The 57671-nt window shown below is 71.4% G+C and carries 49 protein-coding genes, 1 tRNA gene and 1 riboswitch (1 of these 51 running past the window's edge); of the genes, 19 read left to right on the forward strand and 31 right to left on the reverse strand.

Annotated features, from left to right (window positions below; all coding sequences use genetic code 11):
- Positions 1 to 35 precede the first annotated feature (35 nt).
- Positions 36 to 1205 (reverse strand): SGNH/GDSL hydrolase family protein, encoded by a 1170-nt coding sequence (locus BIV04_RS11290; protein ID WP_071256360.1) that lies wholly within the window; start codon positions 1203 to 1205, stop codon positions 36 to 38.
- A gap of 58 nt (positions 1206 to 1263) precedes the next feature.
- Positions 1264 to 2955: an ABC-F family ATP-binding cassette domain-containing protein gene (locus BIV04_RS11295; RefSeq protein ID WP_071256361.1), complete on the reverse strand. Its 1692-nt coding sequence runs from the start codon at positions 2953 to 2955 to the stop codon at positions 1264 to 1266.
- A gap of 116 nt (positions 2956 to 3071) precedes the next feature.
- On the opposite strand from BIV04_RS11295, the gene BIV04_RS11300 reads away from it, so the two are divergent.
- Both BIV04_RS11300 and BIV04_RS11305 read left to right on the forward strand, forming a co-directional pair.
- On the forward strand, positions 3072 to 3509 hold the full coding sequence (locus BIV04_RS11300) for a hypothetical protein (protein ID WP_143048676.1): 438 nt from the start codon (positions 3072 to 3074) through the stop codon (positions 3507 to 3509).
- Positions 3510 to 4171: 662 nt separating this feature from the next.
- Positions 4172 to 4747: a hypothetical protein gene (locus BIV04_RS11305; RefSeq protein WP_071256365.1), complete on the forward strand. Its 576-nt coding sequence runs from the start codon at positions 4172 to 4174 to the stop codon at positions 4745 to 4747.
- A 41-nt stretch (positions 4748 to 4788) separates the two neighbouring features.
- Here the strand turns inward: BIV04_RS11305 and BIV04_RS11310 are convergent, their stop codons facing one another.
- The 10 genes from BIV04_RS11310 to BIV04_RS11355 form a co-directional block, all read right to left on the reverse strand.
- A complete protein-coding gene (locus BIV04_RS11310) occupies positions 4789 to 5211 on the reverse strand; it encodes a hypothetical protein (RefSeq protein ID WP_143048677.1) in 423 nt (140 codons plus the stop codon).
- Positions 5208 to 5570 carry a hypothetical protein gene (locus tag BIV04_RS11315; RefSeq protein ID WP_143048678.1) on the reverse strand — a complete coding sequence of 121 codons (363 nt, stop codon included), beginning with the start codon at positions 5568 to 5570 and terminating at the stop codon, positions 5208 to 5210. Before BIV04_RS11315 ends, BIV04_RS11310 begins: the two co-directional genes overlap by 4 nt.
- A gap of 135 nt (positions 5571 to 5705) precedes the next feature.
- Positions 5706 to 6110, reverse strand: coding sequence for a hypothetical protein (locus BIV04_RS11320; protein ID WP_071256371.1), 405 nt, complete (start codon positions 6108 to 6110; stop codon positions 5706 to 5708).
- A complete protein-coding gene (locus BIV04_RS11325) occupies positions 6107 to 11566 on the reverse strand; it encodes a DUF6531 domain-containing protein (protein WP_071256373.1) in 5460 nt (1819 codons plus the stop codon). Before BIV04_RS11325 ends, BIV04_RS11320 begins: the two co-directional genes overlap by 4 nt.
- A 111-nt stretch (positions 11567 to 11677) precedes the next feature.
- Positions 11678 to 11959 (reverse strand): pyrophosphorylase, encoded by a 282-nt coding sequence (locus BIV04_RS11330; RefSeq protein WP_071256375.1) that lies wholly within the window; start codon positions 11957 to 11959, stop codon positions 11678 to 11680.
- A 108-nt stretch (positions 11960 to 12067) separates the two neighbouring features.
- The gene (locus BIV04_RS11335) at positions 12068 to 12868 is read right to left on the reverse strand and encodes a hypothetical protein (protein WP_071256376.1); all 801 of its coding nucleotides are present in this window, start codon (positions 12866 to 12868) and stop codon (positions 12068 to 12070) included.
- Between the two features lie 270 nt (positions 12869 to 13138).
- Positions 13139 to 13375, reverse strand: coding sequence for a hypothetical protein (locus BIV04_RS11340; protein WP_071256377.1), 237 nt, complete (start codon positions 13373 to 13375; stop codon positions 13139 to 13141).
- A gap of 302 nt (positions 13376 to 13677) precedes the next feature.
- Positions 13678 to 14796 carry an Imm26 family immunity protein gene (locus BIV04_RS11345; RefSeq protein ID WP_143048679.1) on the reverse strand — a complete coding sequence of 373 codons (1119 nt, stop codon included), beginning with the start codon at positions 14794 to 14796 and terminating at the stop codon, positions 13678 to 13680.
- A 51-nt stretch (positions 14797 to 14847) separates the two neighbouring features.
- A complete protein-coding gene (locus BIV04_RS11350) occupies positions 14848 to 15258 on the reverse strand; it encodes a hypothetical protein (RefSeq protein ID WP_071256379.1) in 411 nt (136 codons plus the stop codon).
- 137 nt (positions 15259 to 15395) lie between these two features.
- Positions 15396 to 15677, reverse strand: a complete 282-nt coding sequence (locus tag BIV04_RS11355; protein ID WP_054147110.1) for a hypothetical protein — start codon at positions 15675 to 15677, stop codon at positions 15396 to 15398.
- Positions 15678 to 15838: 161 nt separating this feature from the next.
- Here BIV04_RS11355 and BIV04_RS11360 point away from each other — a divergent pair, with 161 nt between their 5' ends.
- The 3 genes from BIV04_RS11360 (at position 15839) to BIV04_RS11370 (ending at position 24550) form a co-directional block, all read left to right on the forward strand.
- Positions 15839 to 18664: a hypothetical protein gene (locus BIV04_RS11360; protein ID WP_083396378.1), complete on the forward strand. Its 2826-nt coding sequence runs from the start codon at positions 15839 to 15841 to the stop codon at positions 18662 to 18664.
- On the forward strand, positions 18661 to 20070 hold the full coding sequence (locus BIV04_RS11365; RefSeq protein ID WP_083396379.1) for an ABC transporter substrate-binding protein: 1410 nt from the start codon (positions 18661 to 18663) through the stop codon (positions 20068 to 20070). The genes BIV04_RS11360 and BIV04_RS11365 overlap by 4 nt, the downstream gene beginning before the upstream one ends.
- Positions 20071 to 20146: 76 nt before the next feature.
- Positions 20147 to 24550 carry an FtsK/SpoIIIE domain-containing protein gene (locus tag BIV04_RS11370; protein ID WP_071256381.1) on the forward strand — a complete coding sequence of 1468 codons (4404 nt, stop codon included), beginning with the start codon at positions 20147 to 20149 and terminating at the stop codon, positions 24548 to 24550.
- Between the two features lie 64 nt (positions 24551 to 24614).
- Here the strand turns inward: BIV04_RS11370 and BIV04_RS11375 are convergent, their stop codons facing one another.
- Positions 24615 to 26669: a serine/threonine-protein kinase gene (locus BIV04_RS11375; protein ID WP_071256382.1), complete on the reverse strand. Its 2055-nt coding sequence runs from the start codon at positions 26667 to 26669 to the stop codon at positions 24615 to 24617.
- 131 nt (positions 26670 to 26800) lie between these two features.
- On the opposite strand from BIV04_RS11375, the gene BIV04_RS11380 reads away from it, so the two are divergent.
- Complete coding sequence (locus tag BIV04_RS11380; RefSeq protein WP_054147120.1) at positions 26801 to 26986, forward strand: PspC domain-containing protein; 186 nt, start codon at positions 26801 to 26803, stop codon at positions 26984 to 26986.
- A 51-nt stretch (positions 26987 to 27037) separates the two neighbouring features.
- Here BIV04_RS11380 and BIV04_RS11385 read toward each other — a convergent pair whose 3' ends face one another.
- Together BIV04_RS11385 and clpS are read right to left on the reverse strand one after the other, a co-directional pair.
- Entirely contained in the window at positions 27038 to 27514 is a 477-nt protein-coding gene (locus BIV04_RS11385; RefSeq protein ID WP_218141849.1) for a DUF2017 domain-containing protein, read from the reverse strand.
- Positions 27511 to 27816, reverse strand: a complete 306-nt coding sequence (gene clpS / locus BIV04_RS11390) for an ATP-dependent Clp protease adapter ClpS (RefSeq protein WP_083396380.1) — start codon at positions 27814 to 27816, stop codon at positions 27511 to 27513. Before clpS ends, BIV04_RS11385 begins: the two co-directional genes overlap by 4 nt.
- Positions 27817 to 27876: 60 nt before the next feature.
- A riboswitch (ZMP/ZTP riboswitch) is annotated at positions 27877 to 27960 on the forward strand.
- 44 nt (positions 27961 to 28004) lie between these two features.
- Between clpS and glyA the strand changes: the two genes are divergently transcribed.
- Positions 28005 to 29309: a serine hydroxymethyltransferase gene (glyA, locus tag BIV04_RS11395; RefSeq protein ID WP_071256565.1), complete on the forward strand. Its 1305-nt coding sequence runs from the start codon at positions 28005 to 28007 to the stop codon at positions 29307 to 29309.
- Entirely contained in the window at positions 29306 to 30307 is a 1002-nt protein-coding gene (locus tag BIV04_RS11400; RefSeq protein ID WP_255364266.1) for a bifunctional methylenetetrahydrofolate dehydrogenase/methenyltetrahydrofolate cyclohydrolase, read from the forward strand. The genes glyA and BIV04_RS11400 overlap by 4 nt, the downstream gene beginning before the upstream one ends.
- 571 nt (positions 30308 to 30878) lie before the next feature.
- Here the strand turns inward: BIV04_RS11400 and galK are convergent.
- Together galK and galT are read right to left on the reverse strand one after the other, a co-directional pair.
- Positions 30879 to 32084 (reverse strand): galactokinase, encoded by a 1206-nt coding sequence (galK, locus tag BIV04_RS11405; protein ID WP_071256384.1) that lies wholly within the window; start codon positions 32082 to 32084, stop codon positions 30879 to 30881.
- A complete protein-coding gene (gene galT / locus BIV04_RS11410; protein ID WP_071256385.1) occupies positions 32081 to 33184 on the reverse strand; it encodes a galactose-1-phosphate uridylyltransferase in 1104 nt (367 codons plus the stop codon). The genes galK and galT overlap by 4 nt, the downstream gene beginning before the upstream one ends.
- 79 nt (positions 33185 to 33263) lie before the next feature.
- Here galT and BIV04_RS11415 point away from each other — a divergent pair, with 79 nt between their 5' ends.
- Both BIV04_RS11415 and BIV04_RS11420 read left to right on the forward strand, forming a co-directional pair.
- Entirely contained in the window at positions 33264 to 34130 is an 867-nt protein-coding gene (locus BIV04_RS11415; RefSeq protein ID WP_255364267.1) for a DeoR/GlpR family DNA-binding transcription regulator, read from the forward strand.
- A 72-nt stretch (positions 34131 to 34202) separates the two neighbouring features.
- Positions 34203 to 35144 (forward strand): aldose 1-epimerase family protein, encoded by a 942-nt coding sequence (locus BIV04_RS11420; protein ID WP_071256387.1) that lies wholly within the window; start codon positions 34203 to 34205, stop codon positions 35142 to 35144.
- Positions 35145 to 35600: 456 nt separating this feature from the next.
- On the opposite strand, the gene BIV04_RS11425 is transcribed toward BIV04_RS11420, so the two are convergent.
- Positions 35601 to 35673: transfer RNA gene (locus BIV04_RS11425), tRNA-Lys, on the reverse strand.
- A 148-nt stretch (positions 35674 to 35821) separates the two neighbouring features.
- Here BIV04_RS11425 and BIV04_RS11430 point away from each other — a divergent pair.
- From BIV04_RS11430 to BIV04_RS11440, 3 genes are all read left to right on the forward strand, one after another.
- Complete coding sequence (locus tag BIV04_RS11430; RefSeq protein ID WP_055977451.1) at positions 35822 to 36451, forward strand: hypothetical protein; 630 nt, start codon at positions 35822 to 35824, stop codon at positions 36449 to 36451.
- A gap of 803 nt (positions 36452 to 37254) precedes the next feature.
- Positions 37255 to 37851: a sigma-70 family RNA polymerase sigma factor gene (locus BIV04_RS11435; RefSeq protein ID WP_071256389.1), complete on the forward strand. Its 597-nt coding sequence runs from the start codon at positions 37255 to 37257 to the stop codon at positions 37849 to 37851.
- Positions 37848 to 38780 carry an anti-sigma factor domain-containing protein gene (locus tag BIV04_RS11440; protein WP_083396383.1) on the forward strand — a complete coding sequence of 311 codons (933 nt, stop codon included), beginning with the start codon at positions 37848 to 37850 and terminating at the stop codon, positions 38778 to 38780. Before BIV04_RS11435 ends, BIV04_RS11440 begins: the two co-directional genes overlap by 4 nt.
- Before the next feature lie 143 nt (positions 38781 to 38923).
- On the opposite strand, the gene pstB is transcribed toward BIV04_RS11440, so the two are convergent.
- The 10 genes from pstB to BIV04_RS11490 form a co-directional block, all read right to left on the reverse strand.
- Positions 38924 to 39703, reverse strand: a complete 780-nt coding sequence (pstB, locus tag BIV04_RS11445) for a phosphate ABC transporter ATP-binding protein PstB (RefSeq protein ID WP_054146880.1) — start codon at positions 39701 to 39703, stop codon at positions 38924 to 38926.
- Positions 39704 to 39767: 64 nt separating this feature from the next.
- On the reverse strand, positions 39768 to 40862 hold the full coding sequence (gene pstA, locus BIV04_RS11450; protein ID WP_054146879.1) for a phosphate ABC transporter permease PstA: 1095 nt from the start codon (positions 40860 to 40862) through the stop codon (positions 39768 to 39770).
- Entirely contained in the window at positions 40862 to 41824 is a 963-nt protein-coding gene (gene pstC / locus BIV04_RS11455) for a phosphate ABC transporter permease subunit PstC (protein ID WP_043597255.1), read from the reverse strand. The genes pstA and pstC overlap by 1 nt, the downstream gene beginning before the upstream one ends.
- A gap of 135 nt (positions 41825 to 41959) precedes the next feature.
- On the reverse strand, positions 41960 to 43060 hold the full coding sequence (locus BIV04_RS11460; RefSeq protein ID WP_369825316.1) for a phosphate ABC transporter substrate-binding protein PstS: 1101 nt from the start codon (positions 43058 to 43060) through the stop codon (positions 41960 to 41962).
- A gap of 226 nt (positions 43061 to 43286) precedes the next feature.
- On the reverse strand, positions 43287 to 44228 hold the full coding sequence (locus tag BIV04_RS11465) for an NUDIX hydrolase (RefSeq protein WP_071256390.1): 942 nt from the start codon (positions 44226 to 44228) through the stop codon (positions 43287 to 43289).
- The gene (locus BIV04_RS11470) at positions 44225 to 46396 is read right to left on the reverse strand and encodes an RNA degradosome polyphosphate kinase (protein WP_071256392.1); all 2172 of its coding nucleotides are present in this window, start codon (positions 46394 to 46396) and stop codon (positions 44225 to 44227) included. The genes BIV04_RS11465 and BIV04_RS11470 overlap by 4 nt, the downstream gene beginning before the upstream one ends.
- A gap of 155 nt (positions 46397 to 46551) precedes the next feature.
- The gene (locus BIV04_RS11475; RefSeq protein WP_054146872.1) at positions 46552 to 46770 is read right to left on the reverse strand and encodes a hypothetical protein; all 219 of its coding nucleotides are present in this window, start codon (positions 46768 to 46770) and stop codon (positions 46552 to 46554) included.
- Between the two features lie 142 nt (positions 46771 to 46912).
- Positions 46913 to 48388, reverse strand: a complete 1476-nt coding sequence (locus BIV04_RS11480) for a hypothetical protein (RefSeq protein ID WP_071256394.1) — start codon at positions 48386 to 48388, stop codon at positions 46913 to 46915.
- Between the two features lie 96 nt (positions 48389 to 48484).
- A complete protein-coding gene (gene mshD, locus BIV04_RS11485; RefSeq protein ID WP_071256395.1) occupies positions 48485 to 49318 on the reverse strand; it encodes a mycothiol synthase in 834 nt (277 codons plus the stop codon).
- 10 nt (positions 49319 to 49328) lie between these two features.
- Complete coding sequence (locus BIV04_RS11490; protein ID WP_043597237.1) at positions 49329 to 50009, reverse strand: winged helix-turn-helix domain-containing protein; 681 nt, start codon at positions 50007 to 50009, stop codon at positions 49329 to 49331.
- A gap of 113 nt (positions 50010 to 50122) precedes the next feature.
- Here BIV04_RS11490 and BIV04_RS11495 point away from each other — a divergent pair, with 113 nt between their 5' ends.
- The 4 genes from BIV04_RS11495 to BIV04_RS11510 all read left to right on the forward strand — a co-directional run bounded on the left by BIV04_RS11495 (position 50123) and on the right by BIV04_RS11510 (position 53616).
- Positions 50123 to 50413 carry a hypothetical protein gene (locus BIV04_RS11495; protein WP_054146868.1) on the forward strand — a complete coding sequence of 97 codons (291 nt, stop codon included), beginning with the start codon at positions 50123 to 50125 and terminating at the stop codon, positions 50411 to 50413.
- Between the two features lie 202 nt (positions 50414 to 50615).
- Complete coding sequence (locus BIV04_RS11500; protein ID WP_071256396.1) at positions 50616 to 51239, forward strand: FABP family protein; 624 nt, start codon at positions 50616 to 50618, stop codon at positions 51237 to 51239.
- Positions 51240 to 51273: 34 nt separating this feature from the next.
- The gene (locus tag BIV04_RS11505; protein ID WP_071256397.1) at positions 51274 to 52467 is read left to right on the forward strand and encodes a folate-binding protein YgfZ; all 1194 of its coding nucleotides are present in this window, start codon (positions 51274 to 51276) and stop codon (positions 52465 to 52467) included.
- A 33-nt stretch (positions 52468 to 52500) separates the two neighbouring features.
- Entirely contained in the window at positions 52501 to 53616 is a 1116-nt protein-coding gene (locus tag BIV04_RS11510; protein ID WP_177174810.1) for an aromatic acid exporter family protein, read from the forward strand.
- 16 nt (positions 53617 to 53632) lie between these two features.
- On the opposite strand, the gene BIV04_RS11515 is transcribed toward BIV04_RS11510, so the two are convergent.
- Positions 53633 to 54409: an SAM-dependent methyltransferase gene (locus BIV04_RS11515; protein WP_071256399.1), complete on the reverse strand. Its 777-nt coding sequence runs from the start codon at positions 54407 to 54409 to the stop codon at positions 53633 to 53635.
- Positions 54410 to 54450: 41 nt separating this feature from the next.
- On the opposite strand from BIV04_RS11515, the gene BIV04_RS11520 reads away from it, so the two are divergent.
- Positions 54451 to 55194, forward strand: coding sequence for a phosphoglyceromutase (locus BIV04_RS11520; protein WP_043597224.1), 744 nt, complete (start codon positions 54451 to 54453; stop codon positions 55192 to 55194).
- A 53-nt stretch (positions 55195 to 55247) separates the two neighbouring features.
- Here BIV04_RS11520 and BIV04_RS11525 read toward each other — a convergent pair whose 3' ends face one another.
- Both BIV04_RS11525 and phoU read right to left on the reverse strand, forming a co-directional pair.
- A complete protein-coding gene (locus tag BIV04_RS11525) occupies positions 55248 to 55781 on the reverse strand; it encodes an ATP-binding protein (protein ID WP_083396385.1) in 534 nt (177 codons plus the stop codon).
- A 95-nt stretch (positions 55782 to 55876) separates the two neighbouring features.
- On the reverse strand, positions 55877 to 56530 hold the full coding sequence (gene phoU / locus BIV04_RS11530; RefSeq protein ID WP_043597221.1) for a phosphate signaling complex protein PhoU: 654 nt from the start codon (positions 56528 to 56530) through the stop codon (positions 55877 to 55879).
- 238 nt (positions 56531 to 56768) lie between these two features.
- Here phoU and BIV04_RS11535 point away from each other — a divergent pair, with 238 nt between their 5' ends.
- Positions 56769 to 57671, forward strand: partial view of a cell wall metabolism sensor histidine kinase WalK gene (locus BIV04_RS11535; protein ID WP_071256400.1) — the 5' portion only. The gene runs 291 nt beyond the window's last position; only the first 903 of its 1194 coding nucleotides appear in the window; its start codon is at positions 56769 to 56771; the stop codon falls past the right edge of the window.

Here is a 57671-nt window from a genome sequence, read left to right on the forward strand (position 1 = left end):
CAGCCGAGCCCAGCCGAGCCGTCCCGAGCCGCGGCTCAGCGGACGCTGAGCTGGTCGAGCACGTAGTCGGCGATGACGCGCTGGCCGGCGTCGTTCGGGTGCACCCCGTCGGCCGAGAGCAGCGAGGCGACCCCGTCGGCCGGCAGCGCGTCGGCGAGGTCGATGTAGGCACTACCGGTCTCGTCGGCGAGGCGCTGCACGACAGCGTCGTACTCGGACGCGTCCCCGGCCAGTCCCTCGGTGAGGTTCGTCCCGGGCACGAACTCGCCCATCAGCATGACCGACGGCGGGTCGTCGAGGCTCTGCAGGCCGTCGATCAGGGTGCGGTAGTCGTCCTCGAACTGGTCCGGCGTGCGGCTGAACGCGTCGTTGGCGCCGAGCGTGATCGTGACGAGGTCGGGTTTCGTCGCGGCGATGGAGTCGAGGTACCCGGGCAGGTCGGCCGTGAACGTGCGGGCCGTGGCGCCGGAGCGGGACGAGTCGAAGAGCGTGATGCCGCGGTCGCGATCCCCGTCGAAGGCGGTCAGACCCTCGATGTCGACGGGCGTCTCGGCGTGGATCGTCACGGTGTGGGCCCCCGCGTCGAGCCCGGTCACGGACGAGATGCCGCTGGTGGCCATCGAGTCGCGCGTGTCGACCTCGACCGCGTCGCCGTCGTCGACCGTGTAGCTGAAGGTGCCGCGGCCGCTCGACCACCAGAGGTCGAGGTCGGTGCCCGTGAACGGGTACGTGGTGGTCGCGCCGGCCCCGAGCGTGACCGAGCGGTAACCGAGGTCGGCGGTGCGGGACGAGGCCGACACCGACCCCTCGCTGCTCGAGGCCCAGCGCGCCCAGGTCGACGCCGGGGGAGCGACGGCGAACGCGGCCGGCCGGTAGCCGACCCCGCCCGGCACGTCGTCGGTCGGGTAGCGCTCGCGCAGGCCGTCGAGGGTCAGGTCGATCCAGCGGGAGTCCACGGTCGAGGCGCCCATGCCCTCCGAGATCGAGTCGCCGACGGCGACCCAGCGGGCGGAGTAGTCGTCACGGTCGTCGAGGGCGGTGGCCCAGTCGGCGAGCTCCGAGGAGGCGCGGGTCGGCAGGGCAGACGAGGTCCCGTCCGCGGAGGCGCCGCCCGTGGGCTCGCTCGGGGTTGTCGGGTTCGCGGTGCAGCCCGTGAGCAGGGCAAGGGCGACGGCGACCGCGACCAGTCGGGTGGTTCGGGTCATGACGACGACGGTAGTCGAGGCCCGGGGGAGTCGTTCACCGGCAGCGTCGTCGGCGGGCTCACGATTCGGTGACGGTGCCGCCCTCGACCCTCCAGTGGCGGTCGAGCCGGACCGTCTCGAGCATGCGCCGGTCGTGGGTGACGAGCAGCAGCGTACCGTCGTACGACTCGAGGGCCTGCTCGAGCTGCTCGATGGCGGCGAGGTCGAGGTGGTTCGTGGGTTCGTCGAGCACGAGCACGTTGACGCCGCGAGCCTGCAGCAGGGCGAGGCCGGCCCGGGTGCGTTCGCCGGGCGAGAGCTCGTCGACCGGGCGCGAGACGTGGTCCGCCTTGAGCCCGAACTTGGCGAGCAGCGTCCGCACCTCGGCCTGGGGCCAGTCCGGCACGAGCGCTTCGAACGCGTCGGCCAACGGCACGTCACCGGCCAGGAGTGCGCGGGCCTGGTCGATCTCGCCGACGGCGATGCTGGCTCCGCGACTCGCGCCTCCTTCGCTCGGCTGCTGCCGGCCGAGCAGGCCGCGCAGCAGGGTCGACTTGCCGGCGCCGTTCGGGCCGGTGATGCCGATGCGGTCGCCACCGTCCACCTGCAGCGACACCGGACCGAGCACGAACTCGCCCGTGGCGGGATCGCCCTGGCGGAACACGGCCCCGCTCAGGGTCGAGACGACCGAGCTCGACCGCGGGGCCGCGCCGATGGTGAACTCGAGTTGCCACTCTTTGCGCGGCTCGTCGACCTCGTCGAGGCGGGCGATGCGGCTCTCCATCTGGCGGACCTTCTGGGCTTGCTTCTCGCTCGACTCGGCCGAGGCCTTGCGGCGGATCTTGTCGTTGTCGGGTGCCTTCTTCATCGCGTTGCGGACGCCCTGGCTCGACCACTCACGCTGCGTCCGGGCACGACCGACGAGGTCGGCCTTCTTCTCGGCGAACTCGTCGTAGGCCTCGCGGGCGTGACGGCGGGCCGTCTCGCGCTCGTCGAGGTAGGCGTCGTAGCCACCGCCGAAGACGCGGTTCGACGACTGCGCGAGGTCGAGCTCGAGCACCTTCGTGACGCACCGGGCGAGGAACTCGCGGTCGTGGCTGACGAGGACGACGCCCCCGCGCTGCCCCTGCACGAAGCGCTCGAGTCGTTCGAGGCCGTCGAGGTCGAGGTCGTTGGTGGGCTCGTCGAGCAGCGCGACGTCGAAGCGGCTGAGCAGCAGGGCGGCGAGGCCGACGCGGGCGGCCTGGCCCCCGCTGAGGCCGGTCATCGGGCTGTCGGGGCCGACGGCTCCGTCGCCGTCACGGTCGAGGCCGAGGTTGGCGAGCACCTGGGGCAGACGGTCGTCGAGGTCGGCGGCGCCGCTGGCGAGCCACCGGTCGAGGGCGGTCGAGTAGACGTCGGACGGGTCGAGGCCGTCGGCGCGCGGGGCCGGATCGGGGTCGCCGAGGGCTGCCGCGGCGGCGTCCATCTCGGCGGTGGCCTGCGTGCTGCCGGTGCGGCGGCCGATGTAGTCGGCGACGGTCTCGCCGGGCACGCGCTCGTGCTCTTGTGGCAGCCAGCCGACGAAGGCGTCGCCGGGGTTCAGGGTGATCGTGCCGGCCTGCGGCTCGTCGACCCCCGCGAGGAGGCGCAGCAACGTCGACTTGCCGGCCCCGTTGACGCCCACCACGCCCACGACGTCGCCCGGGGCGACGGTCAGGTCGAGGTCGTCGAACAGGGTGCGGTGCCCGTGGCCACCGGCCAGGCCCTTGGCCACGAGTGAAGCGCTCATCGGGCCATTCTCGCGTACCGCAGGAGGCGCGGGTGGCGTCACCCGCGCCTCCTGCGGTCGGTCTCGCTAGGGTCGATCCGGGTCCCGCCCGCTGCGGGGCCGAAGGGGATGACGTCATGGGGCTGTTCGGACGAGACCGATCGGATGTGGTGCCCGCCGAGCCGTGGCCGCGGGTGCCCGTGGCGCCGTGGAGCGGAGGAGGCGCGACCGCCGAGGCCGTGCCGGTCGCGGTGCCCTCGAAGCGCCGGCCGAGCGCACCGGGCGTGGTCGTGACGGTGCCCGAGGGGCGGTCCGGGGTGCGTCTCGACGAGCTCGTGCGTTTCCTGGGCGACGAGAACGCCGTGCTCGAGTCGACCCACGGGCCGACGCTCTACGCCGTGTGGACCCAGGCGTGGCCGAAGCGCTCGGCGACGGCCGTCGGCGACGTGCTCGAGGGCGAGGCCCCAGGCGGACTGGCCTTCCTGGGGGCCGCGGTGGACGCGCCGCCGACCGTGGTGTTGCGCAGTGCCGAGCTCGAGTCGTTCCGGGCGTGGGTCGCGTCGCTGCCGTCCTGACCGAGGGTCCCATCGTCGTCACATACCCACTCATGGCTTCTCGTGACGTCGCCACGCTCTACGCCAGGCGGTCTTGTTCTGCAAAATATGCCCTGAGAATTTCGCCTGCGGGCTCGAAAGTGTAAAACCATTCTCGAACTACGCCCCTGGCCACACTCAGTTGGGCCAGTAATTCGCCGGGAGGAGCGCTAGGGGTCAATGCCTGTGCGCTTCTCAATGCGGATATCACGGTTCTCAGCGCAGAATCATTCGCGCCCGATAGTCGATCCTCGGGCGCACGTTCGAGGTCTGTCTCCAGGGCATCTATGACAACTTCATAATGGATTTTGACTAATCCGCTCGGCTCGTAGATGAACGATCTGGCGCATACATTTCTCGACCGCCTCCTGGATGCCCGAAGAGTGAATCGATCTGGCCAGAGAAGTGATCTGTTCCATCTGCAACTTGGAGTCGCGCAATATCGGTCATCGTGATCACCGTCTGGCAGTGCCAATTCGCTACTCGATGCTGGGGGATCACAGGTCTAGTAGTAACTGATCTCCCCTGAATCGCCACCATAGTTGCGATAGCTGTCGTCACCGGACCGGTCTGTCCTGGGCTGCTAGCGTCGACGGGGGCGGTCGGCATCCGGCCGCGACACGCCACTTGTAGGGGAGACCACCATGTCGACGACGACGAACACGCGAACGCGGGCCTTCGGGGCGATCGGGGCCGTGGCGCTGAGCGTGTTGCTCGCCGGGTGCTCGGCGGGCTCGTCCGAGGAGGCGGCCGGAGGGGGTGACTCCGCCGAGACGAGCGCCTCGACCCCGGCGGCGACTCCGGGCCAGGCGTCGTGCGACCTCGAGGGTGGCGTGACCGGGACGGTCGAGCTGACCGAGACGGCCGACGCCTACGAGGTCGTCTTCACGGGACTGCCCGTCGACGGCGACACGGACAACGCGACGTTCATGCTCGTCCTCAGCGGCGACGACGAGACGGTGTTGTCGTCGGACTACAGCGCCGGCACCTTCCGCTCGGCCACCGTGACGGTCGGAGTCGACGGCGAGCGGGTCGACGTGCCCGACGCGGCCACAGCCTCGGGTGACGTCGTCACGGCCGTCTACCCGAAGAGCACGGGAGCCCTGGCCGACGTCGAGCCGACCGGCTGGTACCCGAACGTCATCTACTCGGTCAGCGGCACGTCGGACTCCGTCCGGTGCGGCAACGGGACGGTCTTGCCCTACGAGCCGCTGAGCTGAGGCTCGAGGCGGCGCGGCGCGGTCGACGCGTGGGGCCCTCGTCAACCTTGCGTCGCGGGTGCATAACCGTAGACGAGAGGTGACTTGCCGAACAGTTCGAAGGCACCACGGGCCGACCACGATCCCTCACCGATCGTGAACACGTAGTGGCCACCCGGAGTGAGCCGAGCGGCGATCTCGGCACTGTTGTCTTCGGTGACACCCTCCTGCAGTAGCAGGACTCCGCAGTCGTCGGTGCGGATCTCGACCTGGGCCCGCGAGCTGCCTGCTCCGATCCGGGAGACCGAGGAGCGGACCCCGCCTTCCGCGGACGTCACCGTGCACGTGACGTCGGTCTGATGCGTTTCGTCGTACCGGATGAGTGCGGTGGGAGCCACGACGAACAGGCCCACGCCGATGATGAGTGGACCCAGGACGATCGCGGCGACGATCAAATTGTTCTTCGCCCGTTTGGGGGACCTCATCCCCGCTTCTCGGCGCCGGGCATCGAACGCCAGGAGTATCCGGCGAAGACTCCTCCGGCGATGACGCCGAAGATCCAGGCGTACTGGACGGACCCCACGACGTCCTGCAGGGCGACGATGGCGATGAGCACGAGCGGGACGAGAAGCAACGCCCCGATGGCGACGGCCCGGTTCCGAGGCGGGAACGCGAAGATGAGCGCACCGTAGGCGATGCCGGCCACGAGGGTCACGAGCGTTGGCACGAGCCCCGCGCCGGCAGCCGTGACCGTCACCAGGACTCCGACGACCACCCCGGCGACAGCGATGACAGCTGCCACCGGCGTGAGCGGTTTCTTGGCTCGTGCAGTCGTATTCTTCATGACCCAGTCGTCCGACTGCGAAGGCGGTCTGCCTCGGCTGCTTCTACCAGTCGGTCTGGGCCCACGATCCCCAGCTTCATGCATCCTCGACGGGTCTCGCAACGATGTCCTGGGGAGGATGCGCTCGCGCTGCCGTCACCAGGCGCCGCCTGCTTGGAGGTAGGCCTGGGCGAGCACGGCCTGAGCGCCGAGGAACAGGACGAGGAACGGGACGAGGATGGCGATCGCCAGGATCTTCTGCGGTCGGGTGGGGGCGGGCGCGCTCGCCGGCGTCTTTCCTCGCCACCACGTGATCGTGAGGACGATCGGGATCGCGACGAGCGAGTACACCGGCACGCCGAACTCCCTCGCCAGCCTGTTGTAGGTGACGGTGGTCGTCCAGGGCACCTGGACGAGGACCACGATCAGCAGGGCCGTGGCCACCAGCGCCGCGATCCCGTTCACGAGCCTGATGCGGTTCATGAAACCGTGGTCGTGGTCGTGGTCGTGGTCGTGGTCGTGGTCGTGGTCGGCGTCCGTGGTCGTCACGTCTGTGGTCACGGGAGGGCTCCTGTCTGTTCCAGCACGAACTGCGTGCCGTCCATCATCCATGAGGCATGCTGACCGGCCCAAGCCGTTCCGACGTGGGCGGCCACGTTCGTGGCACCCAACTCCGCTGCGCCGGGGAAGTGTGTCATCACGCTGCCACCGACGACGTCGAACCCGATATCGGCGACCGAGTAGTCATCACCCGTTATCCCTCGCTCCGCCAATCCGCCGCCGGCGCTCCCGAGACTGCCGATGCCGTATCGGACCACAGGCCGGAGGGCGGACATGGCCGCGGGCAGAGCGTCGGCTGCTGCCCCGGCGTTCGCAGTGAGGCCACCGCTCACGAACCCGCCGACGAACGATCCGCCGGCATCCGTGAGGTCCCACTCGCTCTGCGGGGTCGTCACGTAATAAGTCCCCACGTTGCCGGCACCGCCCACGACGGCATTGGAGATGGTGTTCCTGCCGATCTGAGAGGTGACGGCCCGGGTCGTGGCGCTGAACGCCTTTTGGCCGGCGTTGGCCATTGCGGAGCCCACGCGGCCTCCAGCATTCGTCAACGCCGAGCCTGCGCGGCTGGCCCCGCTGCTCAGGAGGCTCGCAGCACGGCCACCGAAGGCACTCGCGAACGCACTGGCACCGGCGCTCGCCCCACCGAGCACGCCCCCGATCAGGGCGTCCGTCCCGGCTTTGCTCCAGTCGACCTCGCCCGTGGTGGCCTTCTGCGAGGCGACCGAGATGCCCCCCGAGAGCAGGGCGCCGGACGCCGCCATCAACGCGATGCCCGCCGGTCCGCCGACGCCCGTGGCCATGAGCGCGACACCTCCCACGATGGCGGCACCAGCGACGACGTACTCCCAGTTGTCGTCCCACCAGTCGCCGGCGTTGGCCCAGGCGCCCTGGGTGGCCTTCGCGTAGTCAGCGAGGTCGGCGTCGGTGGCCGGCCGCAGTCCGAGGGGGTCGAGGGCGTGCAGGGGGTCGTTGCCCGCGTACGAGTACGGGTTGCCCGCCCAGGCCGCGCCGGTCACCGGTGCGAGCGGGTCGACCGAGAGGAACCCTCGGGCGGTCGGGTCGTAGACCCGGGCCCCGAGCCAGTCGAGCCCGGCGACCTGCAGACCACCGGTGGCCGTGAGCGTCATCCCACCGGGCAGCTCCGGTCCGGCCGTCGAGGAGGCGCGGTCGGCGCCCCAGGGGTCTGTCGCGTCGGTCGCGTGGGCACCCCGCCAGGCCGAGGCGAGCCAGTCCTCGCCGACGCGGGTCGCGCCTCCCGGAAGCGTCGTCACCGACGAACCGCCGAGCGAGACGAGGGAGGGGAGGGGGCTGGCGCTGTCCCACCAGACGTCGGCTCCGTCGACGGTCGCGAGCTCGCCCAGGGCGTCGACCCAGAGCGACGTGCGCTCGACCACTCGGGCGTCGGCGTCGCGGCGCGTGATGTCGGTCAACCAGCCGAGGGCCGACCAGGCGTACTCGGTGTACGTGCCGTCGTCGGCGATCTCGCGGACGCGTCGGCCGAGGCCGTCGTGGACGTACTCGACCCGTCGCCCATCGGCCAGGTCGCGGCTGGTGATCTGCCCGGCGGCGTCGTGGGTCGACGTCGTGGTGACGCCGTCGTGGGTCTCGGCGACGAGACGGCCCGCCAGGTCGTACGTCCAGGTGGCGAGGCCGCCGGAGCCCGTGCGCAGCGTCGTCAGCTGGCAGGCGTCGTCGTAGCCGTACTCGACCGTGCCCGAGGGGCCGTCGATGCGAGCGATGCGGGCTGACGCGTCGCGGGTGATCGTGGTCGTCGTGGCGCCGTCGACGCCGGTGGTGGTGTGCTCGGCGAGGGCGCCGTCGTCGTACGACCACGCCTGGAGCAGGTCGCCGCCGGTCGAGGCGACGATGCGGCCCGAGGCGTCGTACGACACGGTCGACTCGACTCCGGCGTGCACGATCGATACGACCCGCCCCGCGAGGTCGCGGCGGTACTCGGTGCGGGTGCCGTCCGGGTCGACGCGCGCGGTGCGGCGGCCGTCGGCGTCGTACTCCCACGCGATCGCCGAGTCGCCTCGCGAACGACGCACGAGCCCACCGCGCCGGTCGTACTCGAGCCGGTGCTCTACGTCGTGGCCCGCTCCGTTCGTGTGGTCGGTGACCGTGATCGCGCGGGTGACGGGGTCGACGCTGACCGTGCTCGTCTCGCGCCCGTCGACGCTCGTCGTCGCCGGTCGTCCGGCGGCGTCGTGCAGCCACTCGGTGACGTGCCCGTCGGGGTCGCGTTGCCGCAGCTGCCGTCCGGCGGCGTCGTACTCGGCGGTCGTCGTGCGGCCCAGGGGGTCGACGACGCTCGTGACACGGTCGGCCGCGTCGTATTCGCGACGCGTGACACTACCGAGCGGGTCGGTGATCGCGACGACGCGGCCGCGCAGGTCGTACTCGTAGCGGGTGACCCCACCGAGTCCGTTGACGGCTTCGACGAGTTGGCCGGCGGCGTCGTAGCGGAAGCGGCGTTGCCCGTAGCGGGTGTCCTGGGTCGAGGTGAGTCGTCCGGCGGCGTCGTAGCCGAACCGGGCGGTGCCCTGGCCGGGCACCCGGCGGGCCACGATGCGTCCGGCGGCGTCGTGGTCGATGCGTTCGACCTCGCCGGTGGGCAGGGTGCGGGCGACGACCCGGGAGTCGGCGTCGTAGGTCAGGGTGGTGCGTGCTCCGAGCGGGTCGGTGCTCGCGGCGGCGCGTCCGCAGGCGTCGTACTCGTAGGTCGTGCGGGCGCCGGTGGGGGTGACGACGGCGGTGACGCGTCCGGCGAGGTCGCGTTCGAGGCGGGTGAGGCCGCCTTCGCCGTCGACGAGTTCGACGACGCGTCCGCACCGGTCGTAGGTGGTCAGCTCGGCTGATCCGTCGGGCGCCTCGGTCGCGACGGGGCGGCCGTATTCGTCGAACCGGACGGTGGTCGTGGTGAACGCGTCGCGCAGGGTGCCGGTGCCGTCCGCCTGGTCGACCCGCGCCTCCTGACGCACGCCGGTGGGATCGACGGTCGCGGTGAGGGCGCCGGTGACGTCGTACTCGCGGGTCCAGTCGTGACCGGCCGGGTCGGTGACCGTCCGCAGCCGCGAGAGAGCGTCCCAGCCGAAGCGGTTCTCGCCGCCGTCGGGCAGGACGATCGCCGACAGGTTGCCCTGATCGTCGAACCGCCGCGAGACGACGCGACCGAGCGGGTCCGTGGTGGTCTCGAGCTCGCCGTGGGGGCCGTAGCCGTACTCGGTGCGCGCACCGAGGGGGTCGACCACGGCCGTCACCCGGGCACCGGGCCCGTGCTCGAACCGCCAGGTCGCCCCGTCGGGGTCACGGCGCGCGGTCAGCAGCCCCGCGGCGTCGTACGTGAAGGTCGTCCGTGCACCGGACGGGCTGGTGGCGACGACCGGTCGGCCCGTGTGGTCGCGCTCGATCCGCGCGACGTCGCCCACGGCGTTCGTGGTCGCGACGAGGTCGCCGAACGCGTCGTAGACGCAGACGACCGTGACTCCGGTCGGGTCGACCACGCGCTCGAGCAGACCGTCGCGCCAGATCAGCTCGGACCGCCCGCCCTCGGGGTCGACGATCACCGACGGGTCGCGGTCGTCGCCGTCGTACTCGTACTGCACCACCGAGCCCGACTCCGTGACGAGGGTCGTGACGCGGTCGAGGTCGTCGTACCCCCAGGTGAGGTCGGCACCCGATGCGGTGACCGTGCGGACCTTGCGGCCGCGGTCGTCGTAGCCGTGCACCGTCGTCGACCCGTCGCGCTCGACGACCGAGACGAGGTTGCCGTGCGGGTCGTAGCTCATCGACTGGCGGTGGTCGTCGGTGTCGAGCACACCGACGAGGCGGCCCTTGGCGTCCGAGATCCAGGTGTTCGAGCGGCTGCCGTCGGTGTCCGACACCACGGTGACACGGCCGCGCAAGTAGGCGAAGCGCACGGTGCGACCGTGCGGGGTGAGCTGCTCGACGACGCGTCCGCGGTCGTCGTACGTGTTGACGGCCTCGACCACTCCGGAGGCGCTGGTCACCTTCTCGATCAGCCCCGCGTCGTTCCAGCCGTAGCGTCGGGTGCCGACCTCGCTCGTCGCGCCGACCAGGCGGCCGGCGTCGTCGTAGGCGTACTCGACCCGGCGGCCGTCCGAGCCGGTGGCGACCGCGACGCGGCCGTCGACGTAGTCGATCTCGATCCAGCGTCCGCGGGCGTGGGTGAGGCGCGCGGGCAGGCCGTCGGGGTGGCGGGCGACCTCGACGGCCGTACCCGCGCCTCCTTCGCTGCCCAGCCAGAGGCCGGACGGGGTGAAGCGCCACCGGCTGCCGGCGTTGTCGCGGACGACGAGCGTCGAGCCCTCGGCGGCGAGCCAGAAATTCTCGCCGACGCCGCGGTCCCAGCCCTCGCCGAGCCGCGGGAACAGCACCTGGCGGCCGTCGGCCATCGTGAACGCGGCACCCTCGTCGTCGAGGGTGAGGCGTGTCTCGAGCACCGACGCCCAGCCGGGGCCGAAGAGGCCGACGTGCGGGTCGAGGCTGTTGTACATGCGGCTGAGGCGCAGTGTGCTGTTCGCGCCCGAGAACGCGAGGTCGACCTCGGTCTCGAGGAAGTTGCCCGTGGTCGTGTTCACCGGGTCGACCGAGTAGCCGCTCGTGGGGGCCCCGCCGAAGGCCTGGGTCGGTTCGATGAGGAGGTCGTCGCGGCCGAGCGCGATGCCGGAGGCCTGCAGGGAGGCCGCGATGGCGGCGTTCGACAGCGTCGAGACCGATCCCTCACCACCGGCCTGGGCGAACTTGTCGGCGACGGTGGTGGCCCACGCCGCATCGTTGGCGTTGGCGCCGAGCCAGTCCGAGAGGGCTCGCACGAGGCCGTCGGCGGTGAACGAGCCCCAGTCGCACTGGGTCGCGAACGTGTCGAGGGCGGCGGTCAGCGTGCCCGGCCGCGAGGCGAGCTCGCCGTCGAGGGCCGTCGTCGTCGAGGAGAAGGACCGGAGGTTCGCGGGGAGGGCCGACGAGGTGGGCCCGGCCGAGCCGCCGCCCGTCGGGACCTCGCGTGCCGGCGGCACGTAGGTCGAGCTGAGGACCAGCTGGTCCTCTTTCTTCGTGGTGGGGGGTTGCTCGACGCCGTCGAAGCCGTCGATGAACTTGTCCCAGCCGCTGCGGGCCTCGAGGCGCTCGTAGTACTCCCGCGCCTCTCGCCGGCGGGCGTTCTCCCGCTTCGCCGACTCCATGATCTGGTCGACGAAGTCCGCGGCTTCGCGGAGGGTCTGGCAGAGACCGGACGCACCCACCGCGGCGGTGTCGGCGTTCTCCTTGAACAGGTCGGCGAACAGCCCCGCGAACTCTTGCGAACCCGTGGTCACCGCCGCGGCGCGCGAGGCGGTCTGCCCCTCGACGTCGGTCGCGGCGTTGGTGAACGCCGATTTCAGGTTGTCGGCCGCCCAGAAGCTGAACTTCAGCGGTTCGTTGCCGTGCAGATCGGTCATGTCGTCGTTTCCCCCGGTGCAGATGGATCGATCAGCCGCCGCGTCCCCAGGCCGCGGAGGCAGGAGACACCGGCCGCTCCCGTGGGGAGCAGCCGGTGTCTGCGGTGATGCCTAGGCGCCGCCGCCGGCGGAGAAGATGTTCTGCGAGATCTTGTCGAGCTGGGTGCGGAGCTGCTCGAGTTCGGTCTTGGCCTTGTCGAGGGCGGCCTTGGTCTCGGGCCAGGTCGAGCCGCGGAAGGTGGCGGCGAGCGGGCCGTCCCAGATGTTGGGGTCGGACAGGATGCGGCCCTGGGCGTCGAGCTGGCTGATCTGGTCGGTGAAACCGCCGTTGATGATGCCCTGGACCTGGTTGATGGCCGTCTTGGCCTGCTCGGTCGAAAGAACGCGTGACATGGTTACCCCCTGATGGATTGGCCGGTGAGCGAGACGCGCCCCCGAGGCTCGAACGGCTCGACTTTAGCCTGAAATCGTGCCGAGGGTGCAGAACAGTCTGTTGGTCTTTCAGCCGCGGGCGGTCGGGGCCCACGGGGCCGAGGGCAACGGGCCGCCGGTACGGCTGAAATGGACGGCCGCCGCGACGGCCCGGTCGCGGTACGCCGCGGGGGAGGGGTTGGCTGGCACCGGCTGGCCGGGGCCCGGGGCCGCGACGGCGTCGACGATCTCGTACCAGGGACCCGTGCGGACGTCCATCGTGTGCAGCACGGCGACGGGGACGTCGGCCGGCCGCAGGACGTCCAGCCCGGCGGTGTCGCGGCGCAGCTCGATGCTGCTCGGGACGTTGCCCTTCGGCCCCCGGATCACGGTGCGCAGCCGCTTCTCGGACGGGTCGATCACCTCGAACTGCTCGCGTCCCATGCGCCACAGCAACACGGTGCGGCCGGGCACGGTGGCGGGGTCGGACGGCAGGGCTGCGGATTCGCGAGCTTCGTGTCGGGCGCGGCTGGCCGTGCCGAGGGCGTGACCGAACAGGGCGGCGCCAGCGAAGGTCAGCACCATGAGGATGTTCGGTGGTCCCGACGAGACCATCGGGATGCTCGCGGTGCTGGCCAGGACGATCGGCATCGTGGTGGCCCGGGTCCGGTCGCGCAGCCGGCCCAGCAGGAACGACGCGGCGAGGAGCACGAGCCCGAGGGTGATCACGAGCCCCGGCGTGGCACCGCCCACAAGGGCGATGGCGACGCCGGCGACGAATCCCAGGGCCGAGAGAAGGAGGCGCGTGGACGACGGCATCGCGACCGCCGTCGTCGGGGTCAGCCGCCGGGGTCTCGTCTCGGTCGGTGCCGAGGTGCGGTCGGTGCTCATGGTCCCCCTGGGTGCCCGGCCGTGGGCCGAGGCGTCCGTACTCGTCAGGACCTCGCCCATGTCGGGCCGCCCCCGGAGACGATCTTGGCACGAACAGGTCTGTCGGGGTGCCTTTCCGTCCTGTCCCGGCGCGGGTCGCTGTCGGCATCCCCGCGGCAGGTGTTCCACCCCTGCTCAGCGGAACGAGTCGGCCTCCGGCGTCGCAGGACGGCGGCGTTCAGCGTGGTCTTCTTCGGTCAACTGCGCATCCCGATCATTCTGACGCTCGCGTCATGGGCTCGACGTCCTCTGTCGTGCCGCCTGCGTCGCCGCGAGGATCTCGACGCCGAGTGCCGAGTCGAACGGCCACTCGTCGACTACCTGATGCGCCAGGCTCTCGAGGTGTGAGAGAGCCAGGTCGGGGTGGCCCTCGGCGGTCAGCCGCCGAGCCTTCTCCATCGTCCGCTCGGCGTAAGCCCTGCGGTCGTCGTCACGGGACGAAGCCCCCGCGCCGCTGGTCAGCTCCATGGCCTCTCCTTCGTGATGAGCAACGAGTGCAAGGCACGCAGCGTCTCGTCGTCGTTCATCATCCGGTCCGATCAGTTGCCTCGTGGGTGCGCACTCTCGCCTGTCGTCCATCCTGACCTCTACTCCAGAACTCCACGCGACGTCGGGGGCGGGTCACTCGCCGGCGGTGAAGAGGTCTTTCGATGCTCGTCAAGACATCCGCTTGGCGCGCCTTGGGATGTCGTCCACCAAGGCGACGTACTCGCGGGAGCGCTCGACGTCTGGTGTGCCATCTTCGTGGACGGCGACTTCGGCAGGTGGACTCAATCTCGGAAGACGGTGGCTGCGCGCCGGGCGTCGGCGGGGAGCAGCTCGTCGAAGCGATCCTCCCAGGGTGCCTTGCCTGCCAGAGCGCGGACAGCTGCAGCGATTCCCGCCGGGGCTCTCGTCGTCCGGAACTGCAGATCTTCGACTTCTTCGGCTGTCGCAGGCCGGCGACGTTCTTCGGAAAAATCCACCACGAACCACGAGTCTGCATCGCCGATGGTCACCTTGTACGCGGGAAGCCATCTGTCTGCATCGACGGGGGCTGTTCCAACGACCTGCCAACCCATGTCGACGAACAACGTGCTCATCGTCTGACCAGCGAGAACCACGTCGTGCTGAAGCGCTTCCTCAGCGTCGCGTTCGGCCGAGGTCTCGTCAGTTCGGAAGTCGTAGACGACGAAGTAGAAGTTCTTCTTCCTGAGGACGCCGACGACATGCGCCACGTACGCCGTGCCGTCACCCACCGGGATGGTGAACAAGTCACCCTGGGTCAAGTTCACAGCGCGCGTCCTTCCGCATCGTGTGGATTGCTTCTGCCTGAATCCCGTGGCAGATCGCTCAGTCGGGGAACAGGTCGTGCGCAGGGGCAGGGCCTCGATCTCGACGACCGAGGCGAGCCGCCGTCGCCTCGCGTCGAAGCTCTCTTCGTACCACTCGTCGGGAGCCGTGCTCACTCGGTAAGCAGGCAGGTACCGGTTCGGATCGCCGTCGGACCTGCCGATGACATCCCACCGGCCCTCGGTGAAAAGCGTGTCGAGGACGAGAGCGGAGAAGAGTGGGGTGGCTCCCTGCAAACCATCGATGGCTCGATCACGGTCGTCGACCACGACGTCGAAAACGACGACGTAGTTCTGGTTCAGGCCGTGGTCTGCCATGACGTGAGCGAGGTAGTACTTGCCGCCACCAAGAGGGATGGTGAACGCGTCACCGGTGTGCGGACGAGCGGTTTCATTCGATTCCATCGGGACTCCCAATACATCGCGGCTCGCAGCCGACGATCTGGGCTGGGTGTCTTCACACTTCGCGAACACGTCCTCCTTCCAGCCTTGTCCTCTGAGGTTCCCTGCCCGGGGCAAAGCCCTAACGCGCAGGACGACAGCGCCGATGATGAGCACGCGATCCTGGACCAGGATCTCGCTGCCCACCCTCGCGTAGACGTTCGCTCGTCAGGGGATGTGTTTCGCGCGCCTCCGGATGTCATCGACCAGAACGACGTACTCGCGCGAGCGTTCGACGTCCGGTGTGCCGTCTGCGTGGATCAGGTACCGGTCGGCCAGGGTGCCTGAGCCGACGCGGAGGCTGGCGACGATGTCGGTGCCGATGCTTTTCACCTCCGCCTGGTCGGACAGGACCCGGAGGGCCTGAGCGTGATCGCGATAAAGAGCAGCGAATTCGCGTTCGCCGATGGCGTCTACGAGTTCAGCGAAGCGATCGAGCAGGGCGGCCAGCTGGAGGTGTTTCGTCATGTTCATCGGATGGGCCACGAGGTCGTCGGCGGCGGCGTCGAAGGCCTCCGTCAGCGCGTCGGCGGTCGCGTCGTCGAACGGGACCGGCTCGTTGCCGTCCGGATCAGCCACGGTGTTCTCCCCCTCGATACCGTGCCGTGGTCGAACGTCCCCGCCTCCCGAGCGTGTTGCGTCGGGTGGCGGGGACGTCCGGTGATGCTGGTGGTGCGTGGTGCTGGCGGTGTTGCGCGCCGGGTGGTGCTCTCCGGTCAGGCGCCGCCGCCGGCGGAGAAGATGTCCTGCGAGATCTTGTCGAGCTGGGTGCGGAGCTGCTCGAGTTCGGTCTTGGCCTTGTCGAGGGCGGCTTTGGTCTCGGGCCAGGTCGAACCGCGGAAGGTCGCAGCGAGGGGGCCGTCCCAGACGTTGGGGTCGGACAGGATGCGGCCCTGCGCGTCGAGTTGGCTGATCTGGTCGGTGAAACCGCCGTTGATGATGCCCTGCACCTGGTTGATGGCCGTCTTGGCCTGCTCGGTCGAAAGAACGCGTGACATGTGGGACTCCCCTGTGGTTGATGACGCCCCCGCGTGAGACCTCCCCCGGGGGCTCGAACGCGTCCGACAGTACCTCATCTTGGGGGTGCTCGACCGATCAGTCTGTGGAGGGTCTCCAGTAGGGTGGCGGAAGGATTGTCATCACGAGGGGACTGGTCGTCATGACCTGGGGAGCACCACACAAGGGCGCCGTCGCGCGCTCGAACCGAGCGACGCACGGCGTCGTCGCGCCACGGAAGCACGGCCGGGCGTTCGCCCTGGTCGGCGTCGTGGGGGTCGTCGCCGTCGTGGCGACGGGCTGCACCTCGGCCACGCCCGCGGTCGCCACCCCGACCCGCCTCCTGCAGACCGTCGAGACGTCGCTGTCGAGCGACGGATCGATCACCGCCGTCGACAGCACCGCGATCTCGGTCGACGACAGCACCGGCACGTCTTCGTCCGCGACCACCGTGTACACGCCGTCCGACGTCGCCGACGACCTGCCGATCCGCGTCACCACGTCGTACCGCACCGCTGACGGCTCCGGCTCCGACCTGGCCGACCTCGAGGGGCACGACGGCCGGGTCGAGATCGACCTCACCGTCGAGAACCTCACCGTCGCCCCGCAGCAGCTGACCTACGACGCGGCGGGCACTTCGCGCACCGATCCGGCCCTGGTCGGCGCACCGCTCAGCATCGCGGCCTCGACCGTGCTGACCGGGGTCTCGCCGAGTGCCGTCGTGACCGACTCCTCGGCCGGCGGTGCCACGACCGACGGCATCGTCAGCGCCGACGCCTCGGGCGACGCCGTGGTCCAGTGGGGCGCCCTGCTGGCCCCGCCCCGCTCGGGAGCGAGCACGACGCTGCACCTCGTCGTGGACGCCGACGACCTCGCGGCTCCGACCTTCGACCTCGCCGCGCAGGCGGGTCTGTCGACCGATCTCTCGGTCGACGGCGTGCTCGCGTCGGCGTTCGACTCGAGCCCGACCTCCGACCTGGCCCTGCAGCAGCGCACCATCGACCTGGTGTCCGACGTCAACCTCGTGCTCAGCCGCGCCGGCGAGACCATCACCGAGGTGCGCACCAACCTGGTCAGCACGTCCGACACCCTCGGCGTCCGGACGGCCGAGCAACTGCGCGACAGCAGCTCGTCGCTGGCGAGCACCATGCAGGGGCTCACCGGGCAGCTGACGTCGCTCGAGGCCGACCTCGGCTCGACGGTCACGTCGACCCAGTCGACCGTCCGGTCGCAGCTGCAGACGACGGTCGCCAGCGTCGACTCGCTGCTGGGCGACACGACGGCGACGGCCCCGACCGTGACGCTCGACGGCGAGGGGTGCGCGACGGTCGTCGCCCCGCCCGCCCAGGCCTCCAGCGTCTACGGCAGCCTGCTGCAGGTGTCGGCGCAGCTCGACGGATACGCCCAGTCGAACGAGGCCTGCCGCGACGAGGTCGCCGCGGCCCTCGACCGTACGGTGGGCCCGGCCGAGCCCGACCTCGAGTCGTGTGTCGACCAGCAGTCGTTGACCTGCTCGCTGTTCGCGTCGTCGTACCTCGTCACGGACTCCCTCATCGGCCTCGTCGACCAGGGGACCGACCTCGCCGACTCGCTGCAGCCCGAGCTCGCCCAGAACGCCATCGACCGCTACACCGACCTCGAGGCGAACCTGACGGCGATCCAGACCGAGCTCTCCGGCCTCGCCACCGACCCCTCGCGGGCGGACGTGGCGACGTCGTTGGCCGCCCTCGACACGGCCGTCGAGTCGGTCGCGACCGGTGCGGGCACGGTCCGCGGCCAGGTGAGCGACCTGCACGACCGTGCCTCGCGGGCCCGTCAGCAGATCGGCGACGCCGACACGCTCGGCTCGATGCAGGCACAGAACGCCGGGATCGCTGACGAGCTCTGCGAGGTCGTGCGCGCCGACGGTGACGAGACCGGTCTCTCGCTCGACCAGGTCGAGCGCCTGCGGTCGTACCTGACCGATCAGGGCTGCCCGGTCGCCGACGACGGGTCGGGCGAACCCGCTCCCGAGCCCGCCACCCTCCGGCCGCCTTTCCCGTACTCGCAACCGATGGACGCCCGCCTGACGGACCAGGCCGCGGCGTGGGACGCCGTGGTCACCGCGACGGACACCCGCGACACCACGCAGGGGCTCGGCGCCTCGCTGGCGGCCCTCGACGAGCGCGTCCAGACGCTGCGCGACGCGGTGGACGACGTCGACGACGCGGTGGAGGGCAACGACGGCTCGGTCGGCGGCTCGGTCGACCGACTGCGCGCCGAGACCGATGCCGCCCTGACCGACGGAGCGCGCCTCCTCGACCGCCTGAACGACGTCAAGACCCAGCAGGACGCCCTCGCCCAGCAGGTCGAGGACGCGTTCGAGAGCGCCGGCGGCGAGGCCGACGCGCAGGTGAAGGCCGTCGTCGGTCAGCAGGTGCGCGTCGTCTCCGAGCAGGGCGCGATCAGCCGTCAGTCGGTGGTCGACGCGTTCGACCGCTCGATCGCCGGTCTCTCGTCGACGTCCGACGTCGTCGTGGGTGACTCCAAGGCGACGATCGAGCAGCAGCGCGGGGCCCTCGGCGAGCAGACCGCGGGTCTCACCGCGGCCCTCGACCAGCAGACCGCCGCGTCGCTCGAACGCATCGGCCAGAGCACGGCGTCGTCCACCCGCGACGTCGAGGGCGCCCGCACGTTGCTGGCCGCCGACCTCGCCGCCGTGTTGCTCGACCTGGGCGACCGCGAGGTCGACGGCTCGGGCATCCTCGGGGCGATGGCGACGAGCGCCGCGAAGGCCGACACCGCCGACTACCAGCTGGCCCTCGCCTCGAAGAACGCCTCGGGCTATGCCAACGTCCGCGCCGACGACATCGCCGGCATCATGCTGCGCCATGCGCAGTTCACGGCGTCGGTCGAGGCGGCCGCGAGCCTGCCCGCCTTCCACCTCGATGTCCCCTCGGGCGCCACGTCGACCACGCTCTATGCCTTCACGATCGGAGCCACCCGATGAGCCACGCGGCCGACGACGTGACCTCCGAGACGACCACCGACGAGGTCGGCGACACGGCGACGGGCCGTCGGCGCACCCCGCGCCGCACCCTCGTCGCCATCGCGGCCGGGGTCGCCGTGGTTGCCGCCGCCTCGGTGGCCGCCGGGGTCGCCGTCCGCGCCGACCGCGAACCCGAGGCGGCCCCCGTGCCGGCATCGGTGCCCGTCGCGCTGACCGCTTCCGGCCTGCCCGACGACACCCGGCTCGGCGTCGTCCTGACCCTCGGTCAGGGCGAGGGGTCCGAGTGGAACGGTGCCGCCCAGGGGGCCCGGGTCGCCGAGCGCCGCTTCGAGCTGGGCGGCACCGACGTCTCGCTCGTGACCGTCGACGACGGCGGCACGGTCGACGGCGCCCGAGCGGCCGTCGAGTCGCTCGTCGACCAGGGGGTCGCCGGCATCGTCGTCGCCTCCGCGGGGCCGCACGTCTCGGGTGCCCTCGACGCGGCGAGCGATGCCGGCGTGCCCGTCGTGCTGCCCTACGGCGCGTCCGACGAAGCCGACGGCGTCTCGGGCGCCTGGTCGACCTCTCCGTCGCAGGCCACCACCGGGGCGGCCCTCGCCGCGGCCCTGGGCGACGCCCGGAGCACGCTCGTCGTCGACCTCGGGGGCGGCTCACCGGTCGGCGTCGAGGTCGCCCGCGTGCTCACGGCGTCGACGATCGGGGACGACAACGCCGTCGCCGACGAGGTCGCCCGACTGACGGGTTCCGCGGCGCCGCTCGACGACCCCGACGCCACGACCGAGGCTCCCGAGCCCGTCACCGACCCGTCCGACGCCGTGGTGCTCAGCGGCTCGGCCGCGCGTCAGGCAGGCCTCGTCTCGGCGCTGCAGGCCACCGACCTCCGGGTGCCCGTGCTGCTGACCCCCGACGCCACGAGCCCCGCCTTCTCGACGGCGCTGAGCGCAGGCGGCGGCAGCCTGTCGAGCGGCTTCGTCACGGTCGGGGTCGACTCGGACGACGCCGTCGCGCTGCGCTCCGACGCCGCGGGGCGGTCGATGTCGGCCTACCTCGGCGCCGTCCGGGTGCTCGCCTCCGACGACGCGGCGACCAACCTGACCGACGACCAACCCTTCTCGGCGGTCGCCGCCCAGGCCGACTCGCGCAGCCACGACGCCGTCGTGGCCCTGGTCCGTGCCGTCGCGACCGCTGACAGCGTCGACCCCGCCGAGGTGTCCTCCGCCTTGTCGTCGCTCTCGCTCGGAGCGGCCGACGGCGTCGCGGGCCCCGCGCTCGACTTCACCGCGGGCACGGCCGCCGGCGGCGGCGAGCTCGAGGTGCTGCACGCCTCGTCGCAGCCGCTCGGACTGCGACCGACCGCCGACGGCGAGTCGCGCATCGTCTGGTTCGCCGACCCGGCCACGAACTGACACCCCCGCGGGCCGGTCGGCCGACCCGCAGCGCGTCGCCCCGACGCCGCCCCGACCGCACGAGAGGACGACCCGCATGCGCCTGGTGATCGAGCTGGACGACCAGCGGCAGAGCGTCGAGGTCGACCGGTGGCGCGGTGCCGCCACCCTGGCCGAGCTGGTCGAGTCGACCGGGGCCACGGTCGCCGCCGACGGTGACCTCTACGTCGACGGCTCGGCCGTCCCGGTGGCGACGCCGCTGCGCGAGCTCACTCTGCTCGAAGGGTCCCGCGTCGCCCGCACGCCCAGCCGTCGGCCGGCCCGAGTCACCGGCTGGAGCGTCACCCTCGCCGGAGGCCTGACCGTCGGCCCGGTCGTCGAGGTGCCCCGGGGTCGGCCGCTCGTCGTCGGCCGCGCGCCCCAGGCCGACCTCGTACTGCCCACCGCCAGCGCGTCGTGGGAGCACTGCACGATCGAGCTCGACCAGGGCGACCCCGACGCGGGCGACGACGCCGGGGCGGGCGACCGTGCCGCGACCGACGGCGTCCGCATCCGCGACGCGGGCTCGACCAACGGCACCGTGGTCGCCGGCGAACGCGTCGACGCCGACGGCGTGCACGTCGACGAGGCCACCACCGTCCTCGTCGGCGGTGCCGTGCTGATCGTGCGGCCCGAGCTCGCCGAGACGCCCGCCCCGGCACCCGGCGCCCTGCGCAACCTGACCCCCGCCGCGACCGCACCGTTCAACCGTCCGCCCCGCCCCGGTCGCGTGGACGACACCGAGCCGGTGCTCCCGCCGACGCGCAAGGACGTCCCGCCCGCCTCGAAGTTCAGCATCATCACGGTCGCCGCACCGCTGGTGCTGGCCGGGGCGATGGTCCTGCTGCTCGGCGACGCCCGGTTCGCGCTCTTCGCGTTGCTCAGCCCGGTCATGGCGATCGGCATGTGGTTCGAGCAGAAGCAGCGCCGCAAGAAGAACCTCAAGGAAGAAGAGGAGCGCTTCGACGCGGCCGTCGACGACTTCCGCGGCGAGATCGCGACGGCCGCCGCCCACGAGGTGCGGCGTCGACAGGAGCTCGCGCCCGACCCCGCGACCGTCTTGCGTCGCGCCGCCCTGCCCACGACGCAGCTCTGGCAGCGGCGGGCGGCCGACGACGACTTCCTCGCCCTGCACGCCGGCATCGGCGACGTGCCCTGGCGCCCGCAGGTCGACGACCGCGGCGTCTCTAGGCAGGACGAGGCCGTCAAGGAGGCGCTGGCCGCGGGCCGTCTGCCGGCCGCCCCGGTCGTCGTGGACCTGACCGACGCGGGCGTGGTCGGCATCGTCGGCGACCGCGCAGGCGCCCTCGCCCTGGCGCGCAGCCTGCTCGCCCAGGCGACCGTGCACGGCGGCCCCGCCGACCTCACCGTCGGCGTGTTCTGCGACCGCGGTCGTGAGGCCGACTGGGAGTGGGCGTCCTGGCTGCCGCACACCCGCCGCGCCGGCAGCAGCACGGGCGAACGGTGGATGTCGAACCAGCGCGAGGCGAGCGCGTCGATCCTCCGCGGCCTGCGCGAGTCGGTCGACGAGCTGCCGACCCCGGCCCTGCTCGTCGTCCTCGACAGCGAGGTGCTGACCGAGGGGCGCGACGCCCCCGCCCGGTCGCTGCTCGGCCACGGCCGCTCGGTGCCCGGCCTCACGCTGCGTCCGCACGAGCGCCCCCACCGGGTCAGCGGGATCGTGATCGCCACCACCGAGGAGCAGCTGCCGGCCGCCTGCACCTCGGTCATCGTCGTCGGCGAGGACGCCGCCGCGACGGTCCACCGCCCCGAGGACCGCTCGCGCGTGGACGACGTCGTCCTGGCCGGCGTCGCCCTCGCCGACGCCGAGGACTGCGCTCGCCACCTGGCCCACCTCGACGACCCCGAGCTGATCGTGCCCGGTGCCTCGCTGCCCTCCCTCGTGCGCCTGCCCGAGCTGCTCGGCACCGAGGCGGCCGACGCCGCGACCATCCGCACGCTCTGGTCCGAGCCGTCCGGCGTCTCGACGCCGATCGGCTCGGCCGAGACCGGCGTGCTCACCCTCGACCTCGTGAAGGACGGCCCGCACGGCCTCGTCGGCGGTACGACCGGTTCGGGCAAGAGCGAGTTCCTCCGGTCGCTCGTCGCCGGCCTCGCGGCGCGCAACGACCCGACCCGCCTCAACTTCGTCCTGATCGACTTCAAGGGCGGGGCCGCGTTCAAGGCCTGCGAACGCCTGCCGCACACCATCGGCACGATCAGCAACCTCGACGAGCAGCTCGCCGACCGCGCCCTGCGTTCGCTCGAGGCCGAGATGGAGCGCCGCCAGCGCGTCTTCGCCCAGGCGGGCGACGACGTCGACAACCTGGACGCGTACCTGGCGACGCGTCCTGCGGAACCGATGCCGCGCCTCCTGCTGGTGGTCGACGAGTTCGCGATGCTCGCCAAGGACTTCCCCGACGTGCTGACCTCGTTGGTCAGCGTCGCGGCCGTCGGGCGCACGCTCGGCGTGCACATGATCCTCGCCACGCAGCGGCCCGCCGGCGTGGTCAACGACGACATCCTGGCCAACACGAACCTCCGCGTGGCGCTGCGGGTGCAGAGCCGCGAGGACTCGAGCAACGTGATCGGCGTCCCCGCGGCCGCGGGCATCGGCCGGGCCCAGACCGGCCGCGCCTACGTGAAGCTCGGCCAGGACGACATCACGCCGGTGCAGACCGCCCTCGTCACCGGTCGCGCCCAGACGGTCGCGGCCGAGCCGGTCGAGGTGCGTCCGATCGGGACGTTCGGCGTCCCCGACCGGCCGCCCGCGCCTCCGAAGGCCCGGGCGTCCGACGCGAACGACCTCGACCTCCTGATCGACGCGATCGTGAAGGCCGACGCCGAGGCGGGCTTCGCGCCGCCGCGCAAGGTCTGGCCGGAGGCGCTGGGCGAGCGAGTCGCGCTGGCCGGCTTCGAGACGGCGCAGGACGGCGCGGGCGCATCCGACGAGCCCGTGTCGGAGACGGCCCCGGCCTCGGCGCCGGTCCTGGCCCCGGCCCCGGTCCCCGTCGTCGGGGGAGTCCGCGGCCCCCTGGTCGCCGCGGCCCTCGTCGACGAGCCCGATCTGCAACGCCAGAGTCCGGCCGGTTGGCGCCTCGACGAGGGCAACCTCATGCTGATGGGCATCGCCGGCAGCGGCACCACGACCACGCTCGCCACGCTCGCCCTGACCACGGCGCTCGAGAGCCCGCCCGACGAGCTCGACCTCTACGTGCTCGACCTCGGCTCGCGCGGGCTCGCCCCGCTGGCCGACCTGCCGCACACCGTCGCCTACGTCGGCACGGGTGCCGGTGCGAAGGAGCAGCAGGCGCGGTTCCTCCGGCACCTGCGCACCGAGCTCGAGCTGCGCCGTGCCGCACCGGGGACGAGGAGGCGCGCGATCGTCCTGCTCGACGGCCTCGCCGCCCTGCGCGACGAGTACCAGGACTACGAGGGCCAGCAGCTGCTCGACGTGCTGTACCGCGTCTACGCGGACGGTCCGGGGCTGGGGCTCTCGTTCGCGGTCTCGACGACGCGCGCCAAGGCCGTGCCGTCGGCCATGGACGAGGTGACCACGCAGAAGTGGCTGTTCCGCCTGGCCGACCAGTACGACTACGCGACGTACGGCATCCGCGGCGGCAGCGTCCCCGCGGCCGTGCCGGGGCGCTGCGTGAGCGCGCTGACCGGTCTGCAGATGCACGTGGCGACGCCCCCGGGCACGCTCGAGCAGGCCGTGGCCCGGGTGCGCGAGCGCTGGGCCGGCACGCCGCAGAAGGCCAACGCCATCGGACAGCTGCCCGACGACGTGCGCGTCGACGAGCTCGACGTCGCCCCCGACTTCTCGGGCGAGCCGTGGCTGCTGCCGATCGGCCTCGGCGAGGACGACCTCACGCCCGCGACGCTCGAGGTCTACGAGGGCGAGCACGTCCTCGTCGCCGGGCCCGCGCGGTCGGGCAAGTCGACCGTGTTGTGCGCCCTCGCCGAGTCGATCCGGTCGCTGCCGGGGGGCTCGGCCGCAGGTTCGCCGGGTGGCCGGCCCGCACTCTGGGCCATCGTCGACCGACGCTCGCCGCTGGCCTCGGCAGACCTCGATCGGGTCGCCGTCGGAGCCGACGAGGTGCCGGCCCTCCTCGCCTCGCTGCGCCTCGAACGCGGCCCCGTCGTGCTGTTGATCGACGACGCCGAGCGCTTCGACGACACCGATCAGGCGATCGCGTCGCTGCTGTCGTCGAACCGGTCGAAGCTCACGGTGATCGCCGCCGGGCGCTCGGCCGACCTGCGCACCCTCTACAGCCACTGGACGAAGACCGTCCGCAAGGCTCGCTGCGGTGTGCTGCTGCAGCCCGACGTCGACTACGACGGCGAGCTGCTCGGCGTGACGCTGCCGCGGCGCGCGCCCGTCGCCCTCACGACGGGACGCGGCTACGCCTGCGTCGGAGGCGCGGTGCGGCTCGTGCAGACCATCAGCCCCAGCGTCTGACGGGCGCCGGCGCCCGTGGCTCGGAGGTTCGCCGCGCCGTCGTTCGTCGGGTGGGCCCCGCGGATCACTCGCGGGTCGTGATGCCGAACGTCGGGCTCTCGAGGTTCGTGAAGTTGCCGACCGTCGCGCGCAGCACGCATTGCGGGGCGACCGACAACGCGGTGACGACCAGGCCGTCGGACGAGACGGCCAGGGCTCCCGAGCAGCCGTCCGAGAACCGGACGCCGCTCTCGCCGCCGGCCACGTCGGTCAGCATCGTGGACGGCGACCCCGTGCTCGGGCTCGCGTAGAGCGGGTTGAGCTGGTCGGGGCCGCTCGGCCACACCGGCAGCAGGGTGACGGGCAACGTCGTCTGGCTGACCGTGCGCGACGGGGTCGACACCTGCACGTCGACCAGGCGCTGCACCGGGTAGGCCGTCCCGGTCACGGCCGGGTCGGAGACGGCGTCGGCCGTGGCCGTCGAGGCCGTCTGCAGCCACTCGTCGAGCGCGGCGGCGTCGGTGAGCTCGAGCGGCACCGTCGCCTCGACCTCGACCCGACCGCCCGCGGGCACCTCGACGTCGGACAACGTCCAGCCGCAGGCCACCGTCAACCCCGTCAGCGACGGTTGGTTGCGCGCGCCCGACACCGTGCCCGAGGGCGCGCGCCAGTCGACCGGCGGACAGCTGTCGCCCTCGGTCGCCCCCGGCACGACCTCGAGCAGCGGTCCGCTCAGCGGCGCGGCCTGCGCCGAGTAGGTCACGGTGAGCGTCACCGTCCCGGCGTCGGGATCGGAGGTCGCCGTCCGGCTGACCCCGAGACCGCTCGGCAGGGCGGGGTCCTGTTGGTTCGACCGGGCCGCCTCGGCGCCGGGCCCACCGTCCGGCTTCGGGGCCGACGAGCCGGGCACCAGCACGACGAGCGCGACGACGAGGGCGGCGGCCACCACGATGCCACCGGCACCCCACGCCGCGACGCGGTTGGTCAGCCACTCCGGGCGGTGCCGCAGCAGGGCCTCGACCCGGGTCGTCGGGGGAGCCTCCGTGACCGGAGCGGGGGCGACGACCGGGCGGCGGAGGGGCCGCACGACGGTCGCCGAGCCGTCCGTGCCCAGGTCGGGGCGCGCCTCCTGGTCCGCGGCTTCGCCGTCGCGGGGTGCGTGGTCGTCTCGACCCGCGCCTCCGTCGGGGGAGTCCGGGCCGGTTCCGGCGACGGAGCCGGCCGCGGCACCACGCACGATCGTGGCCGGTCGCTCGATCTCGTCGAAGCCGTCCGGGGCGGTCGCCCGGGGGAGGGCGGCCAGACCCGCATGGGCCTTCGTCAGCCGACGGAGGCGCGCGGCGGCGACCGGGGCGGCCGGTCGGGCGGACGGGTCCTTCGCGAGCATCGCCTCGACCGCGGCCCAGACGTCGTCGGGCACGTCGATGCGGGGCGGGCTCGAGGTCACGTGCCGGTAGGCGATCGAGAAGTCGGTGCCGGGGCCGGCGAAGGGCGTGCGGCCGGCGAGCAGCTCGTAGAGCATCACCCCGGTCGCGTACACGTCGCCCGCGGGCCCGGATCGACCGGTGCTGATCAGCTCGGGGGCCATGTACTGCGGGGTGCCGAGCAGCCCCGTCGTCTGGCGGTCGCGCTCGCCGACCACCGAGGCGATGCCGAAGTCGGTCACGCGCACCGCACCGGTCAGCCCGGGGCGCCAGGTCTCGGCGAGCAGCACGTTGTCGGGCTTGACGTCGCGGTGCGAGACGTCGAGGGCGTGGGCCGCGGCGAGGGCGTCGAGCACCTCGGCGGCGACGGTGAGGGCGTCGGCGGCGGCGAGGGGGCCGTCGGCCGCGACCACGTCGCCGACCGAGCCGCCGGGCACGAGGTCCATGACGATGGCCAGGCGCTCGCCTTCGACCACGAGGTCGCGGACGCGCACGATGCCGGGATGGCGCAGCGAGACGAGCACGGAGCGTTCCCGCACGAAGCGTTCGACCAGGCCGGGATCGGCCGCGTGCTCGGGCTTGAGCAGCTTGGCGGCGACCTCGTCGTCGTCGGGGGCGACCGTCGCGCGCCAGACCTCGCCGGCGGCGCCCGACCCGATCAGCTCGACCAGACGGTACGACGCGCCGAGGGCGTCACCGGACCGCGACTGCGCCACTGCTTCCCCTTGTCTCGACACGACGACGGGGCCGACCTGTCTGCCCCCGGCATCATCCTAGGGCGGCGGCCGCGAGCCGTCCGGCCGCGGCTCCCGGGCGTCGGGCAGGCGTGGCTGGCATGCTCGGGGGCATGGCCTCCCTCACTCGTCCCCGCCGCGGCAAGATCATCGCCGGAGTCTGCGCCGCCCTCGCGAACCGCTTCGGCATCAGCGCCTTCCTGGTGCGGCTGATCTTCGTGCTGTCGATCATCCTGCCCGGGCCGCAGGTGCTCGTGTACCTCGTGCTCTGGGTCGTGTTCCCGAAGGAGAACCGCTAGCCCCTCGCGACTCGCGGTGTCGCGTCGCGCGTCCGACGGCAGGGCGCCGGGTCAGCCCTTGGGCAGGGACCGCAGCAGCGCCTCCTGCAGGTAGCCCAGCCAGTCGAAGACGTGGCCCATCGCCTGCACCTGCTGGTCGTCGCTCGCGGGGACGCCGTCACCCGTGACCCCGAGGCGCTCGCCGAGGGTCAGGCGCAGATCGTTCAGGGTGCGCAGCCACGACTGTTGCGCGACACGGTCGAGCGTCGAGCCCGGTTCGCCGAGCACCGCCAGCACCGCGCGGCCGTTCTCGAGCTTGCGCCGTGTCAGGTCGTCGGCCGTGAACCGTCGGAACTCGGCGGCCGCCTCGGCGTCGTCGCGGTACGCCGCCGGCAGGAGGCGCGCCAGGGCCGGATCGCGCTCGTCACCGTTCTCGAGCAGCGACACCAGTTGGCCGACCAGGTCGGTGAGCAGCGCCCGCTCGTCGGCGTCGAGCCGCACGCGGATCTCGTCGCCGCCCCGCGGGCGGACGAACGGCACGAGCGTCACGCCTCGTCCTCTTTGCTCAGGGTCGCCCAGAGGCCGTAGTCGTGCATCGCCTCGACGTGGCGTTCCATCTCTTCGCGGTTGCCCGTGGCGACGACCGCACGGCCCTCGGTGTGCACGCGCATCATCAGGCGCTTCGCCTCGGCCCGGCCGAAGCCGAAGTAGGTCTCGAAGACGTGGGTGACGTAGGTCATCAGGTTGACCGGGTCGTCCCAGACGAGCGTCACCCAGGGGGTGTCGGGCGAGGTCAGGAGGCGCGGGTCGGCCTCCGTTCCCGTGCGGGTGTCGTCGAGGGTGAGGCTCACCCGTCCAGGGTGTCACACGGTCGCCGAGCGGGTTCCCGCTCGGAGGTCGTCTTGTTATGCTGGGCGGGTCGCGACTGGCGTTCAGATGGTCACCATCGGGGAGCGACTGACACACGAGCGTGGCCGTACGCCTGGGCCACGACATCCGACCCCCGTCCGTCCCGTGTGCCAAGGAGTCCTCCGTGACCATCTCCGACCAGACCGCCGCTTCGTCCGCCGAGTCGACCGACCGCCAGCCGTCGACCTTCAACCAGCCGCTCTCGGTCGTCGACCCCGAGATCGCCGCCGTCCTCGAGCAAGAGCTCGGGCGCCAGCGCGACTACCTCGAGATGATCGCGTCCGAGAACTTCGTGCCGCGAGCCGTCCTCGAGTCGCAGGGCTCGGTGCTGACCAACAAATACGCCGAGGGCTACCCGGGTCGCCGCTACTACGGCGGCTGCGAGTTCGTCGACGTCGCCGAGAACCTCGCCATCGAGCGCGCCAAGTCGCTGTTCGGCGCCGACTTCGCCAACGTGCAGCCCCACTCGGGCGCCCAGGCGAACGCCGCCGTGCTCGCCGCGATCGCCGACATCGGCGACACGATCCTCGGCCTCGAGCTGTCGCACGGCGGTCACCTGACCCACGGCATGAAGCTCAACTTCTCGGGCAAGATGTACAAGGCCGTGGCCTACGAGGTCGACCCCGAGACCTACCTGATCGACATGGACGTGGTCCGTCGCCAGGCGATCGAGCACCAGCCCAAGGTCATCATCGCCGGCTGGTCGGCCTACCCCCGTCAGCTCGACTTCGCGGCCTTCCGCGCCATCGCCGACGAGGTGGGCGCCTACCTCTGGGTCGACATGGCGCACTTCGCCGGCCTCGTCGCCGCGGGACTGCACCCGTCGCCCCTGCCGCACGCGCACGTCGTCTCGTCGACGGTGCACAAGACCCTCGCGGGTCCTCGCTCGGGCGTGATCCTCTCGAACCACGAGCCGCTGTTCAAGAAGCTCAACTCGGCCGTGTTCCCCGGTCAGCAGGGCGGCCCGCTGATGCACGTCATCGCGGCCAAGGCGACGGCGTTCAAGCTCGCCGCCGAGCCCGAGTTCAAGGACCGTCAAGAGCGCACCATCCGCGGCGCCCAGGCTCTGGCCGCCCGTCTGACGGCCGCCGACGCCAAGGCCGCCGGGGTCGACGTGCTCACCGGTGGCACGGACGTGCACCTGGTGCTCGTCGACCTGCGCGCCAGCGAGGTCGACGGCAAGCAGGCCGAGAACCTGCTGCACGACGTCGGCATCACGGTGAACCGCAACTCGGTGCCGTGGGACCCTCGCCCGCCGATGGTCACCTCGGGCGTGCGCATCGGCACGTCGGCGCTCGCCACCCGCGGCTTCTCGGACGACGAGTTCGCCGAGGTCGCCGACATCATCGCGCTCACGCTGATGCCGTCGCCCGACATCGAGGCCCTCGCGGCCCGTGTCAAGGCGCTGACCGACGCGTTCCCGCTCTACGCGTGAGCGCTGACGTCACGGCCGGGACTCCGATGGGCGTCGAGGTCGAGGCGGGCGTCGGGGTCGAGGCCTCGTCACGGGGTGCGGTGGGCGTCGAGCGCACCCGTTTCGTCGCCGGCGACGACTCGTCCGCGGTGAAGATCGACGGCACGGCTCTGGCGGCCGCCGTCAAGGACGACCTGCGCCTCCGGGTGGACGCCCTGAAGGCCCGCGGCATCGCGCCGGGGCTCGGCACGATCCTGGTCGGGGCGAACCCCGGCTCGTTGTCCTACGTCGCGGGCAAGCACCGTGACTGCGCCGAGGTCGGCATCGAGTCGATCCGCATCGACCTGCCCGACACGGCGACGGAGGCCGAGATCCGTCAGGCCGTCGAGACGATGAACGCCGACCCCGCGGTCACCGCGTTCATCATCCAGCTGCCGCTGCCCGCCGGGATCGATCCCACGGCGATGCTCGAGTTGATGGACCCGGCCAAGGACGCCGACGGTCTGCACCCGGTCAACCTCGGCGAGCTCGTGCTGGCGGTGCCGGGTGGCAAGGGCTCGATCGACACGCCCCTGCCGTGCACGCCGCGCGGAATCGTCGAGATGTTGAGCGCCTACGACATCCCGATCGCCGGGACGCACGTCACGATCATCGGGCAAGGGCTGACCGTCGGGCGCCCGCTCGGACTTTTGCTGACCCGCCTCGAGGCGACGGCGACGCTGACGCACTCGCGGACGGTCGACGTGGCCGCCGAGGTGCGCCGGGCCGACATCGTCGTGGCCGCCGCGGGTGTCGCCGGGCTCGTCAAGCCGGACTGGGTGAAGCCCGGGGCCGCCGTGATCGACGTCGGCATCACCCGTGTGCTGAACGAAGAGACCGGCAAGTACAAGCTCCGCGGAGACGTCGACCCCGCGGTCGCCGCGGTGGCGGGCTTCCAGTCGCCCGTGCCGGGTGGGGTCGGACCGATGACCCGGGCAATGCTGCTGAAGAACGTGGTCGAGGCCGCCGAGCGCCCCTGACGCCCCCGCTTCACCCACCACGCCTGAAGATGGGCACAGCACCAGGTTTTCCCCTGGTGCTGTGCCCATCTCGTGGTGCGGTGTTCATCCCGTGGTGCGGTTGCAGTCCGCGTAGTGCTGCGTCGAGGTCGTGCCCTCATCCCGCCACGAACTAAACACGCCGCCACCTGATGTCGTGGCGGGGTGTTTACCTCGTGGCGGGGAACGCCGCCGCTGCCCCACCACGCCAGAAGATGGGCACAGCGCCAGGTTTTCCCCTGTTGCTGTGCCCATCGCATGGTGTTGTGGCCGTCTCGTGGTGCTGGGCTCGTCGCGTGGTGCGGTGTTCATCCCGTGGTGCGGTTGGAGTCCGCGTAGTGCTGCGTCGAGGCCGTGCCCTCATCCCGCCACGAACTGAACATGCCGCCACTTGATGTCGTGGCGGGGTGTTTACCTCGTGGCGGGGAACGCCGCCGCTGCCCCACCACGCCAGAAGATGGGCACAGCGCCAAGTTTTCCCGTGGTGCTGTGCCCATCTCGTGGTGCGGTGGCCGTCTCGTGGTGCGGTGCCCGTCTCGGGGGCAGCGTCGCGTCAGGCGTCGCGGCGGGCGCCCTCGGCGGCGTGCACGGTGAACACGGTCGGAGCCGTGTAGCCGGCCTCGGCGAAGGCGGCGACGATCGCGGCCTCGACGTCGGCACGGGCTTCGGTGGGGACGAGCGCGATGGCCGACCCGCCGAAACCGCCACCCGTCATGCGGGCGCCGACGGCACCGGTGGCCTGGGCGGTGGCGACGGCCAGGTCGAGCTCGGGCACCGAGATCTCGAAGTCGTCGCGCATCGAGACGTGCGAGGCGTCGAGCAGGTGGCCGATCGAGCGCGGGCCGTCGGTGCGCAACGTGCGGACGGTATCGAGCACGCGCTGGTTCTCGGTGACGACGTGGCGGACGCGACGGAAGGTCTCGTCGTCGAGCAGCTCTTCGGCCCGACCGAGGTCGTCGGCGTCGAGGTCGCGCAGGGAGTCGACGCCGAGGGTGGCGGCGCCCTTCTCGCACGACGTGCGGCGCTCGACGTAGCCGCCGGTGGCGTGCGCGTGTTCGACGTGGGTGTCGACGACGAGCACCTCGAGGCCGGCGGCGGCGAAGCCGAGGTCGACGACGTCGGCGTCGAGGCTGCGGCAGTCGAGGAACACCCCTGAGTCGGCCTTGCCGAGCAGTGACGCGGACTGGTCCATGATGCCCGTCGGGGCGCCGACGACCTCGTTCTCGGCGAGTTGTCCGACCGCGGCCAGGGCCGAGCGGTTGACGTCGAGCGACCAGAGCTCGGCGAAGGCCACGGCCACCGAGCACTCGAGTGCGGCGGACGACGAGAGTCCGGCACCGACGGGCACCTCGGACTCGACGAACAGGTCGAGGCCCGGGACGCCCGACAGGTCGATGGTCGAGAGGTCGCCCCCGGCCGCGGCGAACGCGGGGGAGTCGGCCCGGTCGGGCGCGACCGACAACGCCCAGGCGATGCCGAGGGCGTAGGCCGACCAGCCCGACATCGAGGCCGGGTCGAGGTCGTCGAGCGACACCTCGTGCACGCCGCCCTCGAACGACGAGGCCACGCGCAGCAGGCGGTCGTCACGGCGGCCGACCGTGACGGTGGTGCGACGGTCGATGGCGAAAGGCAGCACGAAGCCGTCGTTGTAGTCGGTGTGCTCGCCGATGAGGTTCACGCGGCCAGGGGCGGACCAGCGTCCGGCGACCTCGGTGTCGAAGACCTCGCGGAAGCCCTGGGGAGTGGTGGTGTCGGTCATGAGCGCTCGATCGCCTCTCGGATTCGGTCGGCCTGCACCTCGGGGACGAGGTCGCCCACCCAGGCTCCCATCGCCGCCTCGGAGCCTGCCAGGAACTTCAACTTGCTCTCGGCCCGACGAGGCGAGGTGATCTGCAGCATCAGGCGGACGGTGTCGCGGCCGACGCCGACGGGGGCCTGGTGCCAGGCGGCGATGTAGGGCGTCGGGTCGTCGTACAGGCCGTCGACACCGCGCAGGAGGCGCCGGTACATGACCGCGAGCTCGTCGCGTTCGTCGTCGGTCAGCGCCGCGAAGTCGGGGGCGTGGCGGTGCGGCAGCAGGTGGATCTCGATAGGCCAGCGCGCGGCGAACGGCACGAAGGCCGTGAAGTGCTCGCCCGCGAGGACGACGCGCGGGCCGGAGCGTTCGCGGTCGAGCAGGTCGGCGAACAGGGTCGGGCCGTACGTCTCGATGCTGTCGAGCAGTCGGGTCGTGCGCGGTGTGACGTAGGGGTAGGCGTAGATCTGGCCGTGCGGGTGGTGCAGGGTGACGCCGATGGCCTGGCCGCGGTTCTCGAACGGGAACACCTGCTGGATGCCGGGCAGGGCCGACAGGGCGGCCGTGCGGTCGGCCCAGGCCTCGACCACCGTGCGGGCGCGCGACTCGCTCAGGTCGGCGAACGACCCGTGGGTCTCGGGGCTGAAGCAGACGACCTCGCACCGGCCGACGCTGCGGAGGGTGCGTTCGAGGCCGATGCGGGTCAGGTCGTCGAGACCCTCGGGAGCGTCGTCGCTCTCGAGCAGCGGCCCGAACGACGGCGAACGGTTCTCGAAGACGGCGACGTCGTAGACGTCGGGGATCTCGGACGGGTTCGTCTCGCTGGCCGGCGCCAGCGGGTCGAGCTCGGCCGGGGGCAGGAACACGCGGTTCTGCCGCGACGCGGCGATCGAGACCCACTCGCCGGTGAGGACGTCCTGTCGCATGGTCGCCGTGCCGGGACGCGGGTCGAGCGTACGGGCGTCGACGCGTCGCTCGGCCGTGAGCGTGGTGTCGGCGTCGTCGAAGTAGATGAGTTCGCGACCGTCGGACAGGACCGTCGCACGTTTCGTGATGGACGACATCGCGCCTCCTTCTGTTCGGGGCACTCGCGACCACGATTTGCAGTTGCGAAAGTACGTGAAAGCATACGAAACTAGCCGGGTGAACGGCAACTCGACCCCGCCCCCGGTGCCGCAGTCCGCGCCGCTGCCGGGCGAGCGGCGTCGCGACCGCATCGCCGACCTCGTCGGGCGTCGCGGGTTCGTCCGCACGGCCGAGCTGGCGCGCGAGTTCCGGCTGTCCGAGGTGACGATCCGCACCGACCTCGAGAGCCTCGCGGCCGACGGTCTGCTCTCGCGAGTGCACGGCGGGGCGCTGTCCGTCGACCGGCCCGCCGAGCGACCGTTCGAAGAAGAGAGCTCGGTCTCGACCGAGGCAAAGAGGGCGATCGGGGTCGAGGCCGCGTCGCTCGTGCGCTCGGGCGACTGCGTCGTGCTCGACGTCGGCACGACCACCACGCAGATCGCGTTGGCCCTGCTCGAACGGCACGACCTCGAGGGGGTCGTGGTCGTGACGAACGGCCTCACCATCGCGCTGGCGCTCGAGCAGGCGGTGCCACGGTTCACCGTGATCGTGTCGGGCGGCACCTTGCGACCGCTGCAGCACTCGCTGGTCAATCCACTGGCGACGAGCGTGTTCGCGAGCGTGACGGCCGACCTGGCGTTCATCGGCTGCACCGGCGTCCACGCGACCCACGGCGTGACGAACGTCAACCTGCCCGAGACCGACCTCAAACGCCTCATGACCCAGACGGCCCGCCGGTCCTACATCGTGGCCGACGGCAGCAAGCTCGGTGAGGCCCACCTGGGCGTCATCGGGCCGCTCGAGACCTTCGAGGGGCTCGTCACGGCGGGTGCCGACGACGGTGCCGTCGCCGAGCTGCGTCGAGCCGGCCTCGCCGTCGTGACCGCAGGAGGCGCGGGCGAGGTCGACGCGCCTCCTCGCGACCCGGCCCCCTCGCGTCCCTGAGCCCAGGGGTCCTCACCACGGGGCCGCACGAGATCCCGGACGCCACCGACAGCCGAGAGCGAGACTGGAACGATGACGACGAGCAACCCGACCGGAGAGCAGTACGACCTCACCCTCGAGCACGACGGGCACCACGTCACGGGTGTCGTCACGCAGGTGGCGGCGGGCATCCGCGCGCTGGCCGTCGACGGCGTCGCCCTGACCGAGACGTTCGGCGCCGACGAGGCGCCGCCCTCGGCCTGCGGCATCACGCTCGTGCCCTGGCCGAACCGCGTCGCCGGCGGCCGGTGGTCGCTCGACGGGCGCGAGCAGCAGCTCGACCTCACCGAGCCGGCCAAGGGCAACGCCAGCCACGGGCTGCTGCGGTACACGGCCTACCGGGTGGTCGAGCGCGAGCCCCACGCCGTGACGCTCGGGGCGACGGTGTTCCCGCAGCACGGCTATCCCTTCCAGCTCGACACGACCGTGCGGCACGAGCTCGTCGCGGACGGCATGGTCGTCACGCACACGATCACGAACGTCGGCTCCGACCGGGCCCCGTTCGCCGTCGGGTCGCACCCGTTCTTCCGGGTGGGCGACCACGACCCGGCGGCGCTGACCGTCACGCTGGCGGCGGCGACGCGGTACGAGACGGACGAGGCGAGCATCCCGGTCGGCACGTCACCCGTGGCGGGTACCGAGTTCGACCTGTCGCAGGGGCCGCGCCTGGGCGACCTCGACCTCGACACGGGCTACCGCGACGTCGAGCCCGACGCCGACGGCGTGCGCACGACGACGTTCACGGCCCCCGACGGTTCGGCGACCGAGCTCTGGCAGGACGCCTCGTTCGAGTACGTGCAGGTGTTCACGCCCCGCAACTTCCCCCGTGATGGCGTGAAGGGGCTGGCCGTCGCCGCCGAGCCGATGACGGCACCGGCCAACGCGCTGGCCTCGGGGGAGGGTCTGCGCTGGCTCGACCCGGGCGAGACCTGGACGGGCAGCTGGGGTGTGCGGTACCGGGCGACCGGCGTCTAGCGGCCCTTTCCGTGGTGGACCGGCGAGCGCATTGTCCGGATTGCGCGAAGCTGGGACCGGTCGGCGTGCGTCCGCGTACCGTTCACTGCTGTCTCCCCAGGGCCCCCCTGACCCTGACGTACCCCGTAGCGACCCAGACGGCTTGCCCGACACCTGTCGCGGGGAGGCAGAGCGCCCCTCCCGGCCCGAACCGGAGGGGCGCTTTCTCTCGTCCTCGACAGAAAAGCCGACACCTGACGTCTTGAGGGCGTATGTTCTGCGCGTACCAGGTGGGTGGGACCCACCTGAAATCGGGGGACAGGATTCGGGTTCAGTCTCTCGTGGTGGGGCCGCCGCATTCGGGTGCGACGTCGGCCCCGCCTTCCCGGGTGGCGGAGAGCGGCCTCTGGAGTCGCGGGAACGCGGGCTCGAAAGCCGGACGACGTCGAACATCGCAGGGACTGCGACGGATACAGGTGGGCCCCGTGGGGCTCGAACCCACGACCCGCGGATTAAAAGTCCGATGCTCTACCAACTGAGCTAGAGGCCCGTGCGTGTCCAGTTTACGGGATGCCGCGCCTCCCGGTCGCCAGGCCGCCCCGCGCCTCCTCGGGGGAGCCGGTGTCGCCGGGTGCCGGCGGTGGTGCCGTGGGCGAACGCTCGGCTCGGTGTCGGTGGTCGCGCCTATCGTGGGTCCGGTGCCGAGACCTTTCCACCGCCCGACCCAGTTCTCGGGGTCCGAGTTCGAAGCCTTCCAGGGCGGAGACGACCCCGCGACGATGAACCGCGTCGCCCACGAGTCGGCCTCGGCCCTCGTCGCCCGCGTCAAGCACGACCCGAGCCCCGAGATCCTCGACCGGCTCGTCACCTTCACCGACCAGCACGGCATCGACGCGGTCGCCGAGTTGTGGGCACGGGCCAGCCCGCACAGCCTGCCCGGCGCCCTGTGGCGCATCTACCTCGTGCGGGCCGTCATCCGGCAGAACCCGGTCGAGGTCACCCAGCTCTTCGAGCGTGGGGTCGAGGTCGCCACCACGATCGACCCGGTCGTCGCCGGGGCCCCGGCGCCGGCCAGCCCGGAAGAGATCCTCGAGCTCGCCGACCTGATCCTCCGCGGTGTCTTCGTCGGGGACTTCGCCATCGCGCTCGAGCGAGGTGCCGCGTTCTGCCGCCTCGCCGCCGCCGGAGCCACCTCGGTCGCCGACGACCAGGACGCCGTCGGGTCCGACCGCGCCGGTGAACTCACGCGCCGCGCCCTGCGCTTCAGCGAGCTCGGCGTCGACCTCGTCGCCTGCGCCCACCTGTGGCGCGACGACAGTCTCGACTGAGCGACGCCCCGCGCGTGGCCTGATCCGGAGCCGGGCTGCATGCGATCGGGCGGGCTCGACACGCGCGGACCCGTGCGGCGTTCGCACGACGCGAACTCGTCGGACCGCTCGGCCCGGGGCGGGTAAAGTCTCTCTGGTCGGGCCGCAGTAACCCCGGGCTCCAAATTTAGCCGCTTCGAGCGGCCTCGCGCCGAGAGGCGTTTCTGCGGTCCGGCACCTCTTCCTCCCGAGACGAGCTCTCGGTCGAGACCCGGCGTGACGACCGACCGTCGCCCTCCTCGTGGCGCGACCCGCGCCTCCTCGTCCCGTCCGGGTCCCCGCACAGCGCCCTCGCCCACGTGTGCAAATCGCGACAACTCGGCAGCGTCCGACGACTACAAAGGGAAAGCGAGCGGCGAGTCCGGGTCCGGATGTCGGGTTCGGCACGCACTCCCGTCCGCCGCCGGTCGGGTTCGGCCCAGCACACCGACCGGGCGACACGACCCCACACGAATGTTCGCCCAATCCGCCCGGCCCCCGGTGCCGAACCATTCACGTGAGGGATCCACGATCCCCCGCCGACACCCGTCCTCCCTAAGCTTCGGGCGTCGGCGGGCTGGTCTCCCTGCGATGCACCGGGCCTGAACGCCATCCCAGACGGCCGCATCGCAGGGGGTCCCGCCCGCACCACGGACACCGCACCACGAAGCACCACGAACACCGCACCACCAAGCACCACGAAGCACCACCCGCCCCACATCACGATCCGCCCCGGATCGCGAGCCACGAACCGACGAACAGTGCGACCGGAGGTGAACCCTGACATGCTCGAACTCGTGACCCGAGAGACAGAGACGCCCGAGACCGGGCCCACCCCGTCGACTCCCGACGAGTTGTTGCCGCGAGTCGCACAGGGCGATCAGACCGCCTTCGCCGCGCTGTACGACCAGACGGCGCCCCGCGTGCTCGGCCTGGTGAAGCGGCTCCTCAAAGACCATGCCCAGTCCGAAGAGGTGACCCAAGAGGTCTTCCTCGAGATCTGGCAGAACGCCACGCGCTTCGACTCCACCCGGGGCAGCGCCGCCAGCTGGATGCTCACGATGGCGCACCGCCGGGCCGTCGACCGCATCCGCGCCTCCCAGGCCGGTCGTGACCGCGACCTGAAGATCGGCGTGCGCGACCTCGAGACCGACTACGACTCGGTCACCGAGTCCGTCGAGATCCGCATCGAGCACGAGCGTGTCGAACGGGCCCTCGGACGCCTCACCGAACTGCAACGGCAGGCGGTGAAGCTCGCCTACTACGGCGGCCTCAGCCACAGCGAGGTCGCGAAACTGTTGGACGTGCCGATCGGCACGGTCAAGACCAGACTGCGCGACGGCATGATCCGTCTGCGCGACGAGATGGGGGTGGCTTCGTGACCGACCACGACGAGCCCACGCGAAACCGCCACGCGGACGACGCGGGCACCACGAACGTCGACACCGACAACCTGTCCGGTGCCTACGTGCTCAACGCATTGAGCGACGACGAACGACACGCGTTCGAGGCCCTCCTCGACGACACATCAGACCAGCACGACGACACCAGGACGGAGGTGGCCGAATTGAGAGAGACCGCATTGTTGCTCGCCCACGCGGCCCGGCCCGTCACCCCGTCGGCCGAGCTCCGCGCCAGCGTGCTCGACCTCATCGCGTCGACGCCGCAGCGGGCGCCGCTCACGGCGACGGCCACGACGGCAGACCACGACATCGCGACGACCGCAGGAGGCGCGGGTGACGACGACCACGAACGTCGCGTCGAGCGCACTCCCGCCCCCGAGATGGAGCCCAGCGAGTCCGAGGGTGCCCGCGTGCTCACACCGACCGGGGCCGCGCACCGTCGCTGGTTCACGCGTCCCGTCGCCGTCCTCGGTGCGGCCGCCGCGGCTGCCGCGCTCTTCTTCGGCGGTGGAGCCCTCGTCGAGGGCCTCGGTCAGTCCGGCCAGCAGCAAGAGCAGCAGGCCTCCGGCATCGACGAGATCTACGCCGCGAGCGACTTCCAGCGCTCGGTGGCCGACGTCAGCACCGGTGGCAAGGCGACGCTCATCTGGTCGAACGAACTCGGTCGCTCGGCCGTCGTCGTCGACGGGATGACCTCGCTGCCCGGCGACCAGACCTACGAGCTCTGGTACATCAACGACGACGGCGCCGTGCCCGCGGGCACCTTCGACGCCTCGTCGAACGCCCCGGCCACGCACGTGCTCAAGGGCGAGATGAACGCAGGCGACACGGTCGGCATCACGGTCGAGCCCGCGGGTGGATCGTCGTCGCCGACCAGCGACCCGGTCGTCGCGATCCCCAGCGCCTGACCCGGCACGCCTGACCCGACCCGCCTGACCTGCCACCACACGCGAGAGGCGGTCCACCACCCGGTGGACCGCCTCTTCTCGTGCCCGCCCCGCCTGCGCGCGACGTGCGGGTGCGCCTCACCCCGAGGAGGCGCGGTGCCGGATCAGCCGAAGCGACCCGACACGTAGTCTTCCGTGGCCTGCACGCTCGGGTTCGAGAACATCTTGGCGGTGTCGTCGTACTCGATCAGCTTGCCGGGCTTGCCGGTGCCGGCGATGTTGAAGAACGCCGTCTTGTCGCTGACGCGGCTGGCCTGCTGCATGTTGTGGGTCACGATGACGATCGTGTACTGCTGCTTGAGCTCCTCGATGAGGTCCTCGATGGCGAGCGTCGAGATCGGGTCGAGGGCCGAGCAGGGCTCGTCCATCAGCACGACGTCGGGGGAGACCGCGATGGCCCGTGCGATGCAGAGCCGCTGCTGCTGACCGCCCGAGAGGCCCGAGCCGGGCTTGTCGAGGCGGTCCTTGACCTCGTTCCAGAGGTTCGCGCCCTGCAGCGACGACTCGACGAGGCCGTCCTGGTCGCTCTTGGACATGCGGCGGTTGTTGAGCTTGACGCCCGCGAGCACGTTGTCGCGGATGCTCATCGTCGGGAACGGGTTGGGGCGCTGGAACACCATGCCGACCTGACGGCGGACGAGCACGGGGTCGACGCCGGGGCTGTACAGGTCGTTGCCGTCGATCAGCACCTCGCCCTCGACGTAGGCGCCGGGGATGACCTCGTGCATGCGGTTGAGCGTGCGGAGGAAGGTCGACTTGCCACAGCCCGACGGGCCGATGAACGCGGTGACCGTGCGGGGCTCGATGGTGATGTTGACGTCTTCGACGGCCTTGAACTTGCCGTAGTAGACGTTGAGGTCGTTGACCTCGATGCGCTTGGACACGGTGATTCCTTCGGGGTGGGAGCCGGACGGGGGCCGGGGTCGAGTACGGGTCGGGGCGGCCGGGTCAGCGGCCGAGCTTGGGGGCGAACACGCGGGCGATCAGGCGGGCCAGCAGGTTCAGCGCCATGACCATCAGGATCAGGGTGAGGGCGGAGGTCCAGGCCCGGTCGATGAAGGCCGCCGCGTCGGTGCCCTGGCTCACGTACGAGCTGTAGGCGAACACCGGCAGCGACTGCATGCGACCGTCGAAGAGGTTGTAGTTCATGCTGGCGGTGAAGCCGGCCGTGATCAGCAGCGGAGCGGTCTCACCGATGATGCGCGCGATGGCCAGCATGACGCCGGTCGTGATGCCCGCGACCGAGGTGGGGATGACCACCTTGACGATGGTCAGCCACTTCGGCACGCCGAGGGCGTAGGCGGCCTCGCGCAACTCGTTCGGCACGAGCTTCAGCATCTCTTCCGTGCTGCGTACGACGACCGGGATCATCAGGACGGCGAGTGCCACGGAGCCTGCGGCGCCCATGCGCACGCCTTCGCCGAAGAAGATCACGAAGAGGGCGTAGGCGAACAGGCCGGCGACGATCGACGGGATGCCCGTCATGACGTCGACGAAGAACGTGATCGCGCGGGCCAGACGACCCTGGCCGTACTCGACGAGGTAGATGGCGGTCAGCAGGCCGATCGGCACCGAGATGACCGCGGCCAGGGCCGTGATCAGCAGGGTCCCGGTGATGGCGTGCAGGCCACCGCCGCCGGCTCCGACGACGTTGCGCATCGACATCGCGAAGAAGTCGGCGTCGAACCGGTTGGAGCCCGACGTCACGACCGTGAAGAGCAGGGAGACCAGCGGGACCAGCGCGATGATGAACGCGGCACTGACGGCGGTCGTGACGACGCGGTCCTTCGCGCGGCGGATGCCCTCGATCTGCATCGCGACGACGAAGACGAGCACGGCGTAGAGCACGGTGCCGAGGATGATCGCCCCGACCCAGTTGAAGGACTCGGTGACGCCGGCCGCGTTCAGCAGCGCGAAGACGACTCCCATGACGACCCAGCTGCCGAGCAGGATGACCAACGGGGCGGCCTTGGGCAGACGGCCCGTCGTGAGGGCGTTGACCGAGGGGCTGGACCGGCGCACGCCGGCGGTGGTGGTGGCCATCAGTTCGCTCCCGAGAAGGCCTTGCGGCGGTTGATGACGTAGCGGGCGATCGAGTTGACGATCAGGGTGATGACGAACAGCACGAGGCCGGTCGCGATCAGGGTGTTGATGCCGATGTCGTGCGCCTCGGGGAACCGCAGGGCGATGTTCGCCGCGATCGTCGAGGAGTTCGTCGAGGTCAGGATCGCGGGGTTGATGACGAGCGCCGGCGAGAGCACGAGGGCCACCGCCATGGTCTCGCCGAGAGCGCGACCGAGGCCCAGCATCGCGGACGAGATGACACCGGGGCGGCCGAACGGCAGAACGGCGATCTGGATCATCTCCCAGCGGGTGGCGCCGAGGGCCAGGGCGGCCTCTTCGTGCAGCACCGGCGTCTGGAGGAAGACCTCGCGGCTCAGGGCCGTGATGATCGGCAGGATCATCACGGCGAGCACGATCGAGGCGGTCAGGAGGGTGCGACCCGTGCCCGAGACGGGGCCGGCGAAGAGCGGGAACCAGCCGAACGTGCTGACCAGCCAGTCGTAGAAGGGCTGGATCGCGGGGGCGAGCACGATGCTGCCCCAGAGGCCGAAGACGACCGACGGCACGGCGGCCAGGAGGTCGATCACGTAGCCGAGTCCCTGGGCGAGCTTGCGGGGCGCGTAGTGCGAGATGAAGAGCGCGATGCCGATGGCGACGGGGAGGGCCATCAGGAGGGCGAGGGCGGCGGCGTAGACCGTGCCGAACGCCAGCGGTCCGACGTACTGCCAGAACGATCCGGGGTAGCCCGAGAGCGAGACGTCCTCGGGAGCCGCGGTGAGGGCCGGGATGCTCTGCACGATGAGGAAGAGCGCGACGGCCGCGAGGATCGCGAGGATGAGACCACCGGCGACGACCGTGCTGCCCGAGAAGATCCGGTCGGCAGGACGTCGCTTGGGCTTCGGGACGACGGCGGGGGCCGAGGTCGTGGCGGGGGCGGTCATCGGACGGGGTCCTCCGGAGGCTCGGGTGGGGTTCGGGGGGTGGTGCGTGGTGCTGGGGGTGGTGCGTGGTGCCTGTCAGGCCGATGGCCCGGGAACGCACGCGGTGCGTTCCCGGGCCCCCGGGGTGGTGCCGTGTTACTTGATCAGTGCGATGGCGTCGGCGACCTGACCCGAGAGCGTGCTCGAGATCGGGGCCGAGCCGGCGGCGTCGGCCGCGACCTTCTGGCCGTCTTCGCTGGTGACGTACGAGAGGTACGCCTTCACGAGCTCGCCCTTGGCGGCGTCCTCGTACGACTCGCACGCGATCAGGTAGCTGACCAGGACGATCGGGTAGACGCCCGCGGCGGTCGAGGTGCGGTCGAGCTCGATGGCGATGTCACCGTCGGTGCGACCCTCTTCTTCGGGCGACTCGTCGACGATGGCGGCAGCGGCCTCGGCCGAGTAGCCGACGAAGTCGTCGCCGACCTTGACCTTGGCGACACCGAGGTCACCGGCGCGCGAGGCGTCGGCGTAGCCGATGGTGCCGGTGCCGTTGGTGACGGCGTCGATCACGCCGGTGGTGCCCGAGGCACCCTCGCCGCCGAACGCGGTCGGCCAGGTGCCGTCGGCCTCTTCGGTCCAGGTGTCGGCCGCCGTGGCGTGGAGGTAGTCGGTGAAGTTCTCGGTGGTGCCCGAGTCGTCCGAGCGGTGGACGGCGGTGATGCCCGTGCTGGGCAGGTCGGCGTCGGGGTTGTCGGCCTTGATCTCGGCGGCGTCCCAGGTGGTGATCTTGCCGCTGAAGATGCCGGCGATGGTGGCGGGCGTCAGGTTGAGCTCGTCGACGCCGTCGAGGTTGAAGACGACCGCGATGGGCGAGACGTAGGCGGGCAGCTCGACGATGCCGGTGTCGGGCGTGCAGCCGGCGAAGGTGCTCGACGAGATCTCGTCGGTCTTGAACGCGCGGTCGGAACCGGCGAAGTCCGCGGCGCCCGAGATGAAGCTCTCGCGGCCGCCACCCGAACCCTGCGGGTCGTAGTTGATGGTGACGTCGGGGTTGGCGGTCTGGAAGCCCGCGACCCAGGCTTCTTGCGCAGCCTGCTGCGACGAGGCGCCGATGCCCGAGATGGAGCCGGAGAGGTCGCTGGCCGATGCGTCGCCCGAGGGCGAGGCGCCGCCTTCGTTGCTGGCGCAGGACGCGAGGAGCATGGTTCCGACCGCGGCGATCGCGACGATGCTGCCGGTGCGCTTGAAGTTCACAGGGGGTCCTTTTCGGGATGTGATGGCTGGGTGCTGTGGGCCAGGTGCCGACCCGTGCGAGACGCTACGGCGACGGGTTAACCACGGTCGCCTGCCCCGGTGAACGGAAGGTGAACGAGGGGGGAACATCGGCCGGGACAAGCGCGTCCCGACAGAGGTCGGCCCCCGCCCGTCGCAGACGGGGGCCGACCGTCTCGACGACGAAGGGGAGCCGAGGAGGCGCGGGTCAGGCGGCCGGGCCGTGGGTCTCGATCGCGACGAGCGCCGTGTCGTCGACCGAGACGTGCAGCACCGTGAACTCGGCCGTGCCGAGCGACGAGGCACGGCGCAGGTCGATGCGGTCGCCCCCCTTGGTGCCCAGCGAGATCTGCCGGATGACCTCGGGCAGCACGGGGCCGTGGCTGCAGATGACGGCCGCGACCTTCTTCTTGAGTCGCTTCTTGACGACCCCGGCGACGTCGTCCGTGCCTTGTTCGAAGGCGTCCTGGCTGATCGCGTCGGTCTGTCGGACGCCGACCCGGGTCAGCTCGGACAAGGGCTCGAGCGTGGCCAGGCACCGCGCCGCCGTGCTGCTGACGATGCGCGTCGGGGCCCAGGCCGCGATGACCGGTGCGACCGACTTCGCCTGGCGGCGGCCCTGGGGCAGCAGAGGGCGCGTGGCGTCCGAGCCGTGCCAGTCGGACGGCGACGTCGTCTTGGCGTGACGGAGGGCCACGATCGGGAAGGTGCGAGCCCTGCCCGTCCTCACCCGGTCGGCGAAGCGCTGGAGCACGTCGGCGTCGCGGGCGTAGGTCAGCATCGCCTTCGCCTTGTCGATGCCGACCCACTCGATGGCGGCGACCTCGTGGTTGGGCGTGAACGCCCCGGCCTGGGCGACGGACTCGTCGGTCACCTCGGCGGACCAGTAGTGCACGACCTTGTCGCGACCGCCGGGCAGCAGGTACTCGGCCGTGCCGAGCGGGGCGCCCAGCGTGACGCGGTAGCCGGTCTCTTCGTGGATCTCTCGAACGGCCGTCTGGGGCGTCGCCTCACCCGGGTCGACCTTGCCCTTGGGCAGTGAGACGTCGCCGTGGTGGTCGCGGTGGATCAGCAGCACCCGGACCTTGCCCTCGACCAGCCGCCAGCAGACGGCGCCCGCGGCGACGACGGTCGTCGAGGTGACGGTCATCGCTTGGAGCGCTTCCGCTGCGTGATGGCCTTCATCTGGGCGTTCTGCAGATCGGTCAGCGATCGGCCCTCGGCGTCACGGGCGTGGCGGGTCCAGGTGCCGTCGGACTCGAGCCACCAGGAGGCGGTCTCTTCCGACATGGCCTGCTCGAACAGGTCGGCGACCTCGGTGAGGTGGTCGGCCTGCGTCAGGCGCACCAGGGCCTCGACGCGACGGTCGAGGTTGCGGTGCATCATGTCGGCGCTTCCGATGAAGACCTGCGGGTCGCCGTCGTTGGCGAACCAGAACAGACGGCTGTGCTCGAGGTAGCGCCCGAGGATCGACCGCACACGGATGTTGTCGCTGAGCCCCGGCTCGCCCGGCTTGATCGTGCAGATGCCGCGCACCCAGACGTCGACGGGGACGCCGGCCTGGCTCGCCTTGTAGAGCGCGTCGATGATCTGCTCGTCGACGATCGAGTTGATCTTGATGCGGATGCCCGAGGGGCGCCCGGCCTGCGCGTTCTCGATCTCGTTCTGGATCTGCTTGAGCAGACCGCGACGGAGGTAGCGGGGAGCCACGAGCAGTCGCTTGAACTTCTTCTCGATCGCGTAGCCCGAGAGCTCGTTGAAGAGGCGGGTCAGGTCTTTGCCGACCTGGTCGTCGGCGGTGAACAGGCCCATGTCTTCGTAGATGCGGCTGGTCTTCGGGTTGTAGTTGCCCGTGCCGATGTGCGTGTAGTGCTTCAGCGTGCCCTTCTCCTGGCGGATGACCAGGGCGAGCTTGCAGTGGGTCTTGAGCCCGACGAGGCCGTAGACGACGTGCACGCCGGCCTTCTCGAGCTTGCGCGCCCAGGTGATGTTGTTCTGTTCGTCGAACCGCGCCTTGACCTCGACGAGCGCGAGGACCTGCTTGCCCGCCTCGGCGGCGTCGATGAGGGCCTCGATGATCGGGCTGTCACCGCTCGTGCGATACAGCGTCTGCTTGATGGCCAGCACGTTGGGGTCGGCGGCGGCCTGTTCGAGGAACGCCTGCACGCTGGTCGCGAACGACTCGTACGGGTGGTGCACGAGGATGTCCTGCCGCGCGATGCTGGCGAACATGTCGGGCTTCATGTTCGGCTCGGTCTGCTGCAGCTGGACGGCCGTGGTCGGCAGGTGCTTGGGGTACTTGAGGTCGGCCCGCGCCATCTTGGTGATCTCGAACAGGCCGGCCAGGTCGAGGGGGGCCGGCAGCTTGTAGACCTCTTGGTCGGTCACGTCGAGTTCGCGCACGAGCAGCTCGAGGGTCACCGGGTCCATGTCGTCGGTGATCTCGAGGCGGATCGGCGGACCGAACCGACGGCGCAGCAGCTCGCGCTCGAGGGCCTGGATGAGGTTCTCGGATTCGTCCTCGTCGACCTCGACGTCCTCGTTGCGGGTGACGCGGAACACGTGGTGCTCGACGACCTCCATGCCGGGGAAGAGGTCTTGCAGGTGGTTGGCGATCAGGTCCTCGAGGGGGATGAACCGCACGCGCCCGCTGTCGTTGTCGGGCAGCTGCACGAAGCGCGGCAGCATCTGCGGCACCTTGAGGCGCGCGAACTCCTGTCGCATCGTCTTGGGGTTGCGGACGCGGATGGACAGGTTCAGCGACAGCCCCGAGATGTAGGGGAAGGGGTGGGCCGGATCGACCGCGAGCGGCATGAGCACCGGGAAGATCTGCTCGGCGAAGATCTCGCGCATGCGCACCCGGTCGGCCTCTTCGAGGTCGGACCAGTTCTCGATGTGGATGCCCGCGTCGTCGAGGTCGGGCTTGACCAGGTCGAGGAACGCCCGGGCGTGACGTTCTTGCAGCTCGTGGGCCTTCTTGTTGATGTCGGCCAACACCTCGTTCGGCCCGCGCCCCACGTTGGTCGGCACGGCGAGGCCCGTCGCGATGCGGCGCTTCAGGCCGGCGACGCGCACCATGAAGAACTCGTCGAGGTTGCTCGCGAAGATCGCCAGGAAGTTGGCTCGTTCGAGCAGCGGCGTGGTCGGGTCCTCTGCGAGTTCGAGCACGCGCTGGTTGAACGCCAGCCAGCTCAGCTCGCGGTCGAGGTAGCGCTCGGCGGGCAGGGTGCCGTCCTCGAAACTGACGATCTCGTCGAAGTCGTCGAGGAAGTCTGGGGTGACGCCGGCGCCGTCGACGCGGGGTTCGCTGCTGTCCATCGCACCATCGTGCCACCCCCGACCGCCTCTCAGCGTCGTCCCGGGTAAACGCGAGATGACGTGTGGATACCCGGCGGCCGGGGGAGGAGCGGTCGGGCGAACGACGACGCCCCCGCCGGGTCGGCGGGGGCGTCGTCGTGCGGGTGGTGTCGTGCCTACTTCTCTTCGTTCTTCAGGGCGAGGCCCAGGGCGAAGAAGGTCGGCGCCCAGTGGCCGATGAAGATGCCCCAGCGGTCGGACTGCGCCTTGTCGGACGAGTCCTTGCCCTGCGAGGCGATCCAGGCCACGAGGGCGATGACGATGGAGGCGAAGCCTCCCCAGTAGGCGTGCTTGCTCTGGAGGCCGAGATCGGAAAGGAACTTGACGGGGTTCATGGTGTTCTCCTGACGATGGGATGCGTGCCGTGCGCGGTGCCTCAATCCACTCCACGGTGCTGTGAGCGCGATGGCAGATCCGCTCGGCCCCCTGGAGTAAGCCCCGCCGAGCCGTTCATGTACCCCGGTTGTACCCCTCGGTTCAGGTGAGCGGAGTGGCGACGCTCGACGTGAAGGTGGCGCCGTCGGCGGTCACGTCGCTGATCAGGCCGCCCACCCGCACCGGCACCGGTGCGAGCGAGCCGTAGACGCCGCTGTTGCCCGCGGCGTCGACCCCCTGGGCGGTGAAGGAGGCCGAGCCCGGTGTCGTCGTGCTGACCGTCCAGCCGCCGTCCTGCCAGTCACCGACGGTGAACTGCGGCGCGGACTCGAGGGTCCATTTCTGTCCGGACAGCGTGTACCGGCCCGACTCCGTGTCGTAGAGGCCGAAGCTGCAGCCCTCCGGACGCAGGTCGGTCGAGGCGATGCAGCCCGCGACCCAGGCGTCGACGGCGGCGGTCGCCGCCGTGGTGCCCGCCGGCGTGAGGGTGGTGGTGAGCAGGGTCGGCTGGGCGGCGACGTCGGCACCCTCGACCACGGCCGTGGCGGCGGTGGCGGAGTACGACTCGTTCTCGCCGGCGAGGGCGACCTCGTAGCTGCCGGGGAAGGCCTTGAGGCTCACCGAGCCGTCGGACCCCCGTGTGACGGGCGTGTCGTCGACGGCGATCTCGGCCGACGCCGGGCCGGCGACCTGCACCGAGACCGTGCCGAGGTCGACCGGCTGGAGCGCCCAACGGTCGAAGAACAGCAGATCGCGCCCGTCGCGCACGAGGGTGAAGTCCTGCGCGTGGGTCGACCCGTCGGCGCGGTGCACGACGGCCTCGACCTGCGCGTCGTCTCCGTCGGTCGAGACGGCGCCCACCTGGAACCCGTCGACCTGATCGTCGGCCGCGGCGTAGGCGTCGTCGGTCAGCAGGACGTCGCCGTCGGCGACCTCGGTGCCGTCGAGGGCCAGGGCACGTTCGACCTCTCCGGCCTGGACCGCGCCGAGGTAGTCGCGGACGGTCGCCTCGGGCCGGTGGGAGGCGCTCATCGTGGCGAACGTCACGGCACCCGCCACGACCAGCACGAGAAGCAGAGCCGCTCCGCCGATGAGGCCGATCAGCAGTCGCCGACGTCGCGCGGCCTGCTCGGGCGTCCTCGGTGCCGGGGGAGTCGGAGCCTGCGCGTACGCGAACTGCTGGGTCGGCTGGCCATGGGCATCCTGCCCGGGCGCCTCCTGCGGCTGTCCGTACGCGCCGTGGGGTTGCTCGTACGCACCCTGCGGCTGTCCGTACGCGCCGTGCTGTTGCTCGTACGCACCCTGCGGTTGTCCGTGGTCGCCCGGTTGCGGCGCCGAACCGTAGAGCTGGTGTCCGTAGCCGGACGGCTGCTGCCCCTGCCCCTCGGGCTGCTGCCCGTACGGCAGGCCCTGGTACGGGAACGCGGCAGGCGCTGCCGCCGGCTCGTGCCCCTGCCCCTGAGTCTGCTGCCCCTCGTGCTGCTGCCCCTCGTGCTGCTGCCCCTGGTGCTGCTGTTCCTCGGGCGGCGGCCCGTCGTGCCCCTGGTGGTCGCCGCTCGGTCTGGTCTGATCGGTCATGATGCCCCCTCGATCGCTGTCATCCGACCCGCAGCATATCGGTGGACCGGATCGGCGCGCACCCCCCGATCGAGAACGGGCCTCCGTGGGCAGCGCTCAGCGCGTGAGCGTGTACTGCACGTCGACCGCGTGGTCCGTGAACCCGCGAGCCGCGTAGAGCCGGAGGGCAGCGGTGTTGTCGCCTTCGACGTACAGCGCCGCGGTGTCGGCCCCGCGCTCGCGGAGGCGGGCGAACCCGGCGTCGACCACCGCGCCTCCGAGTCCTTCGCCCTGGTGGTCGGGCGAGACGCCGACCGCGTAGAACTCACCGGGCTGACCCTCGTCGAGCTTCAGCCAGCAGAAGGCGAGCAGTTCGTCACCGCGCCAGAGCAGGACGAAGTCGCCGGCGTCGAACCACGGCTCGGCCTGCCGGGCGTCGAGGTCGGACTGGACGAGCGAGCCCTGCTCGGGGTGGTCGGCGAACGCCCGGGCGTTGAGGTCGAGCCAGGCCCGATCGTCGACGCCCGGTCGGAACGAGGCGACCCGGTCGCCGTCACGCAGGCGGGGTGTGCGGGGCTCGGTGGGGACGTCGGCACGCTGTTGCAACAGGCGCCGCGTCTCGGCGAGGCCGAAGCGCGCGGCGAGCACGCGCGAGCCCGGGTGGTCGCCATGGGCCCAGAGCAGCAGCGGACCCTCGGTCTCGTCGACGAGTCGCTGCAGCAGCTCGGCACCGCGCCCTTGCCGGCGGTCGTCGGGGTGCACGACCAGTTCGGCCTCGCCGTCGCGCAGAACCGCTGCGGCGTGCGGATCGCCGACCACGGTCGCCACGCCCGACCGGACGTCGACCAGCGTCTGGTCGGAGAACGGCGGGCTGCCGTCGGCCTCGGTGGCCGCGCGAGCGAGCGTGGGCACGAAGGAGGCGCGGGTCGCGTCGGCCGCGCCCGTCACCACGCCACCGTGCTCACGAGACGACCGCCTGGGCGTCGTCGTCGTAGACGTTGAACCGGTAGCCCACGTTGCGCACGGTGCCGATCAGCGACTCGAGGTCGCCGAGCTTGGCCCGGAGGCGCCGGACGTGCACGTCGACCGTGCGCGTGCCGCCGAAGTAGTCGTAGCCCCAGACCTCGCTGAGCAGTTGCTCGCGCGTGAAGACGCGGGACGGATGCGTGGCGAAGAAGCGCAGCAGCTCGAACTCTTTGAAGGTGAGGTCGAGGGGTCGGCCGTGCACCTTGGCCGAGTAGCTGGCCTCGTCGATGACGACACCCGAGGCGTGGATCTTCGAGCCGTTCTGCGACTGCGCGAGACGACCCGTGACCAGGCGGATGCGGGCGTCGATCTCGGCGGGACCGGCGGTCTCGAGGATGACGTCGTCGACGCCCCACTCGCTGTTGACGGCGGTCAGCCCGCCCTCGGTGAGCACCAGGACGAGCGGCACCGTGACGCCGGTGGTGCGCAGGATCTTGCACAGCGACTTGGCGCTGGCGAGGTCGGCGCGGGCGTCGACGAAGATCAGGTCGCTCGAGGGCGCGTTCACCAGTTGCGCGGGTTCGGCCGGGATCTGCCGGGTACGGTGGCTGAGAAGAGCGAGCGACGGCAGGACGTCGGGGCCGCCCGCTGAGGTCAGTACCAAGAGCTGCGCCACACGACCTCCAGTGAATGTACTGTCGAGCAGTCTAAAACATGAGACCCCGCCACTCCGACCATCCGATGCTAGGGCAGGTCGGCAGAACGGCGGACACGAACGAGGGACGAACGGTGCAGGCAGGCGAACGAGACGTCGACGCGACGACGGCACGGCTCAAGCCGATCACGGTCGTCCCGGTCTGGGCCGCCACGCTCGTCGTGGCCGTGCTGATCGGCCTGCGGTCGCCCGCCTCCGAGTACTGGGACCACGTCGTCCTCGCCCTCGGCGGGGCCATCGTGCTCACCTTCGTGCTGCAGCTGGCCACGAGCCAGAAGGACGGCCTGGTGTCGCGCACGATGCTCAGCACCTGCGGCAGCCTGGTCATCCTAGCCGTCGTGACGGGCGTCTTCGCGCTCGTGTGACCACCGGCCCCACGGCTCGTCTGAACGGTCGCCCCGAAGGACTGGGCACGTCGGTGGTCGCCGGGTAGGCTCGACGACATGGATTCCCTGCTCGCACTCGAGGTGTTCTACATCGGGCTCCTCGGCCTCGCCACCCTCGCCATCGGCTTCGTCTCGGTCGTCGTCCTGCTCAAGTTGTTCAAGGGTCAGCGCTGACCGCTCCATGATCGACATCCCCACCGACCTGCCGTCCGAGCTCGTCCCCCTCTCGTGGTTGATCGGCGTCTGGCAGGGCACCGGCGTCGTCGACTACAAGATCGGCGAGGGCGACCCCGACGCCGAACCGGGCACCGAACGTCGCACCCACGAGTTCGGCCAGCGCATCAGCTTCAGCCACGACGGCCTGCCGTTCCTCAACTACAGCTCGTTCACCTGGCTGCTCGACGACGAGCACACGCCTCTGACGAGCGAGACCGGTTACTGGCGCCTCGAACGCCCGGCCGAGCCGGGTGACCGCGGCCCGGGCATGCTGCCCGGCGTCGGCGTCCAGCCGTTCACCTCGGCCCGCGCGGTCGAGATCCTGCGCACGCCCGACGACGGCTTCGGCCTCGAGGTGCAGATCGCCCACCCGACCGGCGTCAACGAGCTCTACCTCGGTCGGGTCAAGGGTCCGCGCATCGACCTCGCCACCGACGCCGTCGTCCGGTCGAGCAACGCGAAAGAGTACTCGGCCGCCACCCGCATGTACGGCCTCGTCGAGGGCAAGCTCTTCTGGGCGTGGGACATCGCGGCCCTCGGCCAAGAGCTGCGTTCTCACGCATCCGGGCAGCTGGCGCGCGTTGACTGACGTCGGCGACCCGACCCTCGAGACCACGGGCCCCGTGGTCTCGCCGTTCTCGTCGCGCGACGGCTTCGTCGACGACGGTTCGGGCGTGGCGGCGCACTACGGCAACCCACTCGGCGAACAGCGCCTGCTCGCCCGGGGGGCGGCGGTCGTCGACCTGTCCGACCGCGGCGTGCTGACCGTGACGGGGCCCGACCGGCTCAGCTGGCTCAACTCGCTGACGAGCCAAGCCCTCGTCGCCCTCGCGCCGGGAGTCTCGACCGAGACCCTATTGCTCGACGCCAACGGACGTCTCGAGCACGCAGCCCGCGTCCTCGACGACGGTGAGACCACCTGGCTGCTCGTCGACCGCTCCGAGGTCGACCCCCTCGGCACCTGGCTCGACCGGATGCGCTTCATGCTGCGCGTCGAGGTCGCCGACCGCACGGGCGACGTCGCGACGATCGGCTCGATGCACGACCTGCTCGGCGGTGGCCACGGCGCCGAACCGCTCGTCCCGGTCATGACGTCGCACGACACGGCGCTCGTCTGGGTCGACCCCTGGCACGAGGTGACCGCCGGCGGTCACAGCTACGCCGACTCCGACCGTCACCCGGGCCACGACTGGACCTACCGCGAGAGCCTCGTCCGACGATCCGACCTCGACGCACTCGCGGCCCTCCCGGCCGAGCGGCTCGCCGTGGCGGGCACCCTCGCGCTCGAGGCCCTGCGCATCGAAGCCTGGCGTCCCCGACTCTCGACCGAGGTCGACGAGCGCTCCATCCCGCACGAGCTCGACTGGATGCGCAGCGCCGTGCACCTCACCAAGGGGTGCTACCGCGGTCAAGAGACCGTCGCCAAGGTGCACAACATCGGCCACCCGCCGCGGCGGCTCGTCATGCTCCACCTGGACGGCAGCGACGGCGTGCTGCCCGAGCGGGGTGCCGAGGTCGTGCTGGCCCCGGTCGCGGGCAGCGCCCCCGACGAGGCCGACACCGCAGGAGGCGCGGTGCCCGTCCCCGAGGCGACCGCACCCAGGTCGGTCGGTCACATCACGAGCGTCGCCCTCCACCACGAGCTCGGTCCCGTCGCCCTCGCGCTCGTCAAGCGCGGCACCGACGAGTCCGCCCCGCTGGCCGTCGTCGTCGACGACCTGATGATCGCGGCCGCGCAAGAGATCGTCGTGCCCGCCTCGGCCGGTGCCGCCGCGGGTGTTCCCCGGCTGCCGCGCCTCGGCGCCGTCCGCCGCTGACGGCCCGGTGAGGCAGTGCACCCGGGCCCGGTCGTGACCGGGCCGACGCGCGGCGGCGGGCTGCGACGCGGTTGGCACCGCGCCTCCTCGTCCTTCGACGTGCGCGACGCGACGGCGCGCACGATCGCGTCCGGTCCGGCGATCGTCCAGATCGTGCTCGCGGTGGCCGGGGCCTACGCCATCACGCATTACGGCCTCGGGCACGCGATCCCCCTGCTGGCCGTCACCATCACGATCTCGTCCCTCGGCCTGGCCCGCGACGCCCGCCCGCGACGGGTGCTCGAGAACGCCGTCGGCGTGCTGATCGGCATCGCGCTCAGCGAGGTCCTGCTCCTGGTGGTGGGCAAGGGGCTGTGGCAGATCGCCCTCGTGCTGTTCGTGACGCTGCTGGTCGCGCGGTTCTTCTCGTCGAGCAGCGCCTTCGCCGCGGCGGCCGCGACCCAGTCCATGCTCGTCATGCTGCTGCCCGACCCCGACGGCGGGGCGTTCGTCCGCAGCATCGACGGCGCCGTCGGGGGAGCCGTGGCGTTGCTCGTCACGGCGATCGTGCCCCGTGACCCGGTCGGCCTGGCCCGCCACGACGCCCGGCGCCTGTTCGACGAGGTCGACCGGGCCTTCGCGGCGCTGGTCGGCGCCCTCCGCACCGACGACGCCCCGCGGGCCGACGACGCCCTCGAGCGGCTGCGGTCGACGCAGCCGGTGCTCGACGACTGGTCGTCCACCCTCGAGTCGGCCGAGTCCATCGCCCGACTGTCGCCGTTCCTGCGCTCTCGGCTGCCGGATCTGCGGCAGCAGGCGACCGTCCGGCGCTACGTCGACCTCGCCGTGCGCAACCTGCGGGTGGTCGCGCGGCGGCTCGACACGCAGCTCGGCGACGGCGTCGACCGGTCGGCTCTGGCCGACCTGCTCGAGTCGACCTCGCGCGCGGTCGCCGTGCTCGGCCGCTCGGTGCACGACGTCGAGCAGCGGCCCGTCGCCCGCGAGGCCCTGTCGGCCGTCGCCCGTCGACTCGACCCGACGGTCGTGCTGCCCGGCGCGCCCGTGACCGAGGCGATGGTCGTGCTGATGCTGCGCCCGCTGCTCGTCGACCTCCTGATGGCCACCGGACTGGACCACGACGAGGCCCGAGCGCGGCTCGCCCGCGTCTGAGGAGTCCCGCCCAGGGTCAGTCGCGTGGGGCGACCGCGGCCCAGGGCAGCGAGAGCTCGCCGAGCCGCCACCGTGACCGCCCGCCCTGCACCGGCCAGCCCGCGTCGCGCAGCCCCTGCACCGTCGCGAGCCACCGCTGGACCGGTCCGTAGACCGAGAGCGGGGCCGCCACCGCCCACTGCCGGTCGAGGTCGACGAGCAGGTCGTGCACCCGCTCGCCCGGGACGTTGCGGTGGATCAACGCCTTGGGCAGCCGTTCGGCCACGATCGAGGGCAGCTCGAGCCCGGCGAGCCGCAGCGAGATCGTGAAGGTCGTCGGCCCCACGGGCGTCACGTCGACCCAGCTCGCCACGCGCCCCACCTCGTTGCAGGTGCCCTCGACGAGGACGCCACCGGGCTGCAGCCGTGCCGTCATGAGCGCCCAGGCGTCGGCGACCTGCGACTCGTCGTACTGTCGCAGCACGTTGAACGCCCGGATCACCGCCGGTCGTCGGTCGCCGTCGAGCGGCACCTCGAAGCCACCCCGCCGGAAGCTCACACCGGGCCGAGCCGACAGGCTCGCCAGTCGGACGCGCTCGGGCTCGATCTCGATGCCCACGACCTCGACGTCGTCGCGCACCTTCAGGAGGCGCTGGTGCAGTTCGAGGGGAGTCGTCGCGCTCGCCCCGTACCCCAGGTCGACGACGAGCGGGTCGTCCGCCCGCCGGAACGACGGGTGCGCGGCGATCCAGCGATCGACGCGCCGCAGGCGGTTGGTGCCGGTCGTGCCGCGCGTGACGGAACCGATGGGCATGCGCCAAGTCTGCCATCGGGCCGTCGCGATACGCTGGCGGCATGACTTCGACCCTCATCCTCCTGCGTCACGGCAACAGCGAATGGAACGCGAAGAACCTCTTCACCGGATGGGTCGACGTGCGGCTCACCGAGCAGGGCCGCCGCGAGGCCAAGCGTGCCGGCGAGCTGCTGCGCGAAGCCGACCTGCTGCCCGACATCCTCTACACGTCGCGCCTGACCCGGGCGATCCAGACCGCCGACATCGCCCTCGAAGAGGCCGACCGCCTCTGGATCGACGTCAAGCGCTCGTGGCGTCTCAACGAGCGCCACTACGGTGCGCTCCAGGGCAAAGACAAGGCGCAGACGCTCGAGCAGTACGGCCCCGAGCAGTTCCAGACCTGGCGTCGCTCGTTCGACGTGCCGCCGCCCCCGCTCGACGACGACAGCGAGTTCTCGCAGGCCCACGACAAGCGCTACGCCGAACTCGGCATCGACGCCCCGCGCACCGAGTCGCTCGCCCTCGTCATCGAGCGCATGCTGCCCTACTGGCACAGCGACATCACCGAGAGCCTGGCCGCCGGCGACGTCACCCTCGTCGTCGCACACGGCAACTCGCTGCGTGCGCTGGTGAAGCACCTCGACGGCATCAGCGACGACGAGATCGCCGAGCTGAACATCCCCACGGGCATCCCGCTCGTCTACGAGCTCGACGACGACTTCGTGCCGACCGGCCCGGCCCGCTACCTCGACCCCGAGGCCGCCGCCGCCGGTGCCGCCGCGGTCGCGAACCAGGGCAAGAAGTAGCACCTCCTGACGTCCCCGCGCCCCGTTCTCGGGGTCGCGGGGCGCTTCGGCGTTCAGACGAATCGGGCGCTGATCTGCATCACGAGGTCGTCCATGTCGACGGGCGCGCTCGTGTCGACGCGGATGACCGGCCACAGCCCGAGGGGCTCGGCACCGGCCACCCACGTCGGCCAGGCGGCACGGGCCGACTCGGCGGTGCCGTGCGCCGGGTGACGGCCGCCGGCCGCGAGCCGGTCGACCACGCGCTGCAGGGCCACCTCGGGGTCGACGTCGCACCACACCTCGACGGTGCGGGGCGACCCGGCACGCTCGACGCCGGCCCGCGCGACCTCGAGGTCGCGGTCCCGGTGCCAGGACGCGTCGACGACCACGCCCGCCTCGACCTCGCCCGCCATCGCCCAGACGGTGTCCATCGCGATGCCGCCGAGGGCCTCGGGGGCGATCATCGGCCCGGCCAGGTCGACCAGCGCCTCCTTGACGGGGTCCTTCGCGAGCAGCGGGCAGCCGAGCACGCCGGCCAGCGTGGCCGAGAGGGTGGTCTTGCCCGATCCGGGCAGACCGTTGACGAGGATCGCGACTGAAGCCATGCCCCCATCCTCGCGGACGGCGGAGGCCCCGACCGAATGCAGGAGGCGCGGTGCCCGTCGAACGGACACCGCGCCTCCTGCAGGTCAGCAGTCGATCAGACCTCGGGTGCGACCCAGTCGCCGGTGGCGAGGTACTGGACCTTCTTGGCGATCGACACCGCGTGGTCGGCGAAGCGCTCGTGATAGCGCGACGCGAGGGTGGAGTCGACCGTGTCGACGGCCGCGCCCTTCCAGGTCTCGCCGAGGACCTTGTCGAAGACGCTGAGGTGCAGTTCGTCGATGCGGTCGTCGTCGTTGCGGATCTCTTCGGCGAGGCGGACGTCCTCGGTCGTGAGCAGCTCGGTGAGCTTGTTCGCGATGGCGACGTCGAGCTCGCCCAGCTCTTTGAAGGTCGGGCGGAGCGACTTCGGCACGACCTTCTCGGGGAACCGGTAGCGGGCGAGCTGGGCGATGTGCTCGGCCATGTCGCCCATGCGCTCGAGCGAGGCGCTGATGCGCAGCGCACTGACCACGATGCGCAGGTCGCGGGCGACCGGGTTCTGGCGGGCCAGGATGTCGATGGCCAGCTCGTCGAGGGCGATGGCGCGCTCGTCGATCTTGTCGTCGTCGGCGATGACCTGCTCGGCCAACGAGACGTTCGACTCGTTGAAGGCCGTGGTCGCGTTCGCGATCGAGACGGCGACGAGGCCGGCGATCTCGACGAGACGCTCCTGCACCTCCAGGAGTTCCTGCTGGAATACCTCGCGCATGTCGTGTTCGACCCTCTCGTCGTGGGGGCTCGGTGGCCCTGGGAGCACGGTGGCTGTGAGCGACGTGCGGGACGCACGCTCGGCTCGTGACGTGGGGGCAGAGTCGCCCGCACAGTCCCGACGATGCTCTCCGGTGAAGGTTAACGACCGGTGATCACCGCCTGAACTCTGACCAAAGTACAGCGGATGGGGCGACCCCCGTTCGTCCACCCGCCGGGGGGTCACTACTGTGAACGACATGGAATCCGCCTGGCTGGTGCCGTTGTCGCTGGCCTTCGGGGTCGTCGTCGGCGCCGCGATCGTGGTGGTCGTCGTCTCGGCCCACCGACGAGCCGTGCGTGCCGCGGCGCTCGTCGACGTCGCCCTGCCCGACGGCATCGACGCCGTGCTCGACGCCCTCGAGTCGGCCGGCCTCGTGGTCGACCCCTCGGGGAACGTGCTCAAGGCCTCGGCCGCGGCGCGCCAGCTCGGACTGGTCTCGGCCCAGCAGCACCTCGTGCACCCCGAGGTCGAGACGATCGTCGACGCGGTGCGTCGGCACGGCGACCCCGTGGTCGAAGAACTCACCCTGCCGCGCCTGCCCGGCAGCGAGGCCACCATCGCCGTGCACGTGCGGGCCGCGGCACTCGGCGGACGATTCGTGCTGGTGCTCGCCGAGGACCGCACCGAGGGGCGCCGGCTCGACGACATGCGCCGTGACTTCGTCGCCAACATCAGCCACGAACTCAAGACGCCCATCGGCGCCGTCGGCCTGCTCGCCGAGGCGCTCGAGTCCGCGTCGGCCGACCCCGAGCAGGTGCGCCACTTCGCCGCCCGCCTGACCCGTGAGGCCGGCCGGCTCGGTCGCCTCACCCAGGACATCATCGAGTTGTCGCGTCTGCAGGCGACCGACGCGCTCGAGACCAGCGACTCGGTCGACGTCCGCACCGTGGTCGACACCGCCGTCGACCGCAACCGCGTGGGTGCCGAGGCGCGGGGCATCGACCTCGTGGTCCGGGGTGGCAAGCACGCGCACGTGAACGGCGACCAGGCGATGCTCGTCACGGCCGTCGACAACCTCGTCGCGAACGCCATCAACTACTCGCCCGACGGGTCGCGGGTCGGCATCGGGGCCACCCTCGACACGGGCGGGGTGGTCGAG

Origin of the sequence: Frigoribacterium sp. MCBA15_019, assembly GCF_001864945.1 — a bacterium.
In the GTDB taxonomy this organism is placed as follows: domain Bacteria; phylum Actinomycetota; class Actinomycetes; order Actinomycetales; family Microbacteriaceae; genus Frigoribacterium.

What these genes read in the sequence shown, in the direction of transcription:
- BIV04_RS11295 (WP_071256361.1), bottom strand. Translation starts at nt 2,955, where the DNA reads ATGAGCGCTTCACTCGTGGCCAAGGGCCTGGCCGGTGGCCACGGGCAC.
- BIV04_RS11290 (WP_071256360.1), bottom strand. Translation starts at nt 1,205, where the DNA reads ATGACCCGAACCACCCGACTGGTCGCGGTCGCCGTCGCCCTTGCCCTG.
- BIV04_RS11340 (WP_071256377.1), bottom strand. Translation starts at nt 13,375, where the DNA reads ATGGAGCTGACCAGCGGCGCGGGGGCTTCGTCCCGTGACGACGACCGC.
- BIV04_RS11465 (WP_071256390.1), bottom strand. Translation starts at nt 44,228, where the DNA reads ATGACCGTCACCTCGACGACCGTCGTCGCCGCGGGCGCCGTCTGCTGG.
- BIV04_RS11355 (WP_054147110.1), bottom strand. Translation starts at nt 15,677, where the DNA reads ATGTCACGCGTTCTTTCGACCGAGCAGGCCAAGACGGCCATCAACCAG.
- BIV04_RS11360 (WP_083396378.1), top strand. Translation starts at nt 15,839, where the DNA reads ATGACCTGGGGAGCACCACACAAGGGCGCCGTCGCGCGCTCGAACCGA.
- BIV04_RS11335 (WP_071256376.1), bottom strand. Translation starts at nt 12,868, where the DNA reads ATGAGCACCGACCGCACCTCGGCACCGACCGAGACGAGACCCCGGCGG.
- BIV04_RS11315 (WP_143048678.1), bottom strand. Translation starts at nt 5,570, where the DNA reads ATGAAGAATACGACTGCACGAGCCAAGAAACCGCTCACGCCGGTGGCA.
- pstC (WP_043597255.1), bottom strand. Translation starts at nt 41,824, where the DNA reads ATGACCGCCCCCGCCACGACCTCGGCCCCCGCCGTCGTCCCGAAGCCC.
- BIV04_RS11520 (WP_043597224.1), top strand. Translation starts at nt 54,451, where the DNA reads ATGACTTCGACCCTCATCCTCCTGCGTCACGGCAACAGCGAATGGAAC.
- BIV04_RS11305 (WP_071256365.1), top strand. Translation starts at nt 4,172, where the DNA reads ATGTCGACGACGACGAACACGCGAACGCGGGCCTTCGGGGCGATCGGG.
- pstA (WP_054146879.1), bottom strand. Translation starts at nt 40,862, where the DNA reads ATGGCCACCACCACCGCCGGCGTGCGCCGGTCCAGCCCCTCGGTCAAC.
- BIV04_RS11475 (WP_054146872.1), bottom strand. Translation starts at nt 46,770, where the DNA reads ATGAACCCCGTCAAGTTCCTTTCCGATCTCGGCCTCCAGAGCAAGCAC.
- phoU (WP_043597221.1), bottom strand. Translation starts at nt 56,530, where the DNA reads ATGCGCGAGGTATTCCAGCAGGAACTCCTGGAGGTGCAGGAGCGTCTC.
- BIV04_RS11380 (WP_054147120.1), top strand. Translation starts at nt 26,801, where the DNA reads ATGGCCTCCCTCACTCGTCCCCGCCGCGGCAAGATCATCGCCGGAGTC.
- galK (WP_071256384.1), bottom strand. Translation starts at nt 32,084, where the DNA reads ATGACCGACACCACCACTCCCCAGGGCTTCCGCGAGGTCTTCGACACC.
- galT (WP_071256385.1), bottom strand. Translation starts at nt 33,184, where the DNA reads ATGTCGTCCATCACGAAACGTGCGACGGTCCTGTCCGACGGTCGCGAA.
- BIV04_RS11480 (WP_071256394.1), bottom strand. Translation starts at nt 48,388, where the DNA reads ATGACCGATCAGACCAGACCGAGCGGCGACCACCAGGGGCACGACGGG.
- BIV04_RS11370 (WP_071256381.1), top strand. Translation starts at nt 20,147, where the DNA reads ATGCGCCTGGTGATCGAGCTGGACGACCAGCGGCAGAGCGTCGAGGTC.
- BIV04_RS11515 (WP_071256399.1), bottom strand. Translation starts at nt 54,409, where the DNA reads ATGCCCATCGGTTCCGTCACGCGCGGCACGACCGGCACCAACCGCCTG.
- BIV04_RS11420 (WP_071256387.1), top strand. Translation starts at nt 34,203, where the DNA reads ATGACGACGAGCAACCCGACCGGAGAGCAGTACGACCTCACCCTCGAG.
- BIV04_RS11330 (WP_071256375.1), bottom strand. Translation starts at nt 11,959, where the DNA reads ATGTCACGCGTTCTTTCGACCGAGCAGGCCAAGACGGCCATCAACCAG.
- BIV04_RS11500 (WP_071256396.1), top strand. Translation starts at nt 50,616, where the DNA reads ATGATCGACATCCCCACCGACCTGCCGTCCGAGCTCGTCCCCCTCTCG.
- BIV04_RS11310 (WP_143048677.1), bottom strand. Translation starts at nt 5,211, where the DNA reads ATGAGGTCCCCCAAACGGGCGAAGAACAATTTGATCGTCGCCGCGATC.
- BIV04_RS11300 (WP_143048676.1), top strand. Translation starts at nt 3,072, where the DNA reads ATGGGGCTGTTCGGACGAGACCGATCGGATGTGGTGCCCGCCGAGCCG.
- BIV04_RS11365 (WP_083396379.1), top strand. Translation starts at nt 18,661, where the DNA reads ATGAGCCACGCGGCCGACGACGTGACCTCCGAGACGACCACCGACGAG.
- BIV04_RS11525 (WP_083396385.1), bottom strand. Translation starts at nt 55,781, where the DNA reads ATGGCTTCAGTCGCGATCCTCGTCAACGGTCTGCCCGGATCGGGCAAG.
- BIV04_RS11325 (WP_071256373.1), bottom strand. Translation starts at nt 11,566, where the DNA reads ATGACCGATCTGCACGGCAACGAACCGCTGAAGTTCAGCTTCTGGGCG.
- BIV04_RS11435 (WP_071256389.1), top strand. Translation starts at nt 37,255, where the DNA reads ATGCTCGAACTCGTGACCCGAGAGACAGAGACGCCCGAGACCGGGCCC.
- BIV04_RS11470 (WP_071256392.1), bottom strand. Translation starts at nt 46,396, where the DNA reads ATGGACAGCAGCGAACCCCGCGTCGACGGCGCCGGCGTCACCCCAGAC.